Origin of the sequence: Paenibacillus sp. LjRoot56, from assembly GCF_964253335.1 — a bacterium.
GTDB lineage: Bacteria > Bacillota > Bacilli > Paenibacillales > NBRC-103111 > Paenibacillus_E > Paenibacillus_E allorhizoplanae.
On the sequence record NZ_CAXURV020000001.1, the window covers coordinates 862,672 to 920,342 of the forward strand.

43 protein-coding genes and 1 tRNA gene (2 of these 44 only partly in view) are annotated in these 57,671 nt (G+C 46.8%); 31 read left to right on the top strand and 13 right to left on the bottom strand.

The annotated features are described in order from the left end of the window. A protein-coding gene (locus tag ACSQ8O_RS04005) for an AraC family transcriptional regulator (RefSeq protein ID WP_436240516.1) crosses the window boundary here: on the bottom strand, positions 1–881 show its 5' portion. It extends 4 nt beyond the left edge of the window; the window shows 881 of its 885 coding nt (coding positions 1–881); it begins with the start codon at positions 879–881; its stop codon lies beyond the left edge, outside the window. Between the two features lie 179 nt (positions 882–1,060). Between ACSQ8O_RS04005 and ACSQ8O_RS04010 the strand changes: the two genes are divergently transcribed. The 11 genes from ACSQ8O_RS04010 (at position 1,061) to ACSQ8O_RS04060 (ending at position 16,383) form a co-directional block, all read left to right on the top strand. Further along, the gene (locus ACSQ8O_RS04010; RefSeq protein WP_056618113.1) at positions 1,061–1,858 is read left to right on the top strand and encodes a phytanoyl-CoA dioxygenase family protein; all 798 of its coding nucleotides are present in this window, start codon (positions 1,061–1,063) and stop codon (positions 1,856–1,858) included. Positions 1,859–1,872: 14 nt separating this feature from the next. Further along, positions 1,873–3,024 (top strand): trans-sulfuration enzyme family protein, encoded by a 1,152-nt coding sequence (locus ACSQ8O_RS04015; RefSeq protein ID WP_436240517.1) that lies wholly within the window; start codon positions 1,873–1,875, stop codon positions 3,022–3,024. Between the two features lie 59 nt (positions 3,025–3,083). Beyond that, positions 3,084–4,934 (top strand): heparinase II/III domain-containing protein, encoded by a 1,851-nt coding sequence (locus tag ACSQ8O_RS04020; protein WP_436240518.1) that lies wholly within the window; start codon positions 3,084–3,086, stop codon positions 4,932–4,934. A 39-nt stretch (positions 4,935–4,973) separates the two neighbouring features. Further along, positions 4,974–6,317 (top strand): DUF455 family protein, encoded by a 1,344-nt coding sequence (locus tag ACSQ8O_RS04025; RefSeq protein WP_436240519.1) that lies wholly within the window; start codon positions 4,974–4,976, stop codon positions 6,315–6,317. Between the two features lie 94 nt (positions 6,318–6,411). Continuing rightward, the gene (locus tag ACSQ8O_RS04030) at positions 6,412–8,217 is read left to right on the top strand and encodes a histidine kinase (RefSeq protein WP_436240520.1); all 1,806 of its coding nucleotides are present in this window, start codon (positions 6,412–6,414) and stop codon (positions 8,215–8,217) included. Beyond that, on the top strand, positions 8,214–9,848 hold the full coding sequence (locus ACSQ8O_RS04035) for a response regulator transcription factor (RefSeq protein ID WP_436240521.1): 1,635 nt from the start codon (positions 8,214–8,216) through the stop codon (positions 9,846–9,848). Before ACSQ8O_RS04030 ends, ACSQ8O_RS04035 begins: the two co-directional genes overlap by 4 nt. A gap of 93 nt (positions 9,849–9,941) precedes the next feature. Continuing rightward, complete coding sequence (gene bglB, locus ACSQ8O_RS04040) at positions 9,942–11,015, top strand: beta-galactosidase BglB (RefSeq protein ID WP_436240522.1); 1,074 nt, start codon at positions 9,942–9,944, stop codon at positions 11,013–11,015. A 42-nt stretch (positions 11,016–11,057) separates the two neighbouring features. After that, a complete protein-coding gene (locus ACSQ8O_RS04045; RefSeq protein WP_436240523.1) occupies positions 11,058–12,458 on the top strand; it encodes a Sapep family Mn(2+)-dependent dipeptidase in 1,401 nt (466 codons plus the stop codon). A gap of 191 nt (positions 12,459–12,649) precedes the next feature. Next, positions 12,650–13,609 (top strand): ABC transporter permease, encoded by a 960-nt coding sequence (locus tag ACSQ8O_RS04050; RefSeq protein WP_436240524.1) that lies wholly within the window; start codon positions 12,650–12,652, stop codon positions 13,607–13,609. A 27-nt stretch (positions 13,610–13,636) separates the two neighbouring features. Further along, positions 13,637–14,557 carry a carbohydrate ABC transporter permease gene (locus ACSQ8O_RS04055; RefSeq protein ID WP_436240525.1) on the top strand — a complete coding sequence of 307 codons (921 nt, stop codon included), beginning with the start codon at positions 13,637–13,639 and terminating at the stop codon, positions 14,555–14,557. A 179-nt stretch (positions 14,558–14,736) separates the two neighbouring features. Next, positions 14,737–16,383 (top strand): extracellular solute-binding protein, encoded by a 1,647-nt coding sequence (locus tag ACSQ8O_RS04060; RefSeq protein WP_436240526.1) that lies wholly within the window; start codon positions 14,737–14,739, stop codon positions 16,381–16,383. Positions 16,384–16,453: 70 nt separating this feature from the next. Here ACSQ8O_RS04060 and ACSQ8O_RS04065 read toward each other — a convergent pair whose 3' ends face one another. Continuing rightward, complete coding sequence (locus tag ACSQ8O_RS04065; RefSeq protein WP_436240527.1) at positions 16,454–17,032, bottom strand: TetR/AcrR family transcriptional regulator C-terminal domain-containing protein; 579 nt, start codon at positions 17,030–17,032, stop codon at positions 16,454–16,456. Positions 17,033–17,260: 228 nt separating this feature from the next. Here ACSQ8O_RS04065 and ACSQ8O_RS04070 point away from each other — a divergent pair, with 228 nt between their 5' ends. The 3 genes from ACSQ8O_RS04070 to ACSQ8O_RS04080 all read left to right on the top strand — a co-directional run bounded on the left by ACSQ8O_RS04070 (position 17,261) and on the right by ACSQ8O_RS04080 (position 21,707). Further along, positions 17,261–18,754 carry a DHA2 family efflux MFS transporter permease subunit gene (locus tag ACSQ8O_RS04070; RefSeq protein ID WP_436240528.1) on the top strand — a complete coding sequence of 498 codons (1,494 nt, stop codon included), beginning with the start codon at positions 17,261–17,263 and terminating at the stop codon, positions 18,752–18,754. Between the two features lie 175 nt (positions 18,755–18,929). Next, on the top strand, positions 18,930–20,372 hold the full coding sequence (locus ACSQ8O_RS04075; RefSeq protein WP_436241936.1) for a SulP family inorganic anion transporter: 1,443 nt from the start codon (positions 18,930–18,932) through the stop codon (positions 20,370–20,372). Between the two features lie 27 nt (positions 20,373–20,399). Continuing rightward, the gene (locus ACSQ8O_RS04080) at positions 20,400–21,707 is read left to right on the top strand and encodes a voltage-gated chloride channel family protein (RefSeq protein WP_436240529.1); all 1,308 of its coding nucleotides are present in this window, start codon (positions 20,400–20,402) and stop codon (positions 21,705–21,707) included. 509 nt (positions 21,708–22,216) lie between these two features. Here the strand turns inward: ACSQ8O_RS04080 and ACSQ8O_RS04085 are convergent. From ACSQ8O_RS04085 to ACSQ8O_RS04100, 4 genes are all read right to left on the bottom strand, one after another. Then, positions 22,217–22,909: an MBL fold metallo-hydrolase gene (locus ACSQ8O_RS04085; protein WP_436240530.1), complete on the bottom strand. Its 693-nt coding sequence runs from the start codon at positions 22,907–22,909 to the stop codon at positions 22,217–22,219. A 175-nt stretch (positions 22,910–23,084) separates the two neighbouring features. Beyond that, the gene (locus ACSQ8O_RS04090; protein ID WP_436240531.1) at positions 23,085–23,246 is read right to left on the bottom strand and encodes a MarR family winged helix-turn-helix transcriptional regulator; all 162 of its coding nucleotides are present in this window, start codon (positions 23,244–23,246) and stop codon (positions 23,085–23,087) included. A 137-nt stretch (positions 23,247–23,383) separates the two neighbouring features. Next, entirely contained in the window at positions 23,384–24,010 is a 627-nt protein-coding gene (locus tag ACSQ8O_RS04095) for a hypothetical protein (protein WP_436240532.1), read from the bottom strand. 178 nt (positions 24,011–24,188) lie between these two features. After that, positions 24,189–24,902 carry a response regulator transcription factor gene (locus ACSQ8O_RS04100; RefSeq protein ID WP_436240533.1) on the bottom strand — a complete coding sequence of 238 codons (714 nt, stop codon included), beginning with the start codon at positions 24,900–24,902 and terminating at the stop codon, positions 24,189–24,191. Between the two features lie 300 nt (positions 24,903–25,202). Here ACSQ8O_RS04100 and ACSQ8O_RS04105 point away from each other — a divergent pair, with 300 nt between their 5' ends. Both ACSQ8O_RS04105 and ACSQ8O_RS04110 read left to right on the top strand, forming a co-directional pair. Beyond that, complete coding sequence (locus ACSQ8O_RS04105) at positions 25,203–26,441, top strand: EAL domain-containing protein (protein ID WP_436240534.1); 1,239 nt, start codon at positions 25,203–25,205, stop codon at positions 26,439–26,441. An 86-nt stretch (positions 26,442–26,527) separates the two neighbouring features. After that, positions 26,528–29,773, top strand: coding sequence for a response regulator (locus ACSQ8O_RS04110; protein WP_436240535.1), 3,246 nt, complete (start codon positions 26,528–26,530; stop codon positions 29,771–29,773). Positions 29,774–30,200: 427 nt separating this feature from the next. Here ACSQ8O_RS04110 and ACSQ8O_RS04115 read toward each other — a convergent pair whose 3' ends face one another. The 4 genes from ACSQ8O_RS04115 to ACSQ8O_RS04130 form a co-directional block, all read right to left on the bottom strand. Next, complete coding sequence (locus ACSQ8O_RS04115; RefSeq protein ID WP_436240536.1) at positions 30,201–30,521, bottom strand: DUF5658 family protein; 321 nt, start codon at positions 30,519–30,521, stop codon at positions 30,201–30,203. 200 nt (positions 30,522–30,721) lie between these two features. Next, positions 30,722–30,793, bottom strand: a tRNA-Lys gene (locus ACSQ8O_RS04120). Positions 30,794–30,911: 118 nt separating this feature from the next. Beyond that, on the bottom strand, positions 30,912–32,468 hold the full coding sequence (locus ACSQ8O_RS04125) for an ABC-F family ATP-binding cassette domain-containing protein (RefSeq protein ID WP_056618568.1): 1,557 nt from the start codon (positions 32,466–32,468) through the stop codon (positions 30,912–30,914). A 96-nt stretch (positions 32,469–32,564) separates the two neighbouring features. Beyond that, positions 32,565–33,308 (bottom strand): spermidine synthase, encoded by a 744-nt coding sequence (locus ACSQ8O_RS04130; RefSeq protein ID WP_436240537.1) that lies wholly within the window; start codon positions 33,306–33,308, stop codon positions 32,565–32,567. A 225-nt stretch (positions 33,309–33,533) separates the two neighbouring features. On the opposite strand from ACSQ8O_RS04130, the gene ACSQ8O_RS04135 reads away from it, so the two are divergent. From ACSQ8O_RS04135 to ybaK, 9 genes are all read left to right on the top strand, one after another. Beyond that, positions 33,534–37,151 carry a glycoside hydrolase family 44 protein gene (locus ACSQ8O_RS04135; protein ID WP_436240538.1) on the top strand — a complete coding sequence of 1,206 codons (3,618 nt, stop codon included), beginning with the start codon at positions 33,534–33,536 and terminating at the stop codon, positions 37,149–37,151. A gap of 22 nt (positions 37,152–37,173) precedes the next feature. Then, positions 37,174–37,893 carry a stalk domain-containing protein gene (locus ACSQ8O_RS04140; protein WP_436240539.1) on the top strand — a complete coding sequence of 240 codons (720 nt, stop codon included), beginning with the start codon at positions 37,174–37,176 and terminating at the stop codon, positions 37,891–37,893. 189 nt (positions 37,894–38,082) lie between these two features. Beyond that, entirely contained in the window at positions 38,083–39,042 is a 960-nt protein-coding gene (locus ACSQ8O_RS04145; protein ID WP_436240540.1) for a carbohydrate ABC transporter permease, read from the top strand. Beyond that, the gene (locus tag ACSQ8O_RS04150; RefSeq protein ID WP_436240541.1) at positions 39,039–39,884 is read left to right on the top strand and encodes a carbohydrate ABC transporter permease; all 846 of its coding nucleotides are present in this window, start codon (positions 39,039–39,041) and stop codon (positions 39,882–39,884) included. Before ACSQ8O_RS04145 ends, ACSQ8O_RS04150 begins: the two co-directional genes overlap by 4 nt. Before the next feature lie 81 nt (positions 39,885–39,965). After that, positions 39,966–41,729 carry a sensor histidine kinase gene (locus ACSQ8O_RS04155; protein ID WP_436240542.1) on the top strand — a complete coding sequence of 588 codons (1,764 nt, stop codon included), beginning with the start codon at positions 39,966–39,968 and terminating at the stop codon, positions 41,727–41,729. Further along, positions 41,707–43,317 (top strand): response regulator transcription factor, encoded by a 1,611-nt coding sequence (locus tag ACSQ8O_RS04160; RefSeq protein ID WP_436240543.1) that lies wholly within the window; start codon positions 41,707–41,709, stop codon positions 43,315–43,317. Before ACSQ8O_RS04155 ends, ACSQ8O_RS04160 begins: the two co-directional genes overlap by 23 nt. A 182-nt stretch (positions 43,318–43,499) precedes the next feature. Continuing rightward, the gene (locus tag ACSQ8O_RS04165) at positions 43,500–44,834 is read left to right on the top strand and encodes an ABC transporter substrate-binding protein (RefSeq protein ID WP_436240544.1); all 1,335 of its coding nucleotides are present in this window, start codon (positions 43,500–43,502) and stop codon (positions 44,832–44,834) included. 179 nt (positions 44,835–45,013) lie between these two features. Continuing rightward, the gene (locus ACSQ8O_RS04170) at positions 45,014–45,997 is read left to right on the top strand and encodes an aldo/keto reductase (protein WP_436241937.1); all 984 of its coding nucleotides are present in this window, start codon (positions 45,014–45,016) and stop codon (positions 45,995–45,997) included. A gap of 226 nt (positions 45,998–46,223) precedes the next feature. Further along, the gene (ybaK, locus tag ACSQ8O_RS04175; protein ID WP_436240545.1) at positions 46,224–46,697 is read left to right on the top strand and encodes a Cys-tRNA(Pro) deacylase; all 474 of its coding nucleotides are present in this window, start codon (positions 46,224–46,226) and stop codon (positions 46,695–46,697) included. A gap of 59 nt (positions 46,698–46,756) precedes the next feature. Here ybaK and ACSQ8O_RS04180 read toward each other — a convergent pair whose 3' ends face one another. Then, positions 46,757–47,647 carry a helix-turn-helix domain-containing protein gene (locus ACSQ8O_RS04180; RefSeq protein WP_436240546.1) on the bottom strand — a complete coding sequence of 297 codons (891 nt, stop codon included), beginning with the start codon at positions 47,645–47,647 and terminating at the stop codon, positions 46,757–46,759. A gap of 122 nt (positions 47,648–47,769) precedes the next feature. Here ACSQ8O_RS04180 and ACSQ8O_RS04185 point away from each other — a divergent pair, with 122 nt between their 5' ends. After that, entirely contained in the window at positions 47,770–48,843 is a 1,074-nt protein-coding gene (locus ACSQ8O_RS04185; protein ID WP_056618600.1) for a Gfo/Idh/MocA family protein, read from the top strand. Positions 48,844–48,909: 66 nt separating this feature from the next. After that, on the top strand, positions 48,910–49,746 hold the full coding sequence (locus ACSQ8O_RS04190; protein ID WP_436240547.1) for a sugar phosphate isomerase/epimerase family protein: 837 nt from the start codon (positions 48,910–48,912) through the stop codon (positions 49,744–49,746). A 256-nt stretch (positions 49,747–50,002) separates the two neighbouring features. On the opposite strand, the gene ACSQ8O_RS04195 is transcribed toward ACSQ8O_RS04190, so the two are convergent. Then, on the bottom strand, positions 50,003–50,437 hold the full coding sequence (locus ACSQ8O_RS04195; RefSeq protein ID WP_436240548.1) for a hypothetical protein: 435 nt from the start codon (positions 50,435–50,437) through the stop codon (positions 50,003–50,005). 589 nt (positions 50,438–51,026) lie between these two features. Here ACSQ8O_RS04195 and ACSQ8O_RS04200 point away from each other — a divergent pair. Next, the gene (locus ACSQ8O_RS04200; RefSeq protein ID WP_057311742.1) at positions 51,027–51,323 is read left to right on the top strand and encodes a hypothetical protein; all 297 of its coding nucleotides are present in this window, start codon (positions 51,027–51,029) and stop codon (positions 51,321–51,323) included. Positions 51,324–51,497: 174 nt separating this feature from the next. Here ACSQ8O_RS04200 and ACSQ8O_RS04205 read toward each other — a convergent pair whose 3' ends face one another. Next, entirely contained in the window at positions 51,498–53,822 is a 2,325-nt protein-coding gene (locus ACSQ8O_RS04205) for a helix-turn-helix domain-containing protein (protein WP_436240549.1), read from the bottom strand. Positions 53,823–53,977: 155 nt separating this feature from the next. On the opposite strand from ACSQ8O_RS04205, the gene ACSQ8O_RS04210 reads away from it, so the two are divergent. From ACSQ8O_RS04210 to ACSQ8O_RS04220, 3 genes are all read left to right on the top strand, one after another. Then, a complete protein-coding gene (locus tag ACSQ8O_RS04210) occupies positions 53,978–55,498 on the top strand; it encodes an extracellular solute-binding protein (RefSeq protein ID WP_436240550.1) in 1,521 nt (506 codons plus the stop codon). A gap of 496 nt (positions 55,499–55,994) precedes the next feature. Further along, on the top strand, positions 55,995–57,536 hold the full coding sequence (locus ACSQ8O_RS04215) for an extracellular solute-binding protein (protein WP_436240551.1): 1,542 nt from the start codon (positions 55,995–55,997) through the stop codon (positions 57,534–57,536). An 86-nt stretch (positions 57,537–57,622) separates the two neighbouring features. After that, on the top strand, positions 57,623–57,671 hold the 5' portion of the coding sequence (locus tag ACSQ8O_RS04220; protein ID WP_436239037.1) for an ABC transporter permease. The gene runs 908 nt beyond the window's last position; only the first 49 of its 957 coding nucleotides appear in the window; its start codon is at positions 57,623–57,625; its stop codon lies off the right edge, out of view.

The window sequence follows — 57,671 nt, forward strand, 5'->3', positions numbered from 1 at the left end:
GCTTCCTTCTGACTTTTGCGGAATTTGCCGGGCGAGATTCCATGCATCTGTTTAAAAAGCTTATTGAAAAAGCTCAAGTCGTCGAAGCCGACCTCTTGTGCTATCAGTAAAATGTTGCTATTCGTAGAAAGCATCAGCTCTTTCGCTATCCGTATGCGAATTTCATTGCGAAATTCGATGAAGGTCTTGCCCATGTACTGCTTAAACCTAGAGGTGAAGGCGGACTGACTCATGCCGCACATCTGGCTGACTTGGGCAAGCGACAGCGGATTCGCGTGATGCAGCTCGATAAACTCGGCTACGCGCTCAATGATTTTATGCTCAGAGGCTAGCGCCGTCATTGGTTTATGCAGCATTTGATCGTAACAACGGCTGAGGAATACGAACATTTCGATGAGCCTAGTCTTCACGAGCAGGCGATAGCCGAGCATCTTCTCGGTGTACTCGTTAAGAATGCGGTCAAGCAGCAATTTCATCTCAATCCTTTGGTGTGGATTCAGCCTAAGATGAGACTGAAAATGGACGGACTGCCGCAGAAAAGGCTCCACATAGAAAAAGTCGACGAACGACGTTACGTTGGATAACGACTGCAGCTCGTGACTTAAAATAGATGGAGCAAACAGTATGTTGTAAACGATGAGATGTTCATCCACGAAATAAGCATGCTCCACATCTGGCTCGATGACGAATACATCACCTTCTTGAATAAGGTACTCCGCTCCTGCATAGATATGGCGACCCGATCCCTCTACCACATACACAAACTCGACGAATTCGTGTGAATGTGGCTTGACGGATTCTTTTTTTTTGAACGTGTACTGCTCGAGATGAAAGGGGAATTCGTGCGCTTCCAAGTAGGTTTCATTTTGAAATCGGGTCATCGGGCAAGACCTCCAGAAAGGAAGATAAGTGCTTCTTTTCTTTTTATCATAGAGTATATGCAGATAGAAGGAAAGCTGGTAAATCACCTTGAAACTCTGACGGATTCCCCAAGTCTGCTCCCTTGTACACATGTTAAAGTGAAATTAAAGTACAGAAAGTACAAAAGGAGCTGGCTGCCATGACCAATGCTATTCAATCGCTGTTAACCTTGGAGCAACGCACATTTTATCAAGAGAACGGGTTCGTTCAAGTGGATAATGTACTGAATGAGCAAGAGTTAATTGAGCTTCGTCAATGTATGGAAGAAGTGATGGTTGAGGAGTCTGCGTCGCTATCATTGCAAACGGATAAAAAAGGCGGCAGTTACTACCGCGTGCTTAACCAGCGTGTTAACGTCTGGCGGGATCATGCCGGCATGCATAAATATTCATTCAACCCGCGGTTTGCGCAAATGGCACTCGAGCTTACGGGGGCTAGCGGCATTCGTCTCTTTCACGATCATGCCCTATGGAAAATGCCAGGTGATTCGAAACCAACCCCGTGGCATCAAGATTACCCTTATTGGCCGATGACGGAGCAGGGAGCTATGTCGATATGGATCGCACTCGATGACGTGGATGAGTCGAATGGTTGCATGATGTTCGTACCGAAATCGCAAAATGCCGGTAAACTCAACCATATCGATTTGGCCAATCCTCAGGATTTATTCGAGTTCGTTAAAGGGACCGATTATGAGAATGCGAAGCCTGTAAAAGTGCCTTTAAAAGCTGGTAGTTGTACGTTTCATAATGGACTTACCTTTCACTATGCGCATTCAAATGTAACGGATAAACCTAGGCGTGCACTGGCAATTATTTACATGCCAGATGGAACGACCTTTAATGGGAAGAAACATGCGATAACGATGGATTTGAACTTGCAGGAAAATCAACCATTGGCAGGTCGGATGTTCCCACTATTAGCCTCCAGATCGTAAGGAGGAGGGTAGCTATGGACAAAGATGATATGAAGAGTAAGGAAGACCTTCTTGCTCATCTTGGTGACGATTATGACCGTTTTTTGGGTGCCATCGTCCCGCCTATTTTTCAAAATTCACTGTTCACAAGGAAAACGGTTAATCACGGGTATACGTATACGCGCGTTGCCAATCCAACGACGGAGATTGCCGAAATGAAAATCGCAGCCCTCGAGGGTGGGGAGGAAGCACGCTGCTTCTCTTCGGGAATGGCCGCTATAAGCGCTGCCTTATCTTACTATCTTGAGAAAGATAGCCATGTGATTTGTCCTCGCGCAGCCTACGTACCAGCGAAAGCCTTTCTGGAAACCTACATGAAGAAGTTCGGCTGTGAGGTTACGCTCGTATCAGGGGAAAACATCGAGGAATTCGAACAAGCGATCCGCCCGAATACGAAAGTTATTTATTTGGAGAGCCCGGTATCGAACATTTTCTCGCTTCAGGATCTGCAGGCAATCTCTTCATTGGCGAAATCTTACGGGATTGCGACGATTATTGATAATACATGGGCGACGCCGCTCTATCAGAATCCCCTTGCCTATGGTATCGATCTTGTAGTTCACTCCGCATCGAAGTATTTGGGTGGACACAGCGATATTCTGGGTGGTGTCATCATTGGCAGCAAGCAGATTCTAGAATCGATTACAAATAACGAAAGAAGTTTGTATGGGGCTGTTATGGATCCACATCAATCCTGGCTGCTCATTCGGAGCTTGCGGACCCTCGCGGTTCGCATGAAGCAGCATGAGGAGAATGGCAAGAAGGTCGCTGCTTTCCTCGAGGGTCATTCTCACGTATCCGCTGTCTACTATCCAGGTTTGCCTAGCCATCCGCAATACGAGCTTGGGTGCAGGCAGATGTCCGGTTACTCCGGTTTACTAAGCTTCGTGCCTAAGGGTGACAAACAGCAGATTATGAAGATGATGAAAAGCTTACGCTATTTCGAAGAAGGTCCTAGCTGGGGTGGTTTCGAGAGTCTCATCAATTCCCCTGGGCTATGGGTCAACGAGGAGACATCCCTCTTGTCAGGAATTCCTATCGGTCTAATGCGCATTTCGGTTGGTCTGGAGCGTGCAGACTCAATTATCGAAGATCTAGATCGCGCATTGATCGGAATGACACGATAGTCGTTAAGGTATACTGTCGATCGTAAATTGCACGAAGTATGAAGGGGACGAGTGTTAACGTGAGCTATGTACAGGATTGGCAGGTTGTTCAAGAGAAAATTCGGACGGAAGCGTGGGCGAAGACCGTCTATGATACGCTGCTTGAGACCACGGAGTGGTGGGTCACTCATTACGCAGATGACCCAAGGAGAATTACGGGGTGGGGTCATAACTATTTCTGTGAGGCTTGCGGGAGTAGGATTGATTTCGAGAGGGAAGCACCTCATGTGAATAGCTGCGGAAGCTGTGGCCACGTCAATAAGGGTGCACGTTTCGATCAAGCATGGAATTATTTGTACCGGGATGAAGCGCACAAACACGTTTTTTATGCAGGGGTGTTGTATCGGCTCACGGGCGATGAACGTTACCCGGCTTACATCCGCAGCGTCTTGTCATTCTATAGCGATCATTATGAGCAGCTCCAGGTAGACGTTCCCGCCGGTTATGTTGGAAAAATAGCCGGCATTAATCTCTGTGATGCGGTTGGCATGATTTGGCTATTGCAGGGCATGGAGATGGTGAAGGAGACGCTAAGCGCCACAGAGCTTCGGCACTACAAAAGTCATCTATTCGATCCCCAGGTAGAGCTGCTGGAAAGACTCTGTACCAGTATTCACAACATTACGTGTTGGATGAAGGCGGCTGTGGGCATGACGGGAATGTTCTTCGGTGATCGCAGCTACGTGGAGAAAGCCTTGGAGGGGCCATTCGGCTTGCTGCAGCAATTGCAGCAGGGTGTAACAGCGGAAGGATTCTGGTACGAAGGTTCATTTCACTATCATTTCTATTGTGTAGAACCATTTACTTATTTCCTGTTGTTCGCCCGTATGTATGATGTGACATGCAAGGGAATGGAAGAGATTGTTAAACGGATGTATGTGTTCCCAGCTGAGCTTGTGTTCGATAACGGTGTTTTCCCGAATCCGAATGATGGCTGGCCAAATATCGCACTGACTCACTATGCGGGACAGTATGAGTACGCGAATCGATTGTTTCCAGATCCAGCTTTTGAATATGCGCTTTCCAGATCCTATGAAGCGTACTATCGGCGGGCGATGGCTTATGGAGGGATGATCGAAAATTCACCTGAAGGGTGGGTTCAGCGTCTCCTCTTCGGCAAAGGGGAATATGCAGGGGAAGAGATGCTCCGCGTCACGAAAAACTTTCCGGCTTCTCTTATTTGCTCGTTACGCGCAGGAAAAACGGCTTTATTTATGAAATACGGACTGAATACGCGGAGCCATGCGCACCCTGATTTCATGAATATCGAGCTGTTCCACGCGGATTTCTTATGGTCTCACGATATTTCCTCGAATGGCTATGGTTCTTTCTTATTTCTAGAATGGCAGCGGAAGACAATTGCCCATAATACGGTCATCGTCGATGGCGTCGATCAGATCTGTTCGGAGCGGGGGTTTGTCGAACAATTCGAACCGGAGAGGAACTGCATCCGTGCCAAAGCTAAGGATGTATATCCTGGTGTCGATTATGTGCGCGATATTCAGCTTCAAGAAGGATGCATCTCGGATACGTTTGAGGTCATCACCGCGGATGAACATCAGACAGATTGGCTTTTTCATTGCCAAGGGAGGATGGAGACGGCGTTCGAAACACAGCCGTGTGCGCCCATCGGGAGTGAGTTTGGCTATCAGCACTTGATGAATCTGCGTGTTTGCACGACTGATGAGAGCTGGTCGATACGCTGGGTTTTGGCAGAACGCACGTTGACGCTTCGAATGGAAGGGTGCATGGGCACCGAGATATATGTATTTGAGGGCTACGAAGATACAACAGCTAAGAAACGATCCGGTGTATTGGTAAGAAGGCAAGGGTGTGGAACGGAGTATCGTGCCGTTTACACGATAGAGTGAAAGCTTAAAGTCATTTCTTCTTATGGGGGGGTAGTATCAATGGCGAAGAGAATTGAAGTGGACGTAACGGATTACAGCTTCCTTGAAGCTGCATCTTCCTATAAAGGCTCGCTGCTGCGGCCGATAGATACCGCAAAGCTGCTAAAGATGTGCTTCTGGTTAGAGTTCGAGCTGTCACGAATGACGATGGGCTGGGTCTCGTCTGTTCCGGATTGGGATCTGAAAGGGGAACTTGTGCGATTGTCGTACCTGCACACCCAGCATATGGTACAGCTGCGTGAACGAATCAGTGAGTTGCCGGGAGCCGATATCAACGATAAAGCCTGGACGCCAAGTGGCCTCCAAGAAGCCTGTCAGCGTATTACGCAAGCGGGAGGGCTGATTGAATTTGCTGCGGGCTATAAATTCATCGTCCAGAAGCTTTATGAGCAGTATACCGCATTTCATGAAACGCTGGATCCGATCCTCGACGGACCGACGTTTGATAAACTGCGATATATCGAGCTGGATAAGGAGCAGATGCTTTCCTGGGGCATTCCTTACGTGAAGTTTGCTTATGTGGAAGATGGGCAGAAGCGTGATGCGTATCATAGTTGGCTAGTTTATATCGATCACGTATGGAAGGTGCTTGAGAAATCATCATCGGTGAAAAAGATTGATTGGCCTGACCATCCGGTTCTCGACCCAGCAGGCCCGATCCCACTGAAGCCTGCTAACGATCCCAAGTATCCGCATGTCGATCTGACTAAATATAAAAGCGCCATGTTCGATCCGAAATCTCCCACTTACGATAGCTTGAAACATATGATTTTCATCAATGCCAGTGAAATGTCGGCTGTGGAAAGCCTCACCTATCTGTACTACGGCGTACAGAAAATGCCAGTAGATTTCTACCTGGATGTAGCACGGCACACGTGGGATGAAGTTCGTCATAGTCAAATGGGTGTTCGTCGATTGAAACAGATGGGCTATCGTACGGAGGATTTCTCTTGGCATCCGTCTACGGCGCCGACGCCAGAAACGATGGATCAGGTGTTTCCAGAGTTCTATGCCAGTCTAACAATGGTTATGGAGCCCTGTTCTTTCATAAAGAAGCGCAAGTCGATTGGTGCCTTCATGAAGCATGGTGATCCATTGTCATCTATCCAATCCGAATATGATATTGCTGACGAGCGCCTTCATGTTGGATTTGGGCAGAAATGGGGTGCGAAGCTATTCGAGCATATGGAGGATTTCATATCTGCTCAGAATGCCGCCGAAACGGTTAAGCAGATGCATCTTCGTAAAATGGGCTATAGCCAGGATGAGATTAACAAAGTGCTGCACAGCTTTCCAGAGTTCTGTGGATTTGCAACGATGGAACTCAATTATGATAAGTACTAATGAACACAATCGATAGCCGATTACCGTGGAAAGGTTTATAATGCTAACAATAAGTGCGTGAGCTGTTGGCTCACGCACTTGCCATTCCATCAGAATGCAGGTGAAGCGTTTGTCTAAGGTGATTTCTAAATTTCTGAATTTGAAGCTGCGCACGAAGTTTCTGTTGTCCTTTTCAGTGATGGTCTTATTAACCGTGCTAATGATTAGCATCGTTAATTACTATGTATCTGTAAGCGTAATCAAACAGAATACATCGGTTTTCTCTCAATATTTAATTGAACAAATTGGGATTAACCTCGAGAAACGAACCAAGGATATCGAGGAGCACGTATTCCAACAATTCCGCAATTCCACGCTCAATACGACGCTGGGCATTTCTGAAGATGCAAGTGAATCCGATTTGTATATGAAAAATAAGGTAATTAGTGAATTCATGAAAGATTTAGTATTTTCCAAAGATGATTACTTGTCGGTCATGGTCATCGATACGGCAGGCAACCCCTTCGGATTCGAACGCAGTGCAACCCAGAACTACAATAAACAATTGATTAATCTGGACGTTGAGATGATTAAAGATCAGCGTGGTCGCACTTCCTGGGTTCCAGGAAATAGCAACGTTATCTTCATGGAAAAGGCTGTATATGACGTTACGTCTAGCCGTTATGTGGGTATCATTATCGTCGGTGTGGATATTAATCTGATCGGTAGCATTTACACGAATGTGGACGAACTTACGAAGGGGAACATCGTCATCCTAAACGAAGTACTCGAGCCGCTGTTGTTCGATAGGCTTGTTTCCGAGCCGACTCGCTATTTCATCGAAAACAAGATGTACGCTCAAAAGCCCAGTCTTAATGAAGGTTTTCAATTTGAAGGGCAAACGTACATTTCTACTATAATTTCAACACCCTATGACAAGTGGATGATTGTCCAAGTCATCGCTGTCAACGAATTAACACGTGGCACGGAAGTCATAAAGTTTTGGACATTGAGCACCATTCTTATCTCACTATCCCTGGCGTTCATTCTAGCAGTGGTTATTTCTAGAAACATCACAGGCAATGTTCGACTGCTGCTCCAGAGTATGACTCACTTCTCCGTAGACTTTACCCATAAAGTGATTGTTCCCAGAAGTAGAGACGAGGTAGGGCTGCTTGCTGAGAAATTTAATTCAATGGCGAAGAAGATCAGTGAGTTGATCCACACCGTCTATGAGGAGAAGCTGCTTAAGCAAAAAGCGGAGTATCGCACGCTGCAGTTCGAATATAAAGCGCTACAGGCGCAGATTGACCCCCATTTTCTCTACAATACGCTAGAGTCCATTCATAGCTTAGCCAAGCTGCGTGGCGACGAACAAGTCAGTGAAATGATCTACCTTCTCGGCAAGCTGCTGAGAGAGAGTATCAGTAAGAAGGGGGATATTATCTACCTGCAGGAAGAAGTGGACTATATTAGGAGCTATTTATCTATTCATCAAATCATCTATGGCAATCGAATTGAAGTTAATTATTATTTTGACACGAGCCTGATGGCCTTTAGAGTTCCTAAGTTCATTCTGCAGCCACTCGTAGAAAACTCGATCAAGCATGGGATTGAAGAGAAAGTAGGTAAAGGGATTGTCAGTATCGGCTGCTGGATCAAGGAAGACGTTCTATATCTCGAAGTGTCCGATAATGGCGTAGGCATAGATGAGGAAACGAAGGAACACTTGCTCAACCCGCCAGAGCACTCGAAACTGAAACAGAAGGATAAGCATACAAATGTTGGGATTATTAGTGTGCACAAGCGGATTCAAATATTATTTGGAGAAGATTACGGTCTAAGTATTATGAGTGAAATGGATCAGGGGACAACGATTCGGATTCGTCTTCCCATCCTAACGGAGGAGAGCTCCAAATGACATACAAAGTAGTGGTTATAGACGATAAACCGTTGATTCGGCAAGCAATTGTGCAAACGATCGCCTGGGATAAGCTGAATTGTACAGTAGTCGGTCAAGCGGAGGATGGAATTGAAGGTAAACGTTTAATCATGGAGCTGCAGCCAGATATTCTTGTGACCGATATCAAAATGCCTGGCTTAAGCGGGCTCGATTTGGCTGAAGGGATGAGTACGGACCTTCCAATGGCTAAGACAATCCTAATTACCGGTTACCAGGATTTTGAATATGCGAAGAGGGCTGTTCGACTCGGTGTATTCGATTTTATCGTCAAACCGATCAATTACGAAGAGCTAAGCCAAGTAATCGGTAGCGCTGTATCCGAGATCGATTCCAAGCGCAAGGAGAATGAGAATACGGTCAAGATTGCGTCTGCTTACGTGGAGTTGGAGAAACAACATATCGATTCTATACCCTCACTTAGAAGCAAGCTAATCGGTGATTTGATTACAGGAACAGACGATATGGAAGAACAAGTGAAGAAACTTGAAATCCTGTATAGCCGATACGTTGTGCAAATTGTTCGTCCAGAAGATAGAAGGGGACAGTCTGGTGCAACGAACGCAGTCAAGATTAAGCAACAGATGCAACTCCGTCTAACGGAACAAGCGCATAGTTTAGCTGCCAAGCGTGATTTCTATGTGATTGAGTCTCTGCGGAATAACAATCTCATACTTGTATGTCTATTCTCCAAGGTATTGTCGCAGAGGGAACTCAGAATGAAGCTGCAGAGCTTCTGCAATGAGTTTATTGATATGGCTAAAATGAAGGAGCAAATTTCCTGTCATATCGCGGTCAGTTCTGTGTATAAATCACTTCTTGAGCTGCCGGAGGCTTTCCGGGAAGCTTCTTCGATTATGGATTCAAGCTTTTTCCGGATGGAGGAAAGTGTATTATTCCCGGATCATAGTCAGCAGGAGAAGGAGCTAGGGAAATTCTCGATTATTCAGGATTTAGAGCAGTTCAACCAAATGTTGGAGGACAAATCCAGCGAAGATGTGATTGCTTATTTGGAGCGTTTTCTGAAACAAATTACCGCCTATAGCGAAGGTAATATTCTTGTAGTGAAAGGTTTGCTCTCCGAAGTTTGTCTTGCGGTGGCACGCTACTATTTCCGTATAACCGGCGATGAGTTCGGCCTTGGCAAAAGTGTCGACCAAATTCTTGAGGATGTATATCGGCTCACGAGTATGAAGGAAGCTTCTACCTACCTGACAACGTTTATTGGGACGATTAAAAAGAAGCTTGAAGGCGGGGAAAAGGTGTACAGCCTTGTTGTGAAAAAGGTTATCGATTACATCAACAGTCATATCGCTGATACCATCAACTTGACGTCAACCGCTGAACATTTTGGTCTGAGCTCCAGTTATTTAAGCAGGTTGCTGCGTACAGAAACCGGTATTAATTTCGTGGATTTGGTATCTAAGGCTCGGATAGAGACTGCCAAGCGTCTGCTCATGGATCCCAAAAATAAAGTGAATGAAGTAGGCGAAATGGTAGGGTATAAAGAATACGCCTATTTCTATCAGGTTTTCAAGCGGCTTGAAGGTCAATCGCCGAAAGAATATAAGAACAGAGGTAAAGAAATCTAATAAAAGGGTAAGATTCTCGTATGTAAACTGCTGGGCGTGTGCGTTACATTATGGTTATAAGCACTTTATAGTGCGTATTGGGAGGTGCTTACCATGACTATCGCGCAAATACAGCGGCAAGAGATAGAGATCATGATTCATAAAGTCATTAGTGGGATGAAAAATCTGGAGGCAACAATTCAGGAAGACACACCAGTCAGCATCATTACAATGGATAAATGGGACTGGTCCCAGGGAGTCGGCTTGTTCTCCCTCTATTTGTATTACAAGGAAACTCAGAATCGTGATGTGTTTACGTATTTAACCGATTGGTTCGACAGTCGGATTCGCGAGGGGCTTCCACCGAAGAACGTCAACACGATGTGTCCCCTGCTTACGCTAAGCTATTTGTACGAGGAAACGCGTAATCCAGAGTATTTGCGGATATGTGAAGAGTGGGTTAGTTATGCGGCTGATGAGATGCCCCGCACGCCTGAGTTTGGGATTACGCACGAGACGATCGACAATTCGAACGAAGGTGAGCTGTGGGACGATACCCTTTATATGACGGCGCTGTTCATGGGCAGAATGGGCATTTTGTTGGCCAAAGATCACTATGTCCAAGAGAGTATCCGTCAGTTCCTCGTCCATCTTAAATATTTGACGGATAAGAAAACGGGACTATTTTTCCATGGTTGGAGTTTCAAGGAGGGGCATAATTTCGCGGAAGCGCTCTGGGGTCGCGGTAATGCGTGGTACACGGCAGGGTTGGTCGACTACCTAGATATCGTTAAGATACCGCTAGGTGTGGAAGTATTCCTGCTTTCTTCGCTAGAACGTCAGATTCAGAAACTGACTGAGCTGCAAAGACCGAGCGGGATGTGGACGACACTGCTGAACGATCCGACATCCTACGAGGAAACCTCAGCAACTGCGGGTTTTGCATACGGCATTTTGAAGGCTGTTCGCAAAGGTTATATCAGCGAAGTCTACAAAGAAGTCGGGTTGAAGGCACTGCAAGCGGTTATGAATAAGGTTGACGCTAAAGGAGCCGTTCACGGCGTATCTTACGGAACGCGCATGGGGCGTACGTTACAGTTTTATCGCGACATCCCGCTATGCCCGATGCCCTACGGGCAATCCATGACGCTGCTGATGTTGGTGGAGAGCCTTCATCATGTCGACTGACTGTTGGTTGGAAGCGAATGTGGAAAAGTTGGAGGTATATAGATGATCATTGGGAAAGAAATTCACAAATATCGGGATGCGATTACGGCTGGTATTTCCGAACTTGTACAAATAAGAAGCATCATGAGCACCCCGGAGCCGGGAAAACCGTTCGGAGCTGGCGTCGATCAAGCTTTGCAATATATGCTCCGACTGGCTGAATCGTTAGGGTTCGAAGTGACCGACGTGGACGGGTATGCAGGTCATGCCGAATACGGACAAGGTGAGGAAATTGCTGCAGTGCTTGTTCATCTGGATACAGTAGAAGAAGGAGAGGGATGGACGTTCCCGCCATTCGGCGGTCTCATCGAGAATGGCAAGATTATCGGAAGAGGTGCGTCTGATAACAAAGGACCAGCTGTAGTCGCTTTGTATGCGCTGAAAGCGCTAATGGATCTGGGCATTACCGGTAATCGTCGTCTCCGCTTGATCTTTGGTACGAACGAGGAGAGTGGCATGAAAGACCTCGATTACTATTTCGAGAGGGAACAGCTTCCGGTTATGGCATTTGCGCCTGATGCGGGCTACCCTATTTTCAATGTGGAAATGGGCAGTATGAACGTGGTGTTCTCAAGTGCGCAAGAACCGTTTTCCTCGAAACCGCAGCTGACGATCTTGTCTCTGAAGGGTGGTAACATGCTTACACTCATTCCGGTGACCTGCACGGCGTCGCTGTCTCTGGCTCTTCTCAGTGATAGCCAGGTGGCAAACTTTCTCGAAGCGGTTAACCTTGAGGTGAACATGTCGTTCGCATACGACGACAATGGCGGTCTGGTGTTAACCGCAGAAAACGAGTTTCAGGCAGACAGTCCAACAGGCTCGCGAAATGCCATCGCAAATATGGTTGCCTTCCTAAGTGGGCAAGGACTGACTACCAATTGGGATAACTTCTTGCATTTCCTAAACAGTAAGATTGGCGCCGAGAAAGACGGACAGTCGCTCGGAATTGCTTGTAGCGATAGTGTGTCAGGCGCGATGGTCGTTTATTTGCGCACCATTTCCTGTGATCTCCATCGTGCGGAAGCACTATGTAATATTCGGTATCCGGTCAGTCATGACGGAGCTGGTATATTATCTGCGGTTGACGGTTTAGCAGGTAAGAATGGCATCCGTACTGAACTGACCCGACATCTACATCCCGTGTATGTGCCAGAGACCCATCCGGTCATTGTCCGGTTAAGCCGCGCTTACAAGAAAATTACCGGAGATGAAGCTGTGTTGCTGCGTATGGGCGCCGGCACCTATGCCCGTAAACTGCGGAACAATGGTGTCGCATTCGGTGCGGGGCTGACTGGTGGCGTCGACACCCATGTACATCAAGCAGACGAGTTCATCTTTATTGACGATATGATGCAGCATGCCGAAATCTGCTTACAGGGCATGTATGAATTATTGATCGATTAACCGAGAGCGAGAGATATAAAACTAGAAGTAAAGAAAACTAATAAAAAGTAAAATTTCTAGCATGTCAATCGTTTTCGCAAGGAAGTACACTTGCAACATACCTAGAAGATTAGGCTGTGCAGTGAGTTTATTTATCAGTATAGAAAACGCTTTCAATCGTAGGGTTAGCATTTGGAGAAAGGAGCAAGGGTATGGAAGTACAATCTCAGAAACGCCATGTAATTGCACAGACGGACAGTAAACCAAGAAACGTTTTTACCAAAGAGCTGTTCAAAAATTACGATTTGTACTTACTGCTTGTCCCGGGCATTATCTTCTTCTTTGTATTTTGTTATATTCCTATGTTCGGGCTTGTCGTTGCTTTTAAGGATTATAACATCTTCAAAGGGATCCTTGATTCGGATTGGATAGGGCTGCATCATTTCAAGGAGATGCTGCAGATTCAAGATTTCTATCGGATCGTCCGCAACACCTTACTACTTAACGTCCTAGGCCTTATTGTGGGATTTCCAGCACCGATTATTCTGGCGCTAATGCTGAATGAAATCAGAGCGAAGTATTTCAAGAAAATATCGCAATCGCTTCTGTATTTGCCTCACTTTATGTCATGGGTCATCATGGGCGGAATTATTTATAATCTGCTTTCCCCAAAATATGGGATCGTCAATAGTATGATGAGATTCATGGGGATGGAAGAGATCTATTTCATGATCGAGGAGACCTGGTGGGTCATCATCTATACGTTGTCCAGCGTATGGGCAGGAGCGGGATGGGGAACGATTATTTATCTTGCGGCGATGACGATGATCGATCCTTCTTTGTACGAAGCAGCCGTCATGGACGGCGCAGGCAGATGGAAGAAAATCGTGCATATTACGCTGCCGGGAATTATGCCAACGGTTATTATCCTGTTGATTCTCAATATCGGTCATATGGTATCCATCGGTTTCGAGCATCCATTTGCCTTGCAGAATCCTGTTGTTACGAGTATTTCGGATGTAATTAGCACATACGTGTACTCCTCGGGGATTAAGCAGGGACAATTCGGCATTACGACGGCCATCGGGATGTCGCAATCCATCATTAATCTTATTCTTGTGCTTGGAGCGAATTATTTCGCCAAGCGTCTGGGTAAGGAAGGACTTTGGTAAAATTCGAATGAGTAGGAGAGTAGAGATATGGCGGCTACTGCACACAAACATGGAAATAGACGCAGCTTATTCGGCAAGTATTCAGGATGGGACGTCAGCTTTAACATCGTTAATTATACCCTGCTCATCCTATTTACCTTCATTTGTATATTTCCCTTCATTAATACGTTAGCTAATGCCTTCAGCAGCAGCCATGCCATACAGACGGGTAAAGTGGTGCTTTGGCCTGTGGAATTTCAGCTTGATGCGATGAAATCGGTCGTTACAGATTCCAATATCATCAGGTCGTTAGGGGTAACCATCTATATCACGGTAGTCGGTACTGCACTTAACATGCTCTTCTCGATCACAACGGCGTATCCCCTTTCTAGGAAGGACCTTAAGGGACGCAAATATTTTATGAATTTCATGATTGTGACCATGGTTTTCAGTGGTGGGATGATTCCCAGCTACTTGTTGATCAAGTCGCTAGGGCTGTTGAACAGCTTATGGGCGTTAATGCTTCCAGGTTTAATCAGTGCCTTTAACGTTATTATCATGAAATCCTTTTTTCAGGATCTCCCTGAAGAGCTGCGCGAGGCGGCCGTCATGGACGGCTGTGGCAATTTGCGATACTTAGCACAGGTGGTGCTTCCCCTATCCGGTGCTGTATTGGCAACGATAGGTCTGTTTTATGCGGTCGGTCATTGGAACTCCTACTTTGCAGCCGTCTTGTACATCGACGATTCGGCGCTCTATACGTTACAGGTGAAACTGAGGAACATATTGCTGCTTGCCCAGATGGATACCTCTTTGGAGACGATGCAATCGTTGGATAATCTCAATGTCATTGAGGAGTCTCTGAAGGGAGCCACGATTGTCTTCGCCACGGTTCCGATTCTCATCGTATACCCTTTCCTGCAAAAGTATTTTGTGAAGGGGTCGTTCCTCGGATCTGTTAAAGGATGAAGAATACAGCTGTATAACAAAAAAACTATTAAAATGTCAAAATTATCGAATAGAAACGCAGAATGAAAGCGCCTATATTTACTATGCAAGCGCTTAAGTAAAGTGTTATCTCAACAAGATATGGGTGAAATCCCAGTTCAACGAGTAGGTCTGCAAATGAAAACTAGGGAGGAAGCAGTATGGTAAAGGTATTTAAAAAAGGGGTATTAGGAAGTATGACTGTGATGCTCATGCTTTCGGGTTTCTTGGTTGCTTGTTCCAAGGATGAGGGAGCTAGCACAGCAACAACTTCACCTAGTGGCAGTAACTCAGCGACACCTAGCAAAGAACCTGAAAAACCAGCAAAAATCCGTGTCACCTTGTGGGACCGCGCCAATGCGCCAGAGGGTCAGAACCTGGGCAATAACTCGATTATTAAATATGTGATTGATGAAACGAAGAAGGTTGGTCTCGACGTGGAATTCGTTTCCCTGCCTAGAGCACAGGAATCGGAGAAACTGAACGTATGGATGGCTTCTGGCGAAGCTCCTGACGTTATTCTAACCTATTCCATGGATACGATCTTCAAATATGCTGAACAAGGTGGATTATGGGAGCTTGATACCTATCTAGCCAAGTATCCAGACTTGATTAAGAATAACAAACTAGCGCTTGACCAAGTGGGCATGTACAAAGGTAAACGATATGCGATTCCTGCTCTGAAGGCAAACACATACTCCGGTCCTAACATGAAGATTCGTAAAGACTGGCTTGATGCGTTAGGGATGAAGAATCCGACTACGAACGAAGAACTCTATCAGGTATTGAAAGCCTTTAAAGAGAAAGACCCGGGCAACGTAGGCAAAGACAAAGTGATTCCATGGGCGCTCCCTGCAATCAACCAATCTATGAAAGCCTTCTATTATGGTCCTATGTTTGGCTTCGGTGTCAATATGGATGGTCCAAGTAATCAGTTCTATGCACCAGATGGCAACTATAAGAATGGTGTCTTCACATCAGCGGTTGCTACGCCTGAAGGAAAAGCCTATTACCAATGGATGAACAAAGTGTACAAAGAGGGACTGATCTCCAAGGAATTCGTCACCGATGTGAACTCTCAGCAATTTACGCAACAGGTTAACAGTGGTGTTGCCGGCTTCGTCGATTCCAACGACACACCTTGGAACCTGAATGTGAGTACACGTAAATCGGTCCCAACAGCAAATTGGGTACCTGTAGAACCATTTAAACGTCCGGACGGAACTCAGGTGATGTCAAAGGTATCGGATTTCTCCATGCTTGTCGCAGTTCCGAAATCCAGCAAGAATCCGGATGCTGTTATGAAGTATCTGAACTGGATGGTTCAACCGAAGAATCTTGCGACCGTACAAAGCGGAATTGAGGGAGTAAACTGGAAGGATGACGGCGGTGTTAAAGTCCAGATTGATCCTGAACTGAATAAGAAAACCACGTGGGTATCTCTGGCGGGAGACCTTGCCATTGTTCAGCAAGGGGGACCAGCATTAAACAAAGAACAACTCATTAAGTCAGTAGCGCTCTCACTTCCGGACGAAAAGCAGCGAGAAGAATATGCCAATTCATTCGTTACTTACTATGATATTTTCAAGAAATTCGGCAAACCGAACACAGTGATTGACTCACCTCGACCTGTAGCTCTGAAGACTGTAGCAGTCATCGAGAAGAGCCTGTATGAAGGGATATCCAAAGTGATTATTTCTACGGATTTCGAGAAGACGTATGCGGAGATGCTTGGCGCTTGGGAAAGAGCTGGCGGAAAAGATTACGACAAAGAGATTAGCGACGCTTATAAAACGATGAAGAAGTAATGAGGTTACATGTAGGGAGCGAACAGAGTTCAGGTTCGCTCCTTTTTACTATACCCGCATGATCGTAGGGTTATTCTGGTTTGGGCAAATGCAGGAGCTCCGCAAGCTGTGCAGCCAAGAATACTGGCGTGTAGGGTAAATCATTGCGAAGCCAGAAGACAATCGTACCAATGATAGCTGAGGAGCCGTACCAGATTGTGATATCTTTCTTAACCTTCAGATTGACAGTTGAGGATGCTTCTAGCTTGTCCATGCGAATCGTGATAAAATCAGCGATCAACTTCATAAGCCGTTCCGTGAAAACAGGAATACGTTTGGAAGCAAGAAGAACTTTATAGAAATTTGAATTTTCCGCGATATGTTCAAGCATATTCAGGAGGATCTGAATAGTAAAACCAGGTGGGTCAGGAGCTTCCTGAAAGATCGCTTGGATTTCGTTAATCATCTCTTCAGCCAACTTATCAATCATATCGGGAATGTCTTTATAATGAAGATAGAAGGTGACGCGATTTATCGTCGCTCGCTCCGCAATGCGATTCACGGTGATTTTCTCAACCTCAAGCTCCTGAAGTAATTCAATAAATGCTTCTCGGATCAAAAGCCTCGTGCGAAGCACGCGGGGATCTATTCGTTGTACGTTTGTTGACATAATAAAGCACTTCCTTCCTCGGTTAGGATAGACGACAAATTCTGCGATATTTGTGGATTATGTATGGAGTAGACGACAAATTTATAAGAACTGTAAACTAATAAACATTTATAAAAAAGCTGTTGCTTGTGAACATGAGGATTGATGACTATAATACTATTTACATCGAGTTTATTATACAACACATTGTCAATTAGTTAGAAATTGAATTTGAAAGGAATATGTGAAATGAGTAAAATTGCTGTATTTGATCCTAGTTCCATTAAGAAAGGTCCCCTATTATTCGTTATGATTCTGGGGGCATTTATCGCCGTTCTGAATCAGACGATTATGAGCGTTGCTTTACCGCCACTCATGGTCGAATTCAATATTGCCGCTTCAACAGGACAATGGTTGACCACTGGTTATATGTTGGTTAACGGTGTTTTGATTCCGATAACTGCGTTCCTGATGCAACGGTTTACGACGCGGGAGCTGTTCCAAGCGTCCATGATTATTTTCCTCATTGGTACCATTGTATCAGCTGTGGCGCCAGGCTTTGAGGTATTGTTGACAGGTCGTCTGATTCAAGCAGCTGGGGCAGGTATTATCATGCCGCTACTTATGAATGTTATTTTGACGATCTTCCCGGCAGATAAGCGTGGAGGAGCTATGGGTATGGTTGGATTGGCAATCATTTTTGCTCCTGCAGTCGGTCCTGCTCTTGCTGGTTATATTTTGGAACATTATTCGTGGCGTACTCTTTTCTACGGTATCATACCTATTGTTATTGTCGTCATTGCTGTTGCTTTTATCTATCTGAAAAATGTCTCTGAACGTCAATATCCCAAAATTGATGTGTGGGGTGCCATTCTTTCAACGATCGGATTCGGTTTCCTTCTTTACGGCTTCAGCAGTGCTGGTGGCAAAGGCTGGTCCAGTGCGGAAGTTATCGTATCTATTATTGTTGGTGTAGTTGCCTTAATTCTATTTACATGGCGTCAACTAGTTATCAAAGAACCACTATTAGATCTTAGAGCTTTCAAACACAATATGTTTACCCTGACAACGTTAATTAACATTGCAGTAACCATGGTTATGTACGCCGATATGATGCTGCTTCCGTTGTATTTGCAGAATGCTCGTGGCTATACCGCGTTGGAGTCTGGTATTCTTATGCTCCCTGGCGCATTGCTTATGGGCTTGATGATGCCAATAGCTGGTAAGCTATTCGATAAATTCGGAGCGAAGTGGTTGTCCATTATCGGTATGGTTATTACGATCGTAACCACACTTGGATTCATCAATTTGACGGATTCTACAAGTTATACCTATTTAGTTCTCATGTCGACAGGTCGACGCTTCGGGATGGCGCTATTCTTAATGCCGATCACGACGGCGGGACTCAATCAATTGCCTGCAAGGCTGAATGCGCATGGTACTGCGATATCCAATACCATCAAGCAAGTGGCGGGTGGCGTTGGTACGGCACTATTGATCACCGTTATGACGACTAGAACCAAATCTCATGTCATCGAGTTAATGACGGCTGGTAAAACAGCGACGGCTACGAAGGAAATGATTAAAGAAGCATCTATCCAGGGGATTAATGATTCTTATCTCGTTATTATTGGTATCGGGGTTGTTGGTTTGATTCTTTCCTTCTTCATCAAACGTGTAGGTCAAGCGGAGGAAGAAGAAACAGAAGTTGCTACCAATCGCAAACCAGTTAGTGCTTCATAAGACAAATAGAAGTCTCTCGATAAGTGCAGTACGCTCCTTTGGAGTGTACTGTGCTTTTTCTTTTTGATCTAGAGGGATGTCGAACATTTGTGTATAATGAGACAAGTTGACAACGGACCCGACTTTTCTGAGACTGAAAGGTCAAGAAGTACGTGGAAGGAGTGGAGATAGGTTGTTGGTTCGGAAGTTTAAAATAGCATGGTTCTCGAACGTCCGTAAGGATATCCTCGCAGGGATAACAGTTGCCTTAGCGCTGATTCCCGAGGCTATTGCCTTTTCGATCTTAGCGGGTGTGGACCCGATGGTTGGGTTGTACGCTTCTTTTTGTATTACAGTTACGATATCTATTGTAGGCGGACGCAGAGGAATGATTTCGGCGGCAACTGGAGCCATGGCTTCGTTGATGGGGCCTGTCGTGGCGAAATACGGGATCGAGTATTTATTCGCCGCGACGATACTTACCGGGGTTCTCCAGTATGTGATGGGGCTTCTGAAATTTGGCAGATTCATTACATTTATCCCCCATTCGGTCATGACGGGATTCGTGAATGCATTGGCGATCATTATTTTTATGGCGCAGTTCCCTAGCTTCCAAGGGGCGAATTGGCAGATGCTGCTGATGATTGCTGGTACACTTGCCATTATCTATATATTGCCGAGATTCACACAGGCGGTCCCCTCACCGCTCGTGGCCATTATTGTGATGACAATTATTTCCATGAGTCTGCATCTAGATCTTCGGACCGTAGGGGATATGGGCAAAATCACACAAGAGCTGCCATTTTTCCATATTCCACAAATTGATTTGTCGTTAGAGCTGGTCTGGCGTATGCTGCCGTTCTCCTTAGCACTTGCGGTTGTGGGTATGACGGAATCCCTGATGACGGCCACGATTGTAGATGAAATGACGGAAACGAAAAGCGATAAAAATAAAGAGGTAAAAGGCCAAGGGATCGCGAATGTGGTCTCAGGGTTGTTCGGCGGGATGGCAGGCTGTGCCATGATCGGGCAAACTGTTATTAATGTGAAATCCGGAGGGAGAGCACGGTTATCGACGTTCGTATCTGGAGTGTTTCTGCTCTTCCTTATACTTGTTCTCGGCGATGTTGTTCGGCAAATTCCGATGGGTGCGCTGGTAGGCGTGATGTTCATGGTGTCCATCGGGACCTTCGATTGGAGCTCGGTTCGAACGTTAGCTAGAATTCCGCGGAGCGATGCCTTGATTATGATCGTGACGGTTGCTATCGTGTTGGCTACTTCAGATTTGGCAATAGGTGTTGTATCGGGTGTGCTATTAAGTGCATTGGTGTATGGCTGGCGATCCGCAAGAATCAAGGCTCACGTGAGTATGGAGAAGAATGGTTCCAAAGTATATCGGATAACGGGACAGCTGTTCTTCGGTACGATGGCACATTTTGTAGAGCTTTTCGATTATAAAAATGACCCGGAAGACATTGTCATCGACTTCAGCTCTTCGCATGTATGGGATCATTCCGCAGTGACGGCGATTGCCAAAGCCATGCAAAGATACGAGCAAATCAATAAAACCGTATCGATTATTGGCTTGAATGCGGAAAGCAAGCATCTGATGGATCGAGTCGGACCACTGCAAAACTAGGCCTTTCAATGAGGGGTGAGAATTACGTTGAAACATCGTCTAAGGGCACTCGCTGAGTATGCCGCATCATTCATACATGTTGCATTAATAGGTTCATTCATCAAATGGATTTTCTATGGAAGCCTAGTCGGCATTGTGACAGGTTCGGCTTCTGCGCTGTTCCTAGCCAGCTTAGACCTTGTTACCGAGAAGCGATTGAACTATCCGTGGTTGTTGTTCCTTTTACCTTTGGGCGGGGCGCTGATGGCTTATGTCTATCTGAAAATAGGCAAAAATTCGGGCAGGGGGAATAACCTGATCCTCGAACAGCTGCATGATGGCAAGGAGAAGATTCCCTTTCGTATGGCACCTTTGGTGCTCGCAGGGACACTTGTCACGCATCTATTCGGCGGATCAGCGGGGCGCGAAGGGACGGCTGTTCAAATGGGGGGAAGCTTCGCCGAATGGATCGGGCGCATCTTCCGAGTGGACGAGGCTGATAGGAAAATTCTGCTCATGTGCGGCATTAGCAGCGGGTTTGGCTCTGTATTTGGGACGCCGCTTGCGGGAACTGTCTTCGGCTTGGAAGTGGTCGCCATTGGGATGGTGAGGTACCAAGCGTTGATCCCCTGTTTTATTGCTAGCTTGGTGGCCCATCTCGTTACCATGGCATGGGGGATTCAGCATATTCACTATGCCATGGGGGTCGTGCCTGAGTTATCCACAGGGGTTATACTCAAGGTCGTGTTGGCGTCGATCCTATTCGGTTTAGCCAGCATCCTCTTTAGCGAGCTTACCCATGGGATGAAAAAGCTGTATTCGCGGCTATTCGCGAGCCCGGTATTGCGAGCCTTTGTCGGCGGTCTTGTGATTATCGCGCTTGTTGTGGTATTCAGAACGAGGGACTATTTGGGGCTGGGCATTCCTTTGTTGCAGCAAGCTTTTGAAGAGCCGGTAGCTCATTTCGCCTTCTTATGGAAAACGGTGTTCACAGCGCTTACCCTCGGTGCTGGTTATCTCGGTGGGGAAGTAACCCCGCTGTTCGTCATTGGCGCTACGCTAGGCAATTCGCTAGCCGATCTGTTGGGGCTTTCCGCGCCATTCCTAGCGGCGCTGGGGCTGATCGCCGTATTCAGCGGCGCGACGAACACGCCGCTAGCTTGCTTCATCATGGGCGTGGAGCTGTTCGGCTCCGAGGGGATCCTTTACATGTTCATGGCGTGCATCGTGAGCTATTTATTCTCTGGCCACTCAGGAATCTACACGTCACAGCGAATCGGATTGTCCAAATCGAGAGGACACGCTGTGCCTGAGGGAGCCACCCTGACTTCGATCAGGATGAAGAAGAAAGAATGAAAATAGGCCGTCCCTGTAAAGTAGATGTTCTACTTCGGGGCGGTTTGTTTTATTTGAATTCCTCGTTTAGTCCGATTTCTCCGAACTAAAACGGTGATTGTTTGAGCAAAAGGGGAAATAGTCCGATTCTGCCGAACTATTTCCCACATTCCTTGCGGGAGTGGAAACAATCGACTAACGCGAGCGTAACCCAGGTAAAAGAAGAGGAAATAGTCGAAATAATCGACTAACGCGGGCGTAACAGAGGTAAAAGCAGAGGAGATAGTCGAAATAATCGACTATCTCGGGCGTAACATAGGTAAAAGCAGAGGAGATAGTCGAAATAATCGACTAACTCGGGCGTAACAGAGGCAAAAGCAGAGGAGATAGTTGAAATAATCGACTATCTCGGGCGTAACAGAGGCAAAAGCAGAGGAAATAGTCGAAATAATCGACTAACGCGGGCGTAACAGAGGCAAAAGCAGAGGAGATAGTCAAAATAATCGACTATCTCCTCTGCTTCACCAAACCTACGCCCATTTGGCTCGAAACGTTTGCGATGCCTTCTCAAGCAAAGGCTTGCCGTGTCCGAAGCAAGCGACATTGAACTCCGCCTTCCCTAGGCGGATTAAGTCCTGCTTCGCTTGCGCGAAGTTCTCGTGGCCGATGCTCCAGCCAAGGCCCATCATATTGGCCGCTGCATCCGCGGCGAACATCACGCCGCCTTGCTTCGGCAGCAGCAAGGCCAATTGCCCTGCGCTATGCGCGGGAGCAGGGATTGTTTGCAAACCAGCAGCGAAATCTAGCGTGTCATTCGCTATCAGATAGCCGTCGATAGGAAAAGTTTCTATCGGTGTTTCTTTGATGAATAAACGGAACAACAGTTTATTCATGAGCCCAGGCGTTGCCGTCAGCGGACGCTGCGGCTGCCCCTTCTCTACGATCGGCGCATCAGCTTCGCTGATATAGATCTTCACATGCGGAACCTCTCGCTTCAGTGCAGCTGTACCACCTACATGGTCAGGATGACCATGCGTAAGTAGAATGATTTTCAAGTCAGACGGCTTGTGGCCGATGGCTTGGATTCCCTCCAAAATTTTGGGAGCACATCCTGGTGTACCGGTGTCAATCAGAATAAGCCCATCCTCAGCTTGGATCAAGTAAGCATTAACGGTCCCAAGTGGGAACCAATAAACACCTGTAACAACTTGTTGAACTTTCATCTTCATTCCCCTCTCCCAAATAAAGATAACTAGCAACTAGCTGTAATAACCCTCGTTTATATTTAGTTTACCTAAATAATAGGACAGAGAAATACCTGGTTAATAAAATACCTAAACGAGGTCATTACCAATAAATGACCTCGTTTCAGGCTGGTTCTATCGCAGATAGGGTCAATTAAGACTCCTTCACATGAGCATGCCCGGATTCCGTTAAATAGACGCGCTGTACCCGTGCATCTTGATCATCAGACTTGCGTAACACCCAGCCCCCTGCAAAAAGCGTGTCGATCAGATTGGTCAAGGTAGCTGGACGGATCTGAAGCTTCTCATGCAACACTTTCTACGTAAGTCCATCCCCGAATGTCCAGAGTATTTCAAGAACATTCACCTGTGAAGCTGTTAGTCCATACACGGCTAGCTTCTGATCATATAAGAGGTTGAATTTCGAACGCATATTCCCTATGTTGAATTTACTTAGATTAGCCCTGTTAAGGAAGTGGATTCCAATGTGTGCGGCATGAATTTAGAAGCGCCTGATTTGAACAATCCTGCTAGAATAACACAGTGCAAGGCAATAACCTCCTGCACCCATAAGGGTTTCGAAGGGGAATCAGCGGCAAAAGTATGAAACTCTTGAAGGGCCAATTGCTGCGCAAAAAGAAGGAAATCCTCACGTAAGCAATAGCGATCCTGTTCAAGCTCAACGGCTGATTGTTGCAGGGAATGAAGTCCTCTGCCGATACAAGCGAAAGTCTGTAAGGTAGGCGGCAGGCGACAAGACAGCCATTTGATACACAGTGCGATCTGCCTTTGGTTAGGGGCTTTCCGTAAGTTGAATTGATGATTCAGATCGAGGATACCGTTGGGAATGACATGGAGGGTTTGTAGTGAGGAGCTCAAGATATGTATATGGTTTTCCCCCACATGAATGATATCGAGATGGTTCGGGATTCCGGCAGCCCAGACAGGCTTCTTCAGAGCGGCTATATGATCTTCTGTTCCATGCTCAGCGTACTCTGGGCTGTCAGCTAACAAATTGGATAATTCGTTCTTTTCTTGACCTAGCGTATCTAGCTTCCTCATGTACTTATCATTGTGCATTCGAATACCTCACCTGTAAGTTACATAGTTATAGTTACCGCCCGCGGCAGCGGTTCAGAACTCAAATGATAAAGGAATAATATTGGAAGGTCAACCCATTTTTTACTAATTTTAATAATAAAAACAAAAAAATAAGACCCTATCCAATTTTGGATCAGGTCAATATGTAATTGGCTTTTTAGATGACAAATTTATAGCCTACGCCCCATACGGTCTTAATATATTTTGGCTCTTTGGGATTGACCTCGATTTTCCTGCGCAAATTCGTAATATGTACATCAATCGCCCGCTCATTTATGTAGGAGTCGAATCCGCGTAATGCATTGATCAGGTCTTCGCGACGGTATACCCGTTCAGGATGTTCAACTAGCAATCGAATGAGCTCAAACTCGGAGAAGGTCATTTCGATTGATTCACCTCGTACGTGCAAGGTTCGTTTCTCTAAATTAATTTGGAGCTCCATGGCGGGAACGGTAATCCGTTGGCGTATCGGGGTAGGAGTAGCAAGTTGCTGCTCAGCGGGTAGTTCCTTTTTGAAGCGGCGTAATAGGACTTGGATGCGGGCCTTCATTTCATGCATACTGAATGGTTTGCATAAATAATCATCGGCACCAACGGTAAAGGCTTCGATTTTCTCGCTGACTTTGGAATTAGAGGAGATGATAATAATCGGAACGGGAGTAAGCCCGCGTAAGGAATTGCATAGCTCTGTACCTTCGAAGTCTGGGAGAATAAGATCAAGTAGAATCAGATCAGGCTGGAAATTATGTAGGGCCGCTAGACCCTCCTGTCCATTGTGACACCTGAGAACTAAGAAGTCTTCCTCTTTCAGATACATGCAGATCATCTCACCGATAATATCATCGTCCTCAATTAATAGAACTCTGTCCATTAGAAGTTCCCCCTAACGCATAGTTTCTAATTTGAAATTCGTAAAAAAATGATGAGGTGAGTGATGTTGCTAATATTTAGCTAATAATTCTATTATACGCTGTCGAATTTTAAGAGTAAACCGTTTTCATCTAGGAAATCCAAAAAAATGTTAGTAAAATATTAGCGAAAAGGAGCTGTGAAATTCATAAGATTTAAGTAAGTGTCCTAATAAGTGGAAAGTATAATGGTAGTATAAGTAAGAATGGCTTGAAGAGGTGGCGGAAAAATGAGTCTGATAGGCAGGCATAGAGTACTAGTAGTGAGTGAGTCGGAACAAACCGAGGGGGTCATTACGACCATCCTGAGGGAGGATGAACAGCTTATACTGTCAGGAGTTGTAGCAGATGGCAGTGCTGTATTGGCATATGTGTTTCGTGACAGGCCGGACTTGATTCTCATTGATATGGACTTGCCTGATTTATCGGGACTTTCGGCACTCCAACTCATCATGGACCATAGTCCTATTCCTGTAATTATACTGAGCACACTTACATCAGAAGGCTCGGCTCAAACGATCCAAGCAATGCGTTTTGGCGCAGTCGATTATTTTCATAAAGAAATGTTAGTTTCGGGACTTACGGGTGATGGGGTAGTCACCTATTTCCTCGAACGTTGCAAGCTTGCCATTCAAAATGGGGTAAAAGGCGTGTATCCCGCAAGCACACAATCTGACGGATACATGGATAGTTTGCAGCCTGGCGCTCCGTTAATCAATGGTGCTTTGCTGCAGAGACGGATGGATATTGAACTGTATCTCCGCCATGCCATCTCGAAGAACGAATTTAATCTGGTCTATCAGCCTGTCGTAGATATCAGTACGAATTGTGTTGTTGGATTGGAGTGTCTTCTTCGCTGGGACAATGCTTATATCGGTTATGTCCCGCCTTCAGAATTCATTACGATTGCAGAAGAAAGTGGGCTTATCCACGAGATTGGGGAGTGGGTGCTACGAGAAGCGTGCAGACAGAATCGGAAATGGCAGCTTGCGGGTCTTCCCCCCATGTTTGTAGCTGTCAATTTATCGCGCAAGCAGTTCAATGATTGTCGCTTAAGCGGAATCATTGCAGCGATCCTGGAGGAAACCGGCTTAGAGCCGAAGTACTTAGAACTTGAAATTACAGAGAGCTTGAGTGTAGAAGCCAGACTAGCCGCGGATACATTAGGGAAACTCAAAGAGCTAGGACTCCGCATTGCCATGGATGATTTCGGTACAGGCTATAGCTCGCTTGGATATCTGCGTGATCTCCCGATGGATAAAATAAAAATAGATCAATCGTTTATTAAAGGGTTACAACACGGTCAAGTGAACGCGATTATCGTGAGCACGATGCTCGCAATGGCGAGGCAATTGAACCTTGCTGTGGTTGCAGAAGGCGTTGAAACTGAAGAGGAGCTGCAAGTGCTGCGGGAGTATGGCTGCTGCTTCGTTCAAGGCTATTATTATAGTAAACCAGTGGAAGTTAGACATATTGAAGAAATGTTGTATCAACTAGCCTAGATGAAATGATAGAATGATGAAGGATATGTGAAATAAGTATCCTCACTAGAGTCAGAAACGGGTTGGTGATTGCTCTGTTACGTGATTTGATTGTCAATTTTGCGTTAATAACGGTTTTTGTCGTAGTTGTGGAACATTTCCTTCTTGTCATGAAGCTTGATCAGAGGCCAACTTGGTTACATAAAGTTTATATCGGATTGGCACATGGTGCGCTTGTGGTTGTCTTGATGAATTTCAGTATTCAAATGGCGCCACAGGTGAGTTTGAATTTCCGTGGTGTCGGTTTGCTGCTAGCTGCCTATATGGGAGGGATGCTTTCTCTATTCATTACCTTTGCTTGTGTGTGGATAGCTAGATTTGTCGTAGAAGGTACGATTTCTTTGCCGCTTTTGTTAATTGGTATTGCAGCGATTACTGGAACTGGCATCATTTTTGCCCAAGTAAAAGCGTATTGGATGAGATGGCTGTATGCGTCTACGTTCTTTTTTGTCTTTTATTATGCCATGGTGTGGCTCGCATTCGGGACATCACTGGATGTTATCTGGAAATACATCAGCTATCAGTTAATGTGTGTTTTTGTAATCGCTTGCTTCATGCGATATTTGCTTCGAAATCGGGAATATAAGGGGCAGATTCGGCAGGTGGAGGAAGAGCTGCTGGATATGCTGCGTTTTCAACCGGGATTCACGTTTAAGCTCCATAAGCACCGTGATGAATTCGTGTATATTGTGATTGAAGGACAGCTGCTGCAAATGCTAGGGCTGAAACCAAGTCAGTTTATTGGCAAGAAAATAAGTGAAGTGAATGTATATAACGAATCTTTTCAGGCTCGTATCCAGCAATATTACGAGAGGGCTTGGCAGGGTGAACGTGTCAATTACGAGTATGACTACAACGGGTTCACAATCCTAGTAAGTCTACAGCCCATTTACAAAAATGGTTATGTGATTGAGTTGATCGGTTCTGCGTGTGATGTTACGGAGCAACGTGCTGCTTTAATTAAAGCAAGAACAAGGGATGAACAGTATCGGACTTTGGTAGAAAACTCGGAAGATTTCATATTTCGATTTCGATTGGATGGTACTATTGCCTCGTCCAATAGTAAGATGTATCTTACGTACCAGATGGATGCCGAGCACGTGAGGGGAAAGCTGCTAACGGAATTGGTTCAAATGGACGATCCGGAGACATGGGAAATAGGGTTCGAGCAAACCATTCTGGAACGGAAAACGCAACAATTCGGTATTCACCTCCGGCATCCGGATGGGTCCGAGCATGCCTATAATGTGACGTTGTCGCCTTTATTCACGGAAGATGAGAAAGAAATTGATGGTGTGACGGGGACAGTCCATGACATCACGGATCTGAAGAAGCGGGAAGAAGCGGATCAGTCCAATAGGGCCAAGAGTCAGTTCTTAGCTAGGATGAGTCATGAAATACGTACGCCGCTCAACGGAATCATCGGTTTGTCGCTCCTTTTACAAAGGACAGAGCTAACTACCATTCAACAGGATTATTTAAGCAAAATTGATTCCTCCTCTAACGTTCTACTGGCTACGATTAATGATATTCTGGACTTCTCGAAACTTGAAGCGGGTAAAATGTCACTAGAAACGGTAGATTTCTCTCTGGAGGCATCACTCCAAAAGGTAGCTGATCTTACGAGTGTATCGTTAGGCAAGAAGCGAATCGAGATTATACTCGAAACGTCGGAGGACCTGCCTGATCTCGTCAGTGGTGATCCGTTTCGGTTAGAGCAAGTGCTCATTAACCTAACGAATAATGCCATTAAGTTTACCAAGAGGGGCTATTTGCGATTGAAAGTCGCGCTAGAGGAAAGATTTGATGAGGGTTATTTACTCTCGTTCGCCATGGAGGATACGGGCATCGGAATCTCTAAGGAGCAGCTCTCGAAGCTCTTCGTTCCGTTCTCACAAGCAGATACGTCGATGAGTCGGCGATATGGGGGGACAGGCTTAGGGCTTGTCATCTGCCAGCATTTAGTACAGTCCATGGGCGGTGTCTTGCAAGTTGAATCGACCCTTGGTCAAGGAAGCCGATTCTATTTCAACTTAATGTTAGGGAAAGCTTGTGCTGAAGAGGAAGTGCAGCCTACTATCGTACAGACGAAGCTTAGTTCTAGTCAGAGTCAGCGAATTCGGATTGCCGAAGATCATCCTCTTGTTGCTAAGCATATTACTGAATTACTCGAAGCGATGCACTTGCAGACTGATCGCGTAGCGACGGCATCGGAATTGGTGGCTGCGTTAGAAAACGATGCGTGGAACGACTTGCCTGTTGACTATGTGCTTCTCGATATGCAAATGGAAGATCTTGAGTATCAGGATGGGTTAGAGCGAGTGATCGCACCCATTGACCGTTCACGTACAAAGATAATCGCGTATACGACACTGGATGGCAGGGAATGGATGTCCGAGTTGCCAGAGGCTTTGCAGGCTGATGTTGTGCTCGTGAAGCCTGTAAGTAGATCGAATCTGAAGCTGGCTATCGAGGGACTAGCTCATTTGGAGCTCCGAACTGTTGCAGCGGAAACAACTCCCATAACTCACGCGGAAGCAGAGCGGGCAACGGAGTCCAAAGGGAACATTCTCGTAGTAGAGGACAATGAGATCAATCAGCTCGTCATCTCTGAGCAATTGAAGCAATTGGGCTATCATACGGTGATTGCACAGAATGGCCTTGAAGCTTTAGAATTAGCGGACAGCCAGCCATGGAAGCTGATTCTCATGGATGTACATATGCCAGAGATGGATGGCTATGAGGCTACTCAGAAGCTGAGACAACGCAAACATTTGAATCTCGTGCCGATCGTAGCACTCACGGCGAATATGCTTATGCAGGATCGCATGCAGCTGCTGAAACTGGGCATGAATGATTTGCTCATTAAACCGATTACGGAACGGCAGCTGACGGATATGTTAGGGAAATGGAATCAATTGAGCTTGTTGAACCAATACCCAGGAGTGGGTGTGGAGCAATTGCTGCAGAATATTGATCAGAAGCTGCATATTTTCCAGTATATGATGGAGAAATTTAATCAGGATTATTCTAACTTCTATGATCAGCTGATCCCATTTATAGATGGCGGGGAGCTTGTTGCCGTTAAAAGAAAGATCCACACCCTGAAAGGGATCGCTGTGAATTTCTACGCAGATGCGCTGGTGGCGGAGGTGCTCGCTATGGAGAAGGAGCTGGAGAGTGGCATCCATCCACAGGAAGCCTTACACATTTTGAAGCAAATTCAGCATGAGATCGACGCAATTCTTGGACAGGGTAACAGTCCCGCCATTGTGTTAAGTGAAGCTCATTGAGCATGTGAAAAATGCAGACGAAGAGGCCTGATGTTGACGTTGATACCGAGTAAGACGGTCGACGTACACTAGGCCTCTATTTTGTATTGTAAATCCTACGGTGCTCCAGGCAAATAGATGGATTTTATCCAGTTATATTTCGGGATTTTTCGATCAAACGCTCAATAGATGGAGAACCTACAGTTAATTTTAACCATTTTGCCTAATGTGAAGAAAAAAAGCCGTTTTAGCTACATATTTTACAGTTAAATCGAATTTTCGAAGAAATTTCTCGTAAATAGCTGTATGTTTTCCAGTTAACACAACTGTGCTGTGTAAGTGTGTACGTGTCCTCCAAACTTACAAACGTCACCAACACCGTCTGAAATCACGTTTTATAGACGGTGTTGTGGAAACATAGCCTATATATGTTCACGTGATAAGTTGGCTACATGGCAGAACCAGCGACATAAGTTAGCCCATAGGAGAGCCAGACGAAATGATACACATTGACGGCTGCATAAACGATAACGGTGAGGGTCAGGCAGGGTTGGACCCATAATTTCTGGCGGATATAGGGATATATGAGCATTAGTGCGAGAGGGAATATGAGTTTCACGAGATAATACGCGATGATGTGCCATTCGTAGAGATGGCGGATGAACGGATTGGCCTCTTGAATGAAGGCTAGCTGCAAGCCGATATCGGTGAATAGCGCGTCGAAAAAGCAGAGAATGAGCAGCAATACCAGTAGTTTGCTCTTAAACATGGATCGAAAAACAAGCATACGGTTCCTCGCTTTCCGTGGCTTCATTCGGATGCGTTCCCGAGCATCGAGCAAGTCAGAGATGAGGTGGACGAATCCTACTGGTGATACATAATGTATCACCCTAAGGTCAGTTTGTCCAGTTCACAGCGTCATAAGAGAAAACCCCCTGCGATCCGATGAAGATCGAGGGGGATTCATTATAGGCCCGGTGGGGGTCGAACCCACAACCTACCGGTTAAGAGCCGGTTGCTCTGCCATTGAGCTACGGACCTAAGATTTGCTAATTGTAACATGTTGCGTAAGATTGGGTCAATCTATTTTCCAGAACCTGTCTTGAAATAAAGAGCTTACCCGATCGTGATGGGGTAAGCTCTTCAAGATACGTGTGGATTAGAATACTTTAGTCGTCCATGACTCACAGTTCCAAGTCTCTGTCACAACATCACGATAGAAGTCAGGTTCATGGGAAATCAGGATGATGCTGCCTTTGTACGCCTTCAGTGCACGCTTCAGCTCTTCCTTCGCATCAACGTCCAAATGGTTCGTGGGCTCATCGAGTACGAGCAGGTTGGTTTCGCGGTTGATCAACTTACATAGGCGGACCTTCGCTTTCTCACCACCGCTGAGCACGACAATCTTGCTCTCGATATGCTTGGTCGTTAGTCCACAGCGAGCAAGCGCCGCGCGAACCTCGAATTGGTTCAATGACGGGAACTCGTTCCACACTTCATCAATACACGTATTGTTGTTGGATTCCTTAATTTCCTGTTGGAAATAGCCAACTTGTTGGTTTTCACCTTTATGCACGGAACCTGATAATGCAGGGATTTCGCCTAAAATGCTGCGCAGCAACGTCGTCTTCCCGATCCCGTTGGCACCGACGAGTGCAATTTTCTGCCCACGCTCCATGCGCAGGTTAAGCGGACGGGATAACGGTGAGTCGTAACCGATAACCAGATCTGTCGCCTCAAAGATGAGCTTCCCGGCTGTACGTCCTTCTTTGAAGTTGAACTGTGGCTTCGGTTTCTCTTTGGCAAGCTCAATGACTTCCATCTTGTCGAGCTTCTTCTGTCTGGACATCGCCATATTACGAGTGGCGACACTCGCTTTGTTACGTTGAACGAAGTCCTTTAACTCCGAAATTTCCTGCTGTTGGCGCTTGTATGCGGACTCCAGCTGGGATTTTCTCATTTCGTGAACTTCTAGGAAATGGTCGTAGTCACCGACATAGCGGTTCAAGGCTTGATTTTCCATGTGGTAGATCAAGTTGATTACGCTGTTCAAGAAAGGAATGTCATGTGAGATGAGGATAAAGGCATTCTCATACTCATTCAGATAGCGTTTCAACCATTCGATATGCTGCTCATCCAAATAGTTGGTAGGCTCATCGAGGAGCAGGATGTCTGGCTTTTCCAAAAGAAGCTTCGCCAACAACACCTTCGTACGCTGCCCACCGCTCAAATCATTTACGTCTTTATCTAAGCCGATATCTGTCAGACCCAGACCGCGGGCCGTTTCTTCGATTTTGGCATCGATCATGTAGAAATCTTGATTCGTTAACGTATCTTGAATCGTTCCTACATCCTCGAGCAAGCGCTCAAGCTCTTCAGGCGAAACGTCGCCCATGCGGCCATACATATCGTTCATTTCTTGTTCCATATCGAACAGATACTGGAAGGCACCTTTCAACACGTCGCGCATCGTCATGCCTTTGCTAAGTACCGCATGTTGATCGAGGTAACCAACGCGCATGCGCTTGGACCATTCGACTTTCCCGTCGTCCGGCTGCAGCTTGCCGGTAATGATGTTCATGAAGGTCGATTTCCCTTCACCATTTGCGCCAATAAGTCCGATGTGCTCGCCTTTCAGCAGGCGGAAGGATACATCGTTGAAGATCGCGCGATCCCCAAATCCGTGACTAAGTCGTTCTACGTTTAATATGCTCATGAATGACACCTTTTCTATTGAACTTTTTTTGCTTCTTACATTTTATTATAAACGATAGGAAGCAAACAACTCCCCCAGATGAATAAAAAAAGGAAATTAAGCTTCATCCATCAGGATATGCCCATAGCCTGGCTCAATTTCGACGAAGCCAGCCATATGGCGCATGTGGCGGGTGATCGGCTTATTTTGACCCATCAGGATCATATTCTGCAGATCGCGGCGTCCCTCAGAGGGGAGAGCGAATGCTTTAACGTGCTTAAACACTTCACTAAGTGTTGTGTGAATAGCGGCTAAGAGCGGGTCATGCTCACCTTTACCCATTAAGTTCAGAAGAATTGCGCCGCCCTCGTCGAGCTTTGTAAGAGCGATTTGGAAAAAGGTTAATGACGTTAATGACAGCGGTGTGCCCTTGTCGGTAAAAGCATCAACAAGGATGTAATCATACGTTCGTGGAGGCTCGTTGCTTAGAAGCTGCCTGCCATCTCCGATGTGCACGTTGTCCTGGTTGTAGCCGAAGAAGCGCCTGCTCAGCGCCACGACATGTGCATCCAACTCCGCAACGGTAAAGCGTTTCTCTCTCAGGTGGGAAGCGATCGTGCCGATTCCGTGACCGATGAGGAATACACGCTCAAAGCTAGGGGCATTAATCTGCATGAGATGAATCATAGCTCGTGGATATTCGAAAAGGATACGATCTGGATGCTCCAAATCCATCGCACCTTGCATGGCTTGATTGGAAAACTCCAAGACGCGAAAGCTCCCTTTTTGATCAGAAAAGGTGTTGGTGTCATAAATAGAGATATCATGGTGTGCGGTTTGTTCCCTGTATAGCACGTTCAACGATCGGATCCCCTTCGATAATAAGTATGAGGACAGTATATCATAGCTCAGCAAACTGAAAGCAGGACATAGGAAACGTTATGACAAGTCATAGTAGGAATCATGACCAGTTAGTATGTAATTCATGACGCGGTCAGGGGAAATACAGGAGCTAGGTCCCTATCCGCTACCTTTCGATATTGATGATAATGGATGGGATTAGTGAGAGAAAGAGGAGGTAGCAAGGTGAAACTAGGTAGATTTAAAAAGGCTGCTGCTGTGAGGCTAACTTTGGCTATAGCGATTGTTTTGGCCGGTTCAAACACAGCTGCGGACATAGGGAGGCTGCCGTCGGTAAATGCCGCAAGTATGCCAGCCCAATTCACGGTTTATGGTGATAGGCTTGGGAGTTCCTTCGCTGATTACAGCTGGGCTAACCATAGTTTAACGGAGAAAAAGACGGTTCATACGGGCAGCAATTCCATTCGCATGAAACCTAATCATGACGATGGGCTGTATTTGTATAATGACCGGATTATTCGCGTGTCTGATTACCCTGTGTTGGAACTGTGGTTGAACGGCGGGAGTGGAAGCGCCCAGAAGCTAGAGCTTGTCCTAAATGCTGGAGGGGAACAGGTCGCTTCCATCCCGTTGAACGAATCTTATTTTCAGGGGGGTACTTGGCAGAAGGCGACAATCGATCTAGATAAACTGAACATTCCAAACGGCATATTCGATGGCATTCTCATTCGCGGTACGACAGAGGGTCAGCAGCCGGAGGTGTACATGGATGATATTACCTTGTCAGGTCGTGTCTTGGAGAAGGAGGATACGGTTGTACTCACTGGCATTTCTGTAACGCCGACCCGTTTGAATTTGCTAACAGGTCAAACAGGTAATATCGCGGTTAACGGAGCGTATTCCGACGGTACTTCAGTTCCTTTGATACAGGGTGCGGTCTGGAGCTCATCGGATCCTTCCGTGGCAACGGTGGCTAATGGCACGGTTAGAGCGCTGAATGCTGGCACCTCGGTGCTCTCTGTGGTATATGGAACGGCGCGCGCAGAGACATTAGTGCGAATCTCGGAGATTGCGCCTCCCCCGGTTCCTGACGGCCAAGCGGCAATGAACATTTATGAAGAAGGGCTGAGCGATGTTTTTCAGGATTACAGCTGGGCCCAGCATAATCTGAGTGATTCTACTGTTGTTCACACGGGATCCAAAGCAATCTCCTTTAATCCAAGCGGTCAAGGCGGCTTATATCTGTATAAGAACAACGGAGCTGTTCAGGTGAAGGATTACGATCGTCTCGAATTCTGGATTAACGAGGGAGACTCCGGCGCACAGCAGCTGGAGCTGGTATTCAACGCTGGCGGTCAAGCTGCGGCGAGGGTAGATATTGGCAGTCTGATCGAAGGTGGTAAAATTCCTGCCAATGGCTGGACGAAGGTACAGCTTCAGTTGCCGGAATTGCAAATGAAAGATCAGTTATTCGATGGTTTGCTGTTTAGCGGCTTAAGCGATGGTGAGCAAGGTACCGTATATCTCGATGATATTCGCTTGCTAGAGAAGTATGTTGCGCCGCCAGTATTGGTGGAGGGCGTCCTGTCTCAATACGGCATGGTGCTAGCTCCTGGCGATAGCGCCAAGCTTACCTATGAAGCTCGTTATTCCAATGATACAAGTGCTGATAGGAGTGACCAAGCCACATGGACCACCAGCGATCCTGGTATCATCACCGTAGATAAAGGTGTTTTGAAGGCGACAGGAAGCGGCTTAGCCAAGCTAACTGCTGTTTATGGTACAACATCGGCTTCCATGTACGTACAGGTCGTTCCAGTCACACCCGAGGCGATATATCAGGATGGATTGGCTGAGGGCTACGATACATGGAGCTGGGGAACGAACAATTTCGACAACGTGCAGCCAACAGCTTCGGGAACGAAGTCCATTTCCTTTCTAGCCCAAGGGTATGACGGTATTTGGATGCATCGCAATGTGAAAATGGATCTCGATCATTACTATGGGTTATCGTTGAAAGTCCATGGCGGCTCCATTGGCGGACAGAAGCTGCATGTTAACTTGATGGACGATCGAGGTTTCGTCGGGGAGCTTAATCTCGATAGCGTGCTGCCAGACGGCGTACCGGCCAATCAATGGACGGAGGTTAAGCTGAAATTTGCTGATCTTGGTATCCGTGAGCTAACGTTCGATGGCATTGTCGTGTCGGCGTGGGGCGAGCATGATCAAGGAACGGTCTATTTTGATGACATTAGCATGCTGAAGACCACATCGGTCGTTAACTTGCCTGATCCAGAGCTTCCAAGCGTCCAAGTTACAATAGACTCAACTAAAGGGCGTCGCGCGTTAAGCCCTGGCATCTTTGGTGTTAATTTCGAGGATAACCCTTCGGAAGGGCATTCCATGATGAATGTTCCAGTCAAACGCTGGGGTGGGAATGCGATGACCCGTTACAATTGGGAAATCGATACGACCAACCGTGGCGGCGACTGGTACTTCTTGAACATCGCCAATGACAACGCGGACCCGTCAAAGCTGCCGAACGGTTCCTTGTCAGACCGGTTCATTCAGGATTCCAAAAACACGGGTACAGAGGTCTTACTGCAGGTGCCGACGATCGGTTGGACGCCGAAGGATCGAAAAACGAGCTGGAGTTTTTCCATTGATAAGTATGGTCAGCAGCAAGGCAACGAGTGCGATTGGCATGAAGCGTGGTGTCGCAAGGATGCCGGAAATGGCAGGAATAAGGATGGCGGTTATCTGACCGGGAACAATCCAACAGATACATCCAAGCAGGTCAGTTATGATTTCGTGAAGGGATGGATCCAGCATCTCCAGCAGCGCTTCGGTTCTTATGTGCACAACTACGCGCTCGATAATGAGCCCATGCTGTGGCCGCATTCGCATTGGGATGTTCACCCGCAAATGACAACCTATGATGAGGTTTGGAATTATACGCAAGGCTATGCTCAGGCGATCAAACAGGCAGATCCAGAGGCGAAGATCTTCGGACCGGTACCTTGGGGATGGTGCGAATATTTCTACTCGGCGAAGGACGGCTGTTCATCTGGCAAGGATATGGAGGACCATAACAACAAGCCTTATTTGGAGTGGTTTTTGGGCAAAGTAGAGGACTATCGCTTGCAAACCGGTCAACGTTTGGTCGACACCCTCGATATTCACTATTACCCGGCTGAAAATAATGTAGCGTTCTCAAGCGATGAATCCAAGCTGATGACGAAGCGTCGCTTTGACTCCTTGAAGTCGCTATACGATCCGAATTTCACCGATCCTTCCTCATGGATTCAAGAACCCGTGAACCTGATACCACGGATGCATGACCTCATTGCCCGCAACTCGCCGGGGATGAAGCTGTCGATCTCCGAATATAACTTCGGCGACGGAGGGGGCATTGGAAGCGGACTTGCGCAAGCGGAGGCACTTGCCTTATTCGCTCGCGAAGGCGTCGATTATGCCATGCGTTGGGGAGCGCTTCTTGGCAATACGCCACTAGAAGATGCGTTCAAGTTGTACTTGGATTATGACGGTCAAGGCAGCCGTATTGAAGGCGAGGTTGTCAGCGCAACGAGCTCCAACTTGAATACGATAGGCGCTTATACCATTGTATCGCCGGAAGGCAAGCAATACGTGTTGCTGTTCAATAAAGACACAGCTCCGCGTGAAGCCAAGCTGCAGTCGGATTTATCGCTGAATGCGACAGCATCTGTGTACCGTTTTGATGCACAAAAGCGTCTTGCCCCAGTTGGAACCGTTCAAGGAACAAGCCAAGGCCTCTCCGTGAAGCTGCCAGCGATGTCTGCAACATTGATTGTCATACCTTAATCATGTGAAGGAGGAACTGTAGATGAGAAAACGTTTGCGAAACAAAGGAATCGTCATCTCCACACTAGCCGTTATGCTCACTCTCTTTTTGACGCAGCAGAGTTTAGGCGCAGGGACATTAACGGAAATCAAGGTTTTTATGAACACAGGAATCAAGATTATGTTGAACGGCAAGCCCTTTGAACCGACGGACAAGGACGATGGCACGAAGCTTGTACCGATCACTTACAGAGGCTCAACTTATTTGCCAATGCGGGCGGTAGCCGAAGCAGCGGGGATACAAGTCACCTGGGATCCGCAAACCGAAACAGCTTATTTGGGCGAAGTGAGTGGTACTGTGACTCCGAATTCAATCAGCTACATCAAAGCATCACCGGAATTTGTCTACAATGGGAATATCACGTATCGCATGGCAAGCAGAACACCAGAGGAGTTAACAACCGTTGACGGAACTATACTGAACTATGGGTATGTGACTGGGGGGAGTCGTTCGGTCAATTTGGAGGTCACCACTGATTTCCAATACGATAAATTTAAAGCTAAAATATGGGCGTCTGACACCCTGACTAGCGATGATTTGCAGGTAAAGGTCGTGGATGAGCATAATGTAACTGTGAAGGAACTGAAAGTGAAGTCAGGTAAAATGACAGAATTAGAGCTCAATGTCAAAGATACGAAGGCCCTTCGGATCTACGTGCAAGGGGATAGGAGCATTCTGGGTGAGCCGATGTTAGGGAAATGATTGTTGATTGACGGGCCATGTATGGATATAGAAAAGTCCTCCTCAGCTGAATAGGCTAGGAGGATTTTTTTATTTTGGTTGTGTTCGATAGGGATGAAGTTGTGTTCAATCCTCTCATTTTCTTGGGGGGAGGGCTCTTTTATACTGATGATAGATGAAAATTACTATTAGAAAAGGGTGAGCCCTAATATGCGTACACAACCTACGACAAGTGCCAGTAAACAGGCTCAAAAGCGGTTCGCCGCCTTTAATTGGAAGGGCCGTTGGGAATCGCCTGTGGCAGGGTATCTGTTCATCTCCCCATGGCTGCTTGGTTTCTTGCTCTTAACCTTATGGCCGATGATTCGATCGGTTTACTATTCCTTTACCAAATTTACTTTGCTGGACGCTCCCGATTGGATCGGATTGAGAAACTATGAACGCATCTTCACCGACGATGAAACGTTCAGGCAGTCTCTCACTGTTACGCTCATGTTCGTAGTAATCTCGGTGCCACTCAAGCTGGTGACTGCCCTGTTAGTCGCTATGCTGCTCAACAAAAACATAAAGGGTATTTCCATTTACCGTACATTTATTTATTTGCCATCTTTAATCGGGAGCAGTATCGCCGTCGCGGTTCTATGGAAAAATATTTTCGGAATCGACGGTTTTATCAATAAGTTTTTAAATATTTTTGGGATAGAGGGGATCAGTTGGATCAGTAGCCCTGGTACGGCTATGGGCACGTTAATTATTTTGGTGGCGTGGCAGTTTGGCTCTTCGATGGTTATTTTCCTTGCAGGGCTAAAACAAATTCCATCGGAGCTCTATGAGGCTTCTTCTGTTGATGGTGCGTCTAAGCTCAGACAATTTTTCAATATTACGCTGCCTATGCTTTCCCCGGTTCTGCTATTCAATCTGGTGCTGCAGACGATTGGCTCGTTCCAAATGTTCACGCAGGCATTCATTATTACAAAAGGCGGCCCGATCAACTCTACGTATATGTATGCGCTGTATTTGTACGAAAGAGCTTTCGCCCGCTATGATATGGGGTACGCTTCGGCATTAGCCTGGATACTGCTTGTTATTATCGGCATCGCGACTGCCTTGATCTTCGCATCATCCCGTTACTGGGTATTCTATGAGACTGAAGGAGGCCGTAAAAAATGACACTAACGCAACGCCGGACTCTCGGCTCCCATATTTTTTTAGCCCTATTCAGTATCGTGATGGTCTATCCCATCTTATGGTGGGTTGGAGCGGCATTCAAATCCAATGATGAGATGAGCTCACCTAATTTGTTCCCGAAGGTATGGTTGTGGAGCAACTTCACCGACGGCTGGGTTGCGCTTCCGAAATTTACATTCACACATTTCTATATAAACTCCTTCGAGCTTATCGCAGGCGTGCTAATTACATCGGTGCTCTCTTGCAGTCTCGTCGCCTTCGGCTTTGCCCGACTTGACTTTCCGCTCAAAAATTTCTGGTTCTCAATCCTGATGGTCACGTTGATGCTGCCTAGTCAGGTGACGTTAGTTCCGCAGTATATTATGTTCAATGCTTTCGGGTGGATTAATACGTATCTGCCGTTCTATGTCCCGCATGCCTTAGCTGGCGGTATCGGCGGACCCTTCTTTATTTTCCTGCTCATTCAGTTCATTCGCGGACTTCCGAAGGATCTGGACGAATCGGCCAAAATCGATGGCTGCAGTTGGTTCGGCATTTATTGGCGCATCATCCTCCCACTGACCAAGCCTGCACTAGTCACGGTAGCCATCTACTGTTTCCTCTGGAACTGGGATGATTTCTTCGGACACTTGTTGTATATCAATTCGGTGGATAAATACACGGTTGGGCTTGCGCTCAAATTGTTTGTAGACAGTCAGTCGGCCTTGCCTTGGGGTCAATTGCTGGCGATGTCACTCGTATCCATTGTTCCTTCGTTAATTATCTTCTTTATGGCTCAGCGCCATTTTGTAGACGGCATTGCGTCAGGTGCAGTGAAGGGGTAAAATTTGATGAGTTGCTTGAAAAGCTGCGATACTGTGCAGCTTTTTTGGCTTTCATGATTGCCGCCTGAAGGGAGAGCTCGAATGAACTTATTCAAACGCGTGCGGATTGACCGCTTGTTTTTCAGTAGTTTCGCTTCTTTCTTATCGATCTTGCTTCTCGTCTTTACATGGATCAGCTATAGTGTGACAGCTAGAGAACTTGCGGATACATCATCGTACTACCAGCAAGATATGCTCAATGAGTTGAATAAGCAGATTGATATCCAGCTGAAATCGATTGAACAAATGTCGCTGGCTGCTTCCCGCAATATGAATACGATCGGCTATGATCCCTTTGAAAAGGATCCTTTCGAGTTATTTCATCGCAGGGACGATATGCTGCGGATGCTGGCAAGCATTACGTACAGCACGACGATGGTCCAGTCCATCTATTTATATATAGACAATCCAACTAAGACCGATCCTCAGGCTCCTGTGCAAATTCTGGATATGAAGCATGTTCGGGAGGAGCCATGGTACCCGGAAATCCAGAATTCAGACTTCGCCTGGGTCGGGGAGCGGACGCTCCCCACGAATAAGGGGCCGCAACAATTTATCAGTTTCGCTCGTAAGCTATATAACAATTCGGATAAGTACTATGGGTTGCTGATGCTGAACGTGAAGGCGACCGCAATCGAAAGTATGGTTCGCGGGGAGTCCGAGGGAAAAGAGAAGAATCGGCTGCTGTTGGATGCCAGCGGCAGGACGATTGCCACGATTGGAAAGCCCACATTGAGCGAAGAGGATCTTGGGCTGATCAGCAGCAAGGAGATCGCATCGAATTATATACATCTTCCTGACAAACAAGGCGAAGGGGCTCTGCTTGTATGGAGCAAGGTGCGATCAGACTGGATGCTGATTGAAATTACCCCATGGAATGAGATCGTACACGGCAGTATCCGCCTAGCTTATATTCTAGTCACTGTCGGTCTGACGGCCATATTCATCACTGCCTTCTTCACGCTGTTTCTATCCAGACAGTTCACGAAGCCAATTCGACTGTTACTGTCGCGAATGGGACGAGTGCCTGCTGCAGGAGCTGCAATGGATCTGCCTACCGATTACGAGAACGAGTTCGGAAGTTTATTCAACGGGTACCGCCGGCAAATGGAGCGGATTGAAGAGTTGCTGCAATCGCTGCAATCCCAGCATAAGCGTAAGCGAGAAGCGGAGATATTGGCGCTGCAGGCGATGATAAATCCCCATTTTTTATACAATACCTTGGATCAGCTGAACTGGATCGCTATTGATTCTGGACAAGAGAAGATCAGTACAATCGTATCCTTAATGGGCAAAATGTTCCGTATTGGTCTTTCCAATGGTGAGACGGTCATTCCAATTCGGGATGAGCTGACGCATGTAGAGTGCTACCTGCAAATTCAAAAGATTCGTTGGGGTGAGCGTCTTACTTACACCATTGAAATCGAAGAGGAGTTAAAGGAACTGTATATTTCGCGTTTAACGATACAGCCCTTTGTGGAGAATGCGTTCATTCATGGATTTCATGGCAGGAGGGCTGGGGAGGTTCATATCGCCCTTAATCGTAAGGAAAACGAATTGGAAATTATCATTACCGATAATGGCGTAGGGCTGAGGCCAGAATGGGATGTACCGAAGCCGCGCAAAACCGGAGGCTATGGCGTTAGGAATGTGATGGACCGCATTGCTGCCTATTTCGGGGAGCCTTACGGAGTCACGATGCGAGGCAGAGAGGAAGGCGGAACGGAAGTGGTTCTGCGGCTCCCTGTTTTGCACGATAAATCCGAAGTTGAGGAGGCTTTTCATGTGGAGAGTACTTATAATTGATGATGATTTTCAAGTGCTGGAAGGGATGAAGAAATCCATCCCCTGGGAGCGGTTAGAGGCGGAATGGGTAGGAGAAGCGATGGATGGGCAGGAAGGACTTCAGAAGGTTAAGGAAACGAGCCCAGACATTATCATTACCGACATCTATATGCCCGTGATGAATGGTCTCGAAATGATCGAGCAACTGAAGCAGGTAGGATTTGCGGGAGAAATCATTATCCTCAGTGGTTATTCCGATTTTCAGTACGCGCGTCAAGCGCTGCGACTGCAGGTAAGCGATTACTTGTCAAAGCCGGTCACGATGGATGAACTTAGTGGTGTGCTGGAGCGGGTTATCCATGAGCTGGAGACCAAAGAACTAGCGAAGCTAGAGCAGGAAGAGACGCGGCGCAGGTTAATGATGTACGAGCCCTTCGTGCAGAAGGAATGGTTGAAGTCGGTCGTCACGGGTACGTTGGGTCGGGCTATGGCGGAGGAAAGCATGGAGCCGATCGACGAGAAATCGTGGCTCAAGCAGAAACATCTCATCATGGGCATCGAGCTGATGGGGACAATCCGTGTATCGAATCTCACTTTAACGGACTGGAGCTTGTTCCGGTTCGCCCTGGCTAATATCATTCGCGAAGTGCTGGAGCGGGATTGGCCGCTTTCTGAGTTCATCGAGCTGCACAGCCATCATGCTGCCATCGTTTTTCATATTCCTTTAGAGCAATCGGATGCAGTGGCTCGAGCGAGTATAAAGCGTATTGGAGCGTACATCTCGGAATGTACTCAGACCTATTTGAAATTAAGTATCCGTATCGGAATTGGGAGTGTGCAGGCGGACTGGAGACAACTCTCTGACTCAACAGAAGAGGCTTTCTTGGATCTCCTGCAGCAAACGCTGAACGAAGATCAGGGGACTCGCCTGTCCAATCTGGATGCTGCAGAGCCCGAGTTTACGATTCGCCCTATCAAGTTTTATCAAGAGCTTGCCGAGGCTATCGTATATGCGAAGCAAGAGGAGACGCTTGCGATTGTGGATGCCTACTTGGCGCAGCTCCGCCAGATGCCTTCCGTAACGCCAGCGTATCTGCAATACTTATGTTCGGAGCTGTGGACGATTCTGGCCTATTCGCTATACAGCACCGGCGTGGTGCTCGACGATCTGTTCCCTGGTCTGCCGGCAAACCAGGAAATTACCAAGATTCAGACGATCGAGGAGCTCCGGGATTGGCTTGAAAACAAAATCTCCGGCATTTCCTCACAGCGTGGATGGAGCGAACACTCCAAACATAAGGAAGCCATTGATTTCATGATTCAATATGCGCATGAGCATTATGCCGAGGACATTGCTTTGGAGGATTTATCGAAACAGCTGTATCTAACCCGCAATTATTTGAACCGGATGTTTAAGAAAGCAACGGGAGAAACCTTTACGAACTATTTGATCCGTGTAAGGCTGGAGAAGGCCAAAGTACTGCTGACAGAAGGTAAGCACATGATTTACGAGATAGCAGAAAAGGTAGGCTACAAGAATGTGGCTTACTTCAGCTCCATTTTCAAAAAACATTATGGTATGAATCCCAGCGAGCTCGGAAAGAAATAGGTTGTGCTCGATTGTGGTAGAAATGTGTTCATTACCCTTATTTTGATTGTGTCCTTCGGTTTATATAATGAAGTTATAAGCGCGCTGCTGATGAATGGAGTTGCTACTGTACCTTCGTTCCTTTTATCGGAAAGGCGTTGACACATGGACCTGAATATGGAGTACAGGAAGGGGTTAGCAGAATGATGAACAAGCAGATAAAAAGATGGGGTTTACTGACAGTTACAGCACTTACAGCTGTAAGCTTGACCGCTTGCGGTAGCAATACCACGACCAGTACTAAAACAGGCGAAAGCGCAAAACCAAGCAGCGGTGCAGCAGCAACAGCAGCAGTGGTCGATAATAAGCCGGTGAAACTGCGCATTGTATGGTGGGGCTCACAAGCCAGACATGATGCGACCTTGAAGGCACTTGATGCCTACACGAAGAAACATCCGAACGTTACGTTTGAACCGGAATTTTCCGGGTTTGATGGCTATGCGGATAAGCTAGCTACCCAGGCTGCGGCGAAAAATGCACCAGACGTGATCCAGATGGATCCGGCTTGGCTAGCTGAATATAGTGGAAGAAACCAACTCGTGGATCTGTCAAAAGGTATTAATACCGCGGATATCGATAAATCTCTCGTCGATTCTGGTAAATTTAAAGATAAGTTATATGCGATTCCTTTAGGGAATAATGCGACGGGAATGCTGTTCAACAAGAATGCAGTGGACAAACTGGGTATCACACCTCCGGCTAATGGCTGGACATGGGATCAATATTTCCAATTCGGCAGGGATGCGAAAGCGAAGCTAGAGAAAGACAAATATGCCTTAATGGATGCGACGAATGATTACACTGTTTATTCCTCCTACCAAAGCAGCCAAGGTAAGGGCAATCCGGTTACGGTAGATGGCAAATTCAATTTGGACAAAGATACGTACATCACGTATGCGAAGAAATATGCGGATCTTCGTAAAGAAGGCGTAGTTCCTCCACCTGATGTGGCAACGACAGATAAAGAATCCGATGCGAAAATGGATTTGATGAACAACGATACAGTTTTGATCAAGCGCAGCTTTGCAGCGCTGTTGCCTGGCTATGAAGGCGTGAAGCCGGGCGCTTATAAATTTGTTACACAGCCTAAAGGCGCTCAGGCCAGCGGCTTCCTGAAGCCGTCCATGTTCTGGTCCATTAGTGCGGATTCTAAGAACATTGAAGCGTCCAAAGCGTTTATCGACTGGTTTGTGAACGATACGGAAGCAGCGGACATTTTGACGACAACGCGCGGTGTACCCGTTTCCAAAAAGGTTCTCGAGTATTTGACACCGAAGCTGACTCCTGCGGATAAACAGCAAATCGAGCTGATCAAGAATGTCGCACCAGACGCTCAACCATTTAACCCTGGGGCTAAAGGCTGGAGTAACTACACAGCTAAGGACTTTAAGGATATTGGTGAAAAAGTGATGTTCGGCAAAATTACGCCGGAAGCGGCGTATGATGAACTGGTAAAGAAAGCGAAGGATTATCAATAAATTGCGGGATTAGAGCAATTCATGAAAACTCAGGTTGTCGGGACTTTCTCGATAACTTGAGTTTTTCGCGTTGGTAACGTTCAAACCGCGCCTCTGGCGTGAATTGGGTGATTCCTACGGGTATCGTGTATAATCAATGGAAGAATCACATCATAGCTAATAAGGAATAGGTGAATAGTATGGTGGGGAAAGCAGTACTCCGGCAGATGGGCAGTTCGTCCTTAGCTTTATCGCCACTCGGACTTGGCTGCTGGCAATTCAGCAATGGTCAAGGAATGGTTGGCAAGTTTTGGCCAGTTCTGAAGAGAGCGGATGTGCGCAGCATCGTTCAGACCAGTCTCAAGGGCGGGATTAATTGGTTTGATACAGCGGAGGTTTACGGAAAAGGTCAATCCGAGCAAATGCTGGCGGAAGCGCTGCGCGAAGCGGGAACTTTGGCTGACGGAGCACATATTGCGACGAAGTGGTGGCCGTTCCTTCGCACGGCAAGCAGTATCACGAGTACGATTGATGAGCGCATACGGCTGCTGGAGAATCGGACGATCGAGCTGCATCAGGTGCATCAGCCTTTTTCATTTTCATCCGTTCGAGAGGAAATGACTGCGATGGCAGGGCTCGTGAAGTCAGGTAAAATTAAGAACATAGGCGTCAGTAATTTTTCTGCTGATAAAATGCGTGAAGCTGACCGAGTTCTCCGCGAGCACGGACTTCGCCTCATTTCCAACCAAGTGAAGTATAGCTTGCTGGATCGCAGGATTGAGCACAATGGGATCATGGAAGCTGCCAAGGAGCTTGGTGTCGCGATTATCGCATACTCCCCGCTGGAGCAGGGGATATTAAGCGGCAAGTTTCACAAAAACCCAGATCTGGTGAAAGCGATCAAGGGGCCGCGTAAATTCACATCGGCTTTCCGTGCCTCGGGGCTGCAGAAGTCGAAGCCACTGATCGACAAGTTAGATGAACTTGCGCAGCTATATGATGCATCACCAACGCAGATCGCGCTGAATTGGCTGATTCATGCGCATGGGGAGACCGTGTTCGCCATTCCAGGTGCGTCGAAAACGCATCACGCGGAGGAAAATGTGAAAGCCATGCAATTCACACTGACAGATGAAGAACTGAAGCAAATCAGTGATGTATCGAACCGGGTGCTGAAGTCATAAACGATCGGCAATAAGCCGTCATGTAAATGTAACAAGATTGAAATCTTATCTTCAGGTAGATTTAAGGAAACGAGCCTATACTAAATCTCGACCCCCTTTTTAAATATAGATAACTTGAGACCTGCGGCCCATTGCTGTGGGTCATTTTTTTTGTTAACCCTTGCGAACACGCCTTGATTAGGTAAAATGGAACCATACGTTTAGCATATCGGAAAAAGGTGAGAACATGGTGAAGACAAATGCTTGTCGCAAATTAGATTTGCTCAAAATTCCCTATACGTTGCATGAATACGAGTGGGATGAAAATCAATTAGATGTCCGCACGGTGGCCGAAAAGGTTCATTTGTTAGTTAGTCAACTTTATAAAACATTAGTTTTGAAAGGGGATAAAACGGGGGTAATCGTTGCCTGCATCCCTGGAGATCGAGAGCTTAATTTAAAAAGTTTGGCGATCCAAAGCGGTAATAAAAAGGTAGAAATGGTTCCTGTAAAGGATATTCAGAATCTTACGGGATATATAAGGGGCGGTGTCTCGCCGCTTGGTATGAAGAAAAAATATCCGTTCTTCTTGGATAGTTCCGTGACAAAGATGGAGCTGGTCAGCATTAGTGCAGGCCGTCGTGGGCTGCAAATATTTATAAGCGGTGCTGATTTAGTTAAAGCTTCTGAGGCAAATCTTGTGGACATAACAAGTACATAGCTACCTGCAAAGAACCCGCAATTCGCGTAGTGCGAAATGGCGGGTTTTTTGTTCAGCACCTACGTTACCGCACGCCCATGCTCAACTCGCCTATACTCCTTCGGCACAATGCCCTTACTCTCTCGGAATATCCGCGAAAAGGTTTTGTACGAGCCATAGCCAACTTCCAAAGCGATCTCCGTGACACTCATGTCAGTGGAGACCAGCAAGCTGCAGGCATGACGCAAACGCAGATCGTGCAGGAAGTGGACGAAAGTTTGGCCTGTTGTTTGCTTAATCACTTCGCTGATGCGCGACACGCTCATCGTGAAGCGAGCGGCCAGATCGGACAACGCCAGATCCTCTTGATAATTCCGATGGATATAATGAATAATCGGCCACACGGCGTGGCTGGACCTTGAAGGGGATTTGGCCAACGTTGCAGCTTCTTCCTCCTGGCCTGCGTGCTGGAAGCGATGCCGATCAAAGCGGATCAGAATTTCTTTCAGTTTAGCCTTCAGCAGAGTTTGCCTGTACCGCTCGTCGCCGTGATACTCTTTCACCATCTCTTCGATAAGAGATGACATCATTTTTTGCTCGGCCCCTTCGAACTGTACATATGCCGGCAATCCATTCGAATCATTAAACAGATCAGAGAGACCTTGATCGTTCCCAGGCTCCATAAGTAAATCCATACTGAACATGCCGTTGACGAGAACTAGTTTTTGACCCGGATCCGTAAAAATCTCATGTACTTGATAGGGCAGCACAAAGGTGAACGTGCCAGGTGCCATCGTATGTTTTACATCATTTATCGATTCTGCGCCACGACCTTCGACCACATAGGAGAACTCGAGGTAATCATGGCGGTGCGCGCGAAAACCGTGCTCCAATGTATTTCTACTAAGGTGGAACGGGAAGGGGGAATGCATATTTGGGTACGTTTTCAGATAATCTGGAAAATACGTCATGATCAGTCAGGGCTCCTTCGAAAAAATGGGACGTTTTCCGAATATACGGTACGACTTCTTAGTGATCTTATTTTATCATAAAAGCAGAGTCAACAGCGTGTACTTATGAGGAGGAACGAGTCGTGGAAAGCGTTAACAAAATTAGAATTGGGATTATTGGTGCAGGCAATATTGGCGGGGTTCATATTCGGGAGTTTTCAAAGCTGGCGGAACTCTGTGAGATTACGGCGATTACGGATGCGTACTTGCCTTTAGCTACAGCGAGGGCTCAAGAGCATGGCATTGCTCATGTGGCTGCCACACCAGAAGAGCTGATTCAAAGCACGAACGTCGACGCTGTCATTATTGGGGTGCCGAATCAATACCATGCTTCCCTTGCTGTACAAGCGATTGAAGCGGGCAAACATGTACTTATTGAGAAGCCAATGGGCATTAACGCCGAAGCGGCTAAACAAATATATGAAGCAAGTAAAGCATCGAATACGATCGTGATGATCGGTCACCAAATGCGTTGGGAATCCGTTCCTATGCAGATTAAAGAGCAAGTTGAAGCAGGCGAGCTAGGCAAAATCTACACAGCCAAAACGGGCTGGTTCCGCCGCAAAGGCATCCCAGGTTGGGGAACATGGTTCACGAGAATGGATGAATCCGGTGGCGGTCCTTTGATCGATATCGGCGTTCATATGCTGGATCTTGCCCTCTATTTAATGGGGAATCCAAAGCCAGTTTCTGTTGTCGGTGCAACGTATGCGGAATTCGGACCACGTCGCAAAGGGATTGGCACATGGGGCAAGCCGAATTGGAATGGTACGTATGATGTAGAGGATTTGGCGACTGCGCTGATTCGTATGGAAGATGGCAGCACGCTGACGCTTGAAGTGAGCTGGGCAGTTCACATGGACACGGATAACACGCCTTTCGTGCATCTGATGGGCACGGATGGCGGAGCTAGTTACAAGGGACCTACGGGGAAATTGCTGACAGAGAAATTCAACCGTCCGATCGAGACTGAATTGAAAAAGCCTGAGAATGATGAAGGTGAGCGCCTACGTCTAAGCCTACATTTCCTAGATTGTATTCGTGAAGGCAAACAGCCGATTACATCGGCGCTTTCCGGTTATACGAACAATTTGATTCTCGATGCGATTTATGAGTCTTCGCGTACAGGTAGCGAAGTGAAGTTGAACTGGGATTAGTCGCGGATAGAGCGAAGAAAAGACTGGAAAAAAACGATAGCAGAAACCATTTGGAGGGATTATCAGATGCTTAGAGGGTTAACGAGAGCAGGGCTTGGCAAGATCGAGAGTAATGAGCAGTTCATCGAGTTAGCGGCAAAATATGGCTTCCAAGCGGTCGACATCGACGCTGTGGGCCTTGTAGAAACGCACACCGTCGCTGGTGCTCGTGAGTTATTAGAGAAGAATGGACTCGTCATCGGGTCCATCGGTCTGCCCGTGGAATGGCGTTCCACGGAAGAAGTGTTCCGCGAAGGGCTGCCGAAGCTAGCCCAAGCCGCGGAAGCGGCAGCAGCGCTCGGCTGCACGAGCTGCTGCACGTATGTGCTGCCCTCGACGGACCTCGGGGCAGCGCACTTCATGGCGCTCGCGACGCGCAGATTGCGCACGTGCGCCCAAATCCTAGGCGCCTACGGCATCCGCCTAGGGCTGGAATTCGTCGGTCCGCATCATCTGCGGACACGTTGGCAGAACCCGTTCATCTGGACCATTGATGAAACGTTGGATTGGATCGATGCGATTGGTGAGCGCAACGTGGGTTTACTGTTCGATTCGTACCACTGGTACACGAATGGTGGGACTGTCGCGGATATCGAGAGGCTCCGCGACGATCAGATCGTGCATGTGCACATCAACGATGCACCAGATGTGCCGGTTGAGGAAGTGCTCGACAACGGACGTGTGTATCCGGGCGAGGGTGTTATTGATTTGGCAGGCTTCCTGCAAGGCCTGCAGCGTATTGGCTACACCGGCGCTGTAGCGCAGGAGATCCTGACGGCCGAAGCGCCGACAGATTCTCCTGAGAGCCTGGCGGAGCGGTCCAAAGCTGGCTTCGACAAGGTGTATGCTGCGGCGGGGTTGTAGGTTGTGTGTTGTATGGAGAGCGAATCCTTCGGGATTCGCTTTTTTGCTTCTGTGGGGCGGGATGGATTGTCCATGCTCCCAACCGAACCTAACCGGGCCACGTTTGATACAGGATTGGTCGAGGAGTGATAGGGGGGATGGAAGGGTATTATTCTCTGGAAAATGCAAATAGGCAACCTTTTCTCCTCATTTATCCTCCACATTGGTAAATGCGTGCAAATAGGCAACCTTTCTATCGGGTTTCAAGGAAATCTCTTCAAATCACACTAAATTGATGCCTATTTGCATCAATTTCCAACATATGAGGGAATATCTCTGTCAAAACTGCCATTTTGCAATTTTGCCCCCAACCCCAACCCCAACCCCAACCCCAACCCCAACCCCAACCCCAACCCCAACCCCAACCCCCAACCCCAACCCCAACCCCAACCCCAACCCCAACCCCAACCCCCAACCCCAACCCCAACCCCAACCCCAACCCCAACCCCAACCCCAACCCCAACCCCCCCCAACCCCAACCCCAACCCCAACCCCAACCCCAACCCCAACCCCAACCCCAACCCCAACCCCAACCCCAACCCCAACCCCAACCCCAACCCCAACCCCAACCCCAACTCGTACCTGCGCGTTCCTCCACGTCTAGATCTCGTCCACTTGTATGCTTAGCTGCTACCATCACTAACCAGAACATAGTTCCATTGGACAATTCCAATGGATGGGGACTTTAAACTAGCTAAAAACAAATTTGAGTGGACAAAACCACTCAAAACGAACAATAAGGGCCTTTTGGGCACGATATGGGGTTGCTTAAGTGGATAAATCCAATGTAGAAGCAAATTTGAGCTTATTGGATTGGAATACACTGTATTTGTCCAATGGGTAGGCCTACTTCGAGATTTTATCCAAATGCGCGGGGAAATCACGCGTGAGAGAAATAACTGGACTTCCTCCCGCTAATTCGCGGGCAATCCACGTCTTGGGACAAATAACTGGATTTCCTCCAGTTATTTTCCTCTCTTTTTCTGCATCCACGCCGAAAAGCCGAAAATTAGCTGTAAGAAATCCATCTATTCGCAAATACTTGGTGAATCCGCCGGAATTAGATGTAGTTTTTCCAGCTAAATGGAGCCATGGCTAGTCACAAGCCACCTTCCGCCGGCGATTCCCAACAACCATCGCATCCCATTCGACAAAAATTCCTACATTTCGTCCCTAAACTGTGACAAACTTCTCAGGGAAACTCGGGTACGATTTTAAAAAAGCGAAAAGGAGATAAGATCATGCAAATTAAGAATAAACAGGACATCAGCTTGATTTTGGACAACTTTTCAAACTTCGCAGAGTGGGACGCAGCAGGGAAGAAGCTTTACCTTGTTTTTGCTGATAAAAAACGTGGAGGTCAATGGACCTTAATGAGTTATGAAGACGAGCGCTTCAGTGTGCATGGCGTGGGGAAAGATTATGAGGACGCAGAAGAGTTGTTCTTCGATGAGCGTAATCAGGTGCTCTCCTTCCTGTGGGACAACCGTGCCGCGCTTAAAGCAGCGGTTGAATCCAGCCAAGTGGTTTCCGCTTAATCTCGTCGAAACGCAGATCATGTGGACAAGCCTCCTAGAGGCTGTCCAGTAATCACCGGTACATCCCGCAAGACGAACAACAGCCTGCGAAACCACCAACAATCATGTGGTGGCTTCGCAGGCTGTTTGCTTTTCGCCTTATTCGCTCTTCGTCCTCGCTCCAGGCAACCTACCCTACGTACTAGGCGGCAAGCCCTCCCTCTGCTTATCCCGGTACTGACCGGGTGTAAGCCCTTCTTGCTTACGGAAGGAGCGGATGAAGTTCTGCGAGTTGTTATAGCGCAGCTTCGAGGAGATATCCTTGATCGGCATATCGGTCTCGGAGAGCCATTTTTTCGCCATATTGAAACGGTAGTTTGATAAATAATCACTGAAGGAGCAGTTCGTCTCTTTGCGGAAAATGCTGCTCAAATAATTGGCATTGTAATGCAGGCGAGAAGCGCATTCTTCGAGTGTCAGATCCGTGTCGTAATAATGCTGCACGAGATCAATAATTTTCTCGGAAATGTTGTGGTACTGCGCGTCCTGCCTGTCACGGTAAATACGGATCAGCGGATGGATGACCTCCGTCCAGAACCAGTCCTCGATCTCGGCGGTCGTATGCAGGCCGAGCACTTCCTCGAACAAAGATCCTTGGTTCGGATGAATCTGATTCAAGGCGATGCCGGATTCCTGCATCATCATGAGCAAGTTGTTGAGCAGTCGCGCCAACGGGATTTGATACTCCTGCGGGGTGAGCTGCGCCGCGAAAACAGCATGCAGCAGCTGCTTCAACAGCTCGCGGGATTTATCCTTTTCGGCTAGCTTAATGCTGTCGATCAGTTCATTCTCAAGAGGCTTCGGATAGTTCAAATTCAAGTAATGCTTCCCTGAGTTGATATTCTCATACTGAATGATAATGCCCTCGCCAAGCTTGATACGATGCTTCAAAGCCTCGAGTCCTTCTTTGTAGGCCAGCGACATCTGGGTGAACGCATGAATCGGCAAGGAGATCCCAATAGAGATGTGCAGCTTCAGGAAGTTATAAATATGTTGTTGAACCTGCTCGGTTAGGCCGTACACCATCGTACGGAAGTCACTGTCGACGCTGTCTGAACTCCCGATCATGGTCACAATGGTCTGGTCAATTAGGATCGGCGCTAAGCGCTGCTCGGAAGGAATGAGCTCCTCCATCATGTTGTGCACGGCGAAGAGCAGCAGCTCCATGTCCTTTTTCTCATAGCGAGTGTGGTCGATGGCGTCGATTTGGATGGTGATGACGGACATCGTTTTCCAAGCAGCAATATGGTCGGTGTAACCGAATTGGGCAAGCTTCTCTAATAGCTCAGTCGGCTTAATATGCCCCTGAAAAGCCTTGATCAGGAAAAAGGTCCGCACCTGACCGATATGTTGATGGACTTCTTTTTCGAGCTGTGATTTCGATTGGAACAACGTGTGCACATGCTCACTGATCATCTGAAATTCATTCGCTTTGCGCTTCTGATTCCCGCTCACCAAGCCTCCGATTTGATTCAGAAGAAGCTGGATCGGTGAGTACATTTTACGGGAAACGAGCCATGCGAGTACCAATGCAAGAAGCAGCATCAGGACGCAAATATAGATCGTATAGGTTCCGATTTTGCTGGATTCCTTGGTCAAGCTGTCAATCGAAGTGAGGGAAAGATAGGTCCAGTTGTTCAGATTCGAACGCAGATAAGTAACGGAATAAGGCTTATCGTGAATACTGGCGCGGAACTGTCCGCTCACGTCTTCTTCAAGGTGAGTCAGGTCGGTCAGGCCAGCAGCTGTGATTGATTTTCCGATGAGACCCGGATCCCGATTCATCACAATTCGCTTGTGTTCATCCATGATGACAATGTCATCGGGATGTTCGCTATCACTTGGAATCATTTCCTTAAGGGAGCAGGCAGGAATATTAGCTAAAGCGAGGCCGAATTTATCGAGTCCAGTGGTCGGCAGCTTTTTAACTAGCGAAATACTATAATCACAGGTCACGCTTCGCGCATTTTCTTCGGTGTAAAACCACTCGGATGGATTCAAGATCCATGTGCTATTATCTTGCGTGTTCATCAGGGAAATCAATTTATCAGCAAACGGATAGTTGTCGAATTTGTAGAGTCCTGAATTTTTGATCATCCAATTCTGTTTCGCATTAATCAAGAGCACATCTTCCAGTCTCGTGTCAAAAGATTGCATATACCGAATCTCACTTCGCAGATCGTCGTACATCATGAAATCGGTTACAGTCAGCGGCATTTCCATGGCCTTTTTGAGAACAGTGGAATTGATGACCTGATTTAGTGTATGGTTGACAGTGGTTAATTTCTGCTCTACATTGGAGTTAATTTGGGTGATTAACTGCATTTTTCCTTCGTTTACATTTTTTTGGATTTCACTTGAAGACGTAAAGAAGGCGAAAGCGCCGATAAAGATCACAGGCAGCGTACTAAGCAAGAAGCTGAATATCGTCATTTTGCTAAGAAAACTTAAAGAGCGCATCGTATCCAACACCTTATCTGTTCAAAGAATCATTCGTCAGACTATCTATGTATTGTAGTCAAGAGTACGGTTCAGATCAATAATCATCTGCAAATGGGATAATCATTATCTCATATTTGCCGCCCAAAACACAGCTGTTGCAAGGAGGAGTTAACATGAGAAGTGGGATAGTTGGCCAGCGGTTTAAGTGGACAGGACGAATGAGTATAGTTCTTATTGTCATCATGTTGATCAGTGCCTGTCAGAACGACAACACGCCAAAAGCAGAACATGATAAAGGAGCAAGGCCTGTTATTTCTATTATGGCACCTCTTCATTTTCCGCATCCGCCGATACCAGAGCTTGTCCAAGCGATTGAGAATAAGACGCAAACGAAGCTGGAATTGAATTGGGTTCCGGATGGCATCTACACGGATAAAATGAATACGGCCCTTACGACGAACTCGTTGAAAAAGGCGACCTACGTGAAATATACGGACTACATGCTGATGAAAAATTCGATCCGTTCCGGTGCATTCTGGGATATTGGACCGTATTTGGCTGCGTATCCGAATTTGAAAAAGTTGAATAAAGAGATTTTGGGGCAAGCAGCAGTCGATGGCAAAATTTATGGCTTATATACCGAGCGCCCGTCCTCTCGGCAAGGCATTATTATTCGTGAGGATTGGCTGAATAATCTGAAGCTGAAAAAGCCAACGAATCTAAATGAGTTATATGAAGTGCTCAAAGCGTTCACTTTTGGTGATCCTGATCGCGACGGGAAGGACGATACGATCGGATTAACGGACCGAAATGATCTGGTGTTCGGCTCCTTTAAGACGCTCAGCTCCTATTTTGGGACACCGAATAATTGGGGTGTTTCGGGAGGCAAGCTTGTACCGGAGTTTGAAACACAGTCCTACGTAGATGCGATGAATTTCATGAAGAAACTATATGATGAGAAGCTGATTAATTCGGATTTTGCCGTAACGAGCAAGGAAGTACAGCGAGATAAGCTGATTCGTGGCATGGCCGGCGTGTACATTGGCAGTATGCAGGATGTGCAGCGTCTTTCCGATGAGGCGCAGTTAGTGAATCCGGAGGCAAGACTGACGTTGGTGAATCATATTGAAGGGCCGCAAGGGTTTCATATTTGGTCCATTCCTAACTATAGTGCGCTATATCTCTTTTCGAAAAAGGCGATAAGAACTGAGGCGGAATTGAAGCAGATGCTGCAGTTTTTTGATCGGACGATGGATAAAGATGTCGCCAATCTCATGAAGTACGGCCTAGAGGGACGGCATTATACGGTTAAAGATGGGCAAATCCAGCTCTCCGAAGAGACATCGAAGATTCGTGTTAATGAAGTCAACGCGCTGTATGCCCTAATGATCGCGGATTTGAACAATCCGAACGTTATTCCCGTTGTGGAAAGTGAATCTTTGTCCCAGCTGGCCGATACGCTTAGCTTGGATAATGAGAAATACGTCGTCAAGGATCCGACATTAGGCGTGGAGTCGAAGACTTATGACGAGCGAGGCGTCGAGCTGTACAAAATCATTTCCGATGCGACGTACAATTATATCCTGGGCAAGCTGGATAAAGCGGCTTTTCAGCAAGAAGTCGAGCGTTGGAAGCGCGGCGGCGGGAATCAGATGATACAAGAGTATAATGAGGCGTATGGGAAGAAGGGGTAGTCGGGACTATCGCTTGCGAACACGGGGGCATCGTGCGAATAACAGGATTTCTTACAGCTAATTTTGGCGAATTTCGTTGGGAAATGCGATTAGATGGAAAAAAGGTAGTTAATTTGAGCTACTTCGGCCAAATGAGTAGTTAAGCTCAAATATAGATAGATGGAGGAAATCCATCTAAATCGGAATTTGGGCGCATTTCGGTGAGATTAGCTGGAGGTTTTCCAGTTAATCAACCTCGTGAAGGCAAGCATCCAAGTACCAATCAAAATAACGAGTCTACCAACAGGTAGGCTTTTTCTTTTGTCGTTTTAGGCCTAAAGACTCAACCCCACGGCCAGAAAGGCCTCTTCAATAATCATCTCCCCTCCCGATAATCATCATCTCACATCCCGCGTCATACGTGGGGTATATGAGTAAATGATTGTTTCGGTACCCATCCCGCACCGTGTAATGTGTGAGTTGTAGCACACAACATTTTCACGGAGGTCAAACCGATATGAAGAGAAATTTAGTTACGATTCCACTAAGCGTACTACTCGTTTCGAGCTTTGCTTTGGCAGCATGCGGAGATAAAGAAACGCCTGCATCGACAACTGCAGCATCGTCATCAGTGGCAGCAACGACAACAACAGCACCGAAGCCGACAGACAATACACCGACAGCAATCACAATCATGGCACCATTGAATACGGCACAAACACCACCAGATACGATTATTAAAGAACTTGAAAAGCTGACGAACACGAAGCTGACGTATCAATTCTTCCCGGCAGACACGTATGAAGAGAAGTTGAATACGACGTTTGCAACAGGTGCGCTGCCACAAGCAACGTATTTGAAAAACCAAGCAACGTTCATTCAAATGAAATCGGCGATTCGTGACGGACAGTTCTGGGAGATCGGACCTCTATTGAAAGACTTCCCGAACCTTAGCAAATTGAAATCAACAACGAATGACAATACGAAAGTCGATGGCAAATTGTACTCCTTATACCGCGGCGTAGACATCGCTCGTCAAGGTCTCATCTACCGTAAGGACTGGGCAGACAAGTTGGGGCTGAAACCTCCTGCTAATTTAGATGAATTGTTCGCAATGGCGAAAGCATTTACGGAGAACGATCCGGATGGCAATGGTAAAAAAGATACGATTGGATTAACAGATCGGAACGATCTCATCTACGGAGCGTTCAAAACCATTGCTGCTTGGCAGGGCACACCGAATAACTGGGGCGTGAAAGACGGCAAGCTAGCTCCTGAATTCATGTTCCCGCAATATGTAGCGACCATGGATTATTTCAAAAAAATGCGTGATGCCGGCTACATCAATAAAGATTTCGCAGCAACAAGTAAAACGGATCAACAAAAACTATTCACGAGTGGTGCAGCAGGTATGTATATCGGCGCCATGACGGACGTTTCCACATTGAACAAAGACTTGGTTAAAAATGTACCTACTGCTGCAGTAGATGTTCACAGTATGGTTGCTGGGCCTGACGGCAAATTCGCAGCATGGGCACTGCCTGGCTATGCAAACGTTGTTCTATTCCCGAAATCCGCGAATAAAACGGAAGCTGATCTTCGCAAAGTACTCGCTTACTTCGACAAAATGATGACACCAGAAGTAGCTAACATGGCGAACTGGGGCATTAAAGATGTGAACTACAGCGTAACAGATAACAAAGCGAAGAAGCTGGATGAAGAAAAATGGACACGCGAAGTGAAACCATTCACAGATGCAGCAATTGGTGATGAGGATACGTCTGGCAGATTCTTGGGTATTCCAACGATCCCAGCACAAGGAAAAGCAGATGAGTTGAAAATTGCTAACCTGAAGTTTGCAGTTCAAGATCCAGTAGCTGCACTTGATTCCAAAACAAACCTTGAAAAAGGTGTTCAAGCGCAAGCCGTTATCACGGATGCAACGAACAAATACATTTACGGAACAATCGATAAAGCTGGCTTTGATAAAGCAATTGAAGATTGGAAAGCTCGTGGCGGCAGCAAAATCATCGAAGAATACAACGCACTTAAAAAGTAATTCTGCAACAAGTGTCTGACAAGTCAAGGTGAGAGGGCTGCTGAAACCGCGGCGGCCTTCTCCTTTTAAGGAAAGGAAGAAGTCCTATGCAAGAAGTGAAAGTTGCGCAAAACATGGTCGCTAGAAAGTCAAAGT

Excerpts from the sequence above, each read along its gene's own strand:
- ACSQ8O_RS04070 (WP_436240528.1), top strand. The coding sequence starts at position 17,261 with ATGAGTAAAATTGCTGTATTTGATCCTAGTTCCATTAAGAAAGGTCCC.
- ACSQ8O_RS04025 (WP_436240519.1), top strand. The coding sequence starts at position 4,974 with ATGGCGAAGAGAATTGAAGTGGACGTAACGGATTACAGCTTCCTTGAA.
- ACSQ8O_RS04150 (WP_436240541.1), top strand. The coding sequence starts at position 39,039 with ATGACACTAACGCAACGCCGGACTCTCGGCTCCCATATTTTTTTAGCC.
- ACSQ8O_RS04170 (WP_436241937.1), top strand. The coding sequence starts at position 45,014 with ATGGTGGGGAAAGCAGTACTCCGGCAGATGGGCAGTTCGTCCTTAGCT.
- ACSQ8O_RS04095 (WP_436240532.1), bottom strand. The coding sequence starts at position 24,010 with ATGCACAATGATAAGTACATGAGGAAGCTAGATACGCTAGGTCAAGAA.
- ACSQ8O_RS04145 (WP_436240540.1), top strand. The coding sequence starts at position 38,083 with ATGCGTACACAACCTACGACAAGTGCCAGTAAACAGGCTCAAAAGCGG.
- ybaK (WP_436240545.1), top strand. The coding sequence starts at position 46,224 with ATGGTGAAGACAAATGCTTGTCGCAAATTAGATTTGCTCAAAATTCCC.
- ACSQ8O_RS04060 (WP_436240526.1), top strand. The coding sequence starts at position 14,737 with ATGGTAAAGGTATTTAAAAAAGGGGTATTAGGAAGTATGACTGTGATG.
- ACSQ8O_RS04200 (WP_057311742.1), top strand. The coding sequence starts at position 51,027 with ATGCAAATTAAGAATAAACAGGACATCAGCTTGATTTTGGACAACTTT.
- ACSQ8O_RS04085 (WP_436240530.1), bottom strand. The coding sequence starts at position 22,909 with ATGAAAGTTCAACAAGTTGTTACAGGTGTTTATTGGTTCCCACTTGGG.
- ACSQ8O_RS04140 (WP_436240539.1), top strand. The coding sequence starts at position 37,174 with ATGAGAAAACGTTTGCGAAACAAAGGAATCGTCATCTCCACACTAGCC.
- ACSQ8O_RS04115 (WP_436240536.1), bottom strand. The coding sequence starts at position 30,521 with ATGTTTAAGAGCAAACTACTGGTATTGCTGCTCATTCTCTGCTTTTTC.
- bglB (WP_436240522.1), top strand. The coding sequence starts at position 9,942 with ATGACTATCGCGCAAATACAGCGGCAAGAGATAGAGATCATGATTCAT.
- ACSQ8O_RS04195 (WP_436240548.1), bottom strand. The coding sequence starts at position 50,437 with ATGTTCTGGTTAGTGATGGTAGCAGCTAAGCATACAAGTGGACGAGAT.
- ACSQ8O_RS04210 (WP_436240550.1), top strand. The coding sequence starts at position 53,978 with ATGAGAAGTGGGATAGTTGGCCAGCGGTTTAAGTGGACAGGACGAATG.
- ACSQ8O_RS04065 (WP_436240527.1), bottom strand. The coding sequence starts at position 17,032 with ATGTCAACAAACGTACAACGAATAGATCCCCGCGTGCTTCGCACGAGG.
- ACSQ8O_RS04165 (WP_436240544.1), top strand. The coding sequence starts at position 43,500 with ATGATGAACAAGCAGATAAAAAGATGGGGTTTACTGACAGTTACAGCA.
- ACSQ8O_RS04160 (WP_436240543.1), top strand. The coding sequence starts at position 41,707 with ATGTGGAGAGTACTTATAATTGATGATGATTTTCAAGTGCTGGAAGGG.
- ACSQ8O_RS04015 (WP_436240517.1), top strand. The coding sequence starts at position 1,873 with ATGGACAAAGATGATATGAAGAGTAAGGAAGACCTTCTTGCTCATCTT.
- ACSQ8O_RS04010 (WP_056618113.1), top strand. The coding sequence starts at position 1,061 with ATGACCAATGCTATTCAATCGCTGTTAACCTTGGAGCAACGCACATTT.
- ACSQ8O_RS04205 (WP_436240549.1), bottom strand. The coding sequence starts at position 53,822 with ATGCGCTCTTTAAGTTTTCTTAGCAAAATGACGATATTCAGCTTCTTG.
- ACSQ8O_RS04180 (WP_436240546.1), bottom strand. The coding sequence starts at position 47,647 with ATGACGTATTTTCCAGATTATCTGAAAACGTACCCAAATATGCATTCC.
- ACSQ8O_RS04050 (WP_436240524.1), top strand. The coding sequence starts at position 12,650 with ATGGAAGTACAATCTCAGAAACGCCATGTAATTGCACAGACGGACAGT.
- ACSQ8O_RS04125 (WP_056618568.1), bottom strand. The coding sequence starts at position 32,468 with ATGAGCATATTAAACGTAGAACGACTTAGTCACGGATTTGGGGATCGC.
- ACSQ8O_RS04055 (WP_436240525.1), top strand. The coding sequence starts at position 13,637 with ATGGCGGCTACTGCACACAAACATGGAAATAGACGCAGCTTATTCGGC.
- ACSQ8O_RS04045 (WP_436240523.1), top strand. The coding sequence starts at position 11,058 with ATGATCATTGGGAAAGAAATTCACAAATATCGGGATGCGATTACGGCT.
- ACSQ8O_RS04030 (WP_436240520.1), top strand. The coding sequence starts at position 6,412 with ATGCAGGTGAAGCGTTTGTCTAAGGTGATTTCTAAATTTCTGAATTTG.
- ACSQ8O_RS04100 (WP_436240533.1), bottom strand. The coding sequence starts at position 24,902 with ATGGACAGAGTTCTATTAATTGAGGACGATGATATTATCGGTGAGATG.
- ACSQ8O_RS04215 (WP_436240551.1), top strand. The coding sequence starts at position 55,995 with ATGAAGAGAAATTTAGTTACGATTCCACTAAGCGTACTACTCGTTTCG.
- ACSQ8O_RS04035 (WP_436240521.1), top strand. The coding sequence starts at position 8,214 with ATGACATACAAAGTAGTGGTTATAGACGATAAACCGTTGATTCGGCAA.
- ACSQ8O_RS04155 (WP_436240542.1), top strand. The coding sequence starts at position 39,966 with ATGAACTTATTCAAACGCGTGCGGATTGACCGCTTGTTTTTCAGTAGT.
- ACSQ8O_RS04190 (WP_436240547.1), top strand. The coding sequence starts at position 48,910 with ATGCTTAGAGGGTTAACGAGAGCAGGGCTTGGCAAGATCGAGAGTAAT.